The following is a 57,671-nucleotide window of genomic DNA, read 5'->3' as shown; positions in this document are numbered from 1 at the left end:
CGGGAAGAACCCCGCAAATCGCACAAGGTCGGCCTCGCAGGGTGCTATGAGCGCGTCGCCTCGTAGTCGGGGAGCGCGGCCGGGGCGGTCCGGGTTGCCGGGCGCATGGCCAGGATCAGGACGGTCAGCCCGGCGAAGATGACCGCGGCCACGACGCCGGTGACGTGCAGGCTGGTGGTGAACGCCTCCCGCGCGTTTTGGAGCAGTATCGCGCCCTGGCTGGTGGGGAGGTGCTGGCTCGCGGCGACCGCGTTGGCCAGCGAGTCGGACGTGCCGTCCATTCGGCTGCGGTAGACCACCGCGGCGACCGCGCCGATCAGGGCGAAGCCGAGCGACCCGCCGAAGTAGTTGCCGGTCTCCGACATCGACGCCGCCGAGCCGGCGCGCGCCTGCGGTACGGACCCGACGACCAACCCGGTGCCCAGCGCGAACAGCGGGCCGGTGCCCAGCGCCAGTACGGCGATGCCGATCATCACCATCGGCAGGGCGTTCGCACCGTGGACTCCGACCAGCAGCAGGCTGCCCAGTGCCGACACCAACAGCCCACCGGCGATCGCGGTCGTCCGCTTCATCCGCCGGGTCAGCACCGGCGCGGCCATCGTGCCGGCGGCTGAGGCCAGGCCCATCGGTGCGAACAGCATCGCCGATGCGAACGGCGAGAAGCCCAACACGCTCTGCAGGTATTGGGTCACCATCAGGCCCGTACCCGCCATGACGATCCCGGCGAAGACCAGCGCGACCAGTACGGCCGTGAACGGGCGGTTACGAAACAACCGCAGGTCCAGCAGCGGCGTCTCCAGCCGCAGCTGCCGGCGAACGAACAGCCATCCGATGACGGCGCCGACGACGAGGGCCACCAGCGGCGCGACTGGCACGCTCTCGACGGTCAGCTGCTTGAGGCCGTAGACCATCAAGAGCACCGCCGCGAGTGACAGCCCGACGCTGCCCAGGTCCAGCCGGCCGGCCTGCTCGCTGCGGAACTCCGGCAGCAGGACCGGCCCGACGAGCAGCAGCAACACCATCGCCGGCACGGCCACCAGGAACACCGATCCCCACCAGAAGTGCTGGAGCAGGAATCCGGCGAACACGGGTCCGAGCGCGCCGCCGGTGAACTGGCAGGTCGCCCAGACCGCGATGGCCTGCCCACGCTGCCGTTGGTCGCCGAACATGTTGGTGATCAAGGCAAGCGTGGACGGCGCCAGGGTCGCGCCGGCGACGCCCAGCAGCGCACGCGCGACGATCAGCATCAGCGGACTGACCGCGAAGGCGGCCACGACCGACAGCACGGCGAAGGCCGCTGCGCCGACCATCAGCAGCCGCCGGCGGCCGATCCGGTCGCCGAGCGTACCCATCGTGATGACCAGGCCGGCCACCATGAATCCGTAGCTGTCACTGATCCACAGCTGCTGGACGTTGGTGGCCCCCAGGTCGGCGCTCAGGTGTGGGAGCGCGAGGAGCAACGCGGTCATGTCCACCGCGACGAGCAGTGTCGGCATCATGAGGATGACCAGTCCCAGCCATGCCCGGTTGACTCGCATATCCCAAACTTCCTGTTCTCTCGACGGTGTCTCCCCGGTTAGTCGGAGCGGTCGAGAGCTTCCCGACATCAGCGCGGACGGAAATCTCCCGCGTCTGCCACAGCGGGGGCACCAGTAGTCATCGACCCTGGCTGAGAGCCGGGTACGGGTTGACGCCACGACTTCGCGGGCCAACGCGAGGCGCTCGTCCGAGAGATCTGTCACCGCCTGGTGGCAGGATGCAGTTGTGGCATATGACGAGGATCTCGCGAACCGCGTGTGGGACCTGATCGGGCGTGAGCCCGGGATCGGCGAGAAGCGGATGTTCGGCGGCCTGGCGCTGATGCTCAACGGCAACATGGCTGTGGTCATCCGCGGCGAGGGCGGCTTGATGGTCCGCGTCGACCCAGCGCAGTCCGAGCAGTTGCTGACCGAACCCGGCGCTCAACCGACGCAGATGCGCGGTCGGCCCATGCGCGGTTGGATCACGGTCGAGCCGTCGGCATGCGCGAAGGACGTCGACCTCCGCCGTTGGGTCGATCGAGGCGTCACCTATACCCGGAGCCTGCCGGCGAAGTGACCGTGGGCGGGGCGGGCCGCACCACGGGCGACCAGTTTCCTCGCATCGATCGAGCGGAGCAGTTCGCTCAACTCCGTTGTGGCACGAACCCGCTGAGATTCTGGTGCAGCGTGCCGGTTGAGGGTGTCGATTTTGCCGGCAGTCGCTCGTATGGGAAGTGACGGTCGCAGAAGGGCGACCCGCAGCGCGGAAGGAACAGGTCCATGCGTTCGATCACGGTCACGATGAGCGTCACCCTCGACGGCGTCGTCCAAGGTCTCGGCCGGCCGGATGAGGACACCCGCGGCGGCTTCACACACGGCGGGTGGGGTCAGCGGTACACCGACGATGTGATGGGTCGCGAGATGGCCAAGGGAATGGCCAAGCCGGGAGACATGCTGTTCGGGCGACGCACGTGGCAGGACTTCATCACCGCATGGGGTGGCTTGAGCGACGGCAACCCGTTCACCACGCATATGAACGCGGCCACCAAGTACGTCGTCTCCAGGACCCTGGAGGACGCGAACGCCTGGCAGAACTCGATCCTGCTACGCGGCGACGCCGTGGACACGGTGGCCGACCTGAAGGCCGGGCCGGGGAGGGATCTGTCGATCATCGGCAGCGCATCGCTGGTGCGGAGCCTGCACGCCGCTGGCCTGATCGACCGCTACACGCTCCTCATCCACCCGCTGACCCTGGGGACCGGCGCTCGACTGTTCGAAGGGCCGGCCCCACTGACCGAGTTCGACCTGACCGACAGCGTCACCACCACCAAGGGCGTGATCATCGCCCGCTACACCCGCCGGTGAGGCAGGGCGCCAGCAGGAGAAGGGCCGGCCGCGGAAGCGGGGTCGCGCCGGGCGGGATGCAGAAGTAGGCAGCTACTGTTGTCGATCGCTGCCGGTAGCATCCTTCCGTCTGGTCCATTCAGGACATTGCATGGAGGATGTCTTGCGTAGAAGAACCTTCTTCAAGGCCGCGGCCGCAGCTGCGGCAGCCGCTCCGGCGGCCGCCCTGCTCGGCGAGACGCCCGCGCAGGCCTACGCCACCTATGACGTGGCGGTCTGCGAGCAGTATCACAACCAGATCCAGATCTACCCGTCCAGCTCGGCGTGGAGCACGTCGACGCTGAAGTGGAGCTTCAGCCCGGGCACCGCGAACGGCTGGTCGAACCTCTCGGACGTCAAGTTCCGCGACACCTCGGCGTTCGGCGTGGTCGCCCTGGTCACCGCGTCCGGCGGCAAGGTCGGCATCGTGAACAAGACCACCGAGGCGGCGCAGGAGCTGAACGACCTGCTCTGGTACGCCACGCCGGGCAACAATCCCCACGCGATCGAGCGCATCCCGAACATCGGGGCGATCGTGGTGGCATCCTCCGGCGGATACCTCTATCTCTACGGCCCGACCGCGGTGAGCGACCCGAGCACGCTGGCGCTGGTGCAGACGATCTCCTTCCCCGGCGCCCACGGCGTCTGGTGGGACGACGTCTCCGGCAAGTTGTGGGCGATCGGTCAGGACTACGCCCGGATCTACAGCGTGTCCGGGACCTACCGCAGCACACGGCTGTCGCTCTTCCGGTCGATCTCGATCGGCGCGCATCTGGGACACAGCCTGGACGCCAGCTACTCCAACAGCAACCTCATGCTGGCCACGGACGGCAGCAAGGTGATGACCATCGACAAGACCACGTACGCCGTGAGCCAGGTCTATCCGGACAATTCCGTGAAGTCCTACTCCCAGCACAGCTCGGGCGAGCGGTTCTGGGTGCAGGCCACCGGGGCGACGTACCACGGGGACACCCGGAACTGGGTCAGCCCGACGGTGCAGTTCTTCGACGCGTCAGGGGCGAAGTCGTTCACTCGCTCCTTGTCGTACGGCGCGGAGTTCTACAAGGCGCGTCTCTACAACGTGGCCTTCCACTAACTGATCGTTTCAGGATGAGTTGAGCTGCGGGTCCTGCGCTCGGCAATCTTGGCAGGTGAGGCACCGTCAGGTGTTACTCATCCGGGTCCCAGGCCAGGAGCAGGTCGAAGAGACTCCGGTCACCGTCGAGCTTCAGGGAGTCCACCGGAATAAGGCCGTACAGGGCGAGGACCAGCTCACTGGCCGTGCCTCGGGCGGAGGCGTCGGCCGCGTCCGGGTCCTCGCCGGCTGGCAACCGGACAGCCGATTTCGCAGGCGATCATGACCGGCACCGGCCGGCGGCGTCGATGAGCACGCTGGCCACGGCTGCGGCCGCGTGAGGGCGGCCGTGTTGACGGGCGGCATCGGCCAGCTCCCGGCGCCGCTCCGGGTGGTCGAGCAGCACCATGATCTCCTCACAGAGGCGGTTGGCGGAGGCGTCGGCGCCGGCGAGCATGCGGACCGCACCTGCGTCGGCGAGGTGCCGTGCGGTCCGCCGCTGTTCGTCGCCTCCGGTGGGGATGAGCGGAATGAGGACGCACGCTTTGCCCAGGGCGGTGAGTTCGGCCAAGGTGCCGGCGCCGCTGCGCGCGACGACGATGTCCGCAGCGCACAGGACGTCGGGCAGCTCGCCGTGGACATAGTCGACGACCCGGTACCTGCTGCGCAGGTGTTCCGGGAGGGCGGCCGCGACCTGTCGCATCCGGTCGAGTGAGAAGTCACCGCACTGGTGGAGCACCTGACATTTCGGCAGGAGTCCGGGGAGGATGTCGGCGATCAGGTTGTTGACCTGGACGGCGCCCTGGGCGCCGCCGGTGACGTACACCAGCGGCAGGCGGGGATCCAGGTGGTATGCGGCGAGCGCCCGGTTGCGGTTGCCGCTGAGGATCTCGGGCCGGATCGGGTTGCCGGTGACCACCGTGCGGGTTCTCGCTCGGGCGGGCAGATGGTCGATGGAGGATTCGTGGCTCAGCAGGACTCGGTCGGCGAGGCGGGCGAGGATCCGGTTCGCCAGCCCGAGCGTGAGGATCTGCTCGTGCATGACCAGCGGGCGGCGGGTCAGCCAGGCGGCGATCCCGGTCGGGACGGAGACGTACCCGCCGGTGGAGAAGACCACGTCGGGCCGGGTGCGCACCACGATCATGATGGCCTGGAAGATGCCGAGCGGCACGCGGAAGGCGTCGGCGACGTTGCGGCCCCACTCGTGCAGGTTCGGCGAGCGGCGCAGTTTGCCGGTGGTGATCGCCGTGAAGGGTATGCCCTCCTGCCTGGCGACTCGGGCCTCCAGTCCGTGGGCGACGCCCACCCAGAGGACGTCCGGTGTGGCGCCGGCCGCCGCCAGCCGGTCGCGGAGCGTACGGATCGTGGTCAGCGCCGGGTAGGTGTGTCCGCCCGTTCCCCCGCCCGTGACGATCATGCGGAGCCCACGGAGATGTTCCGCGGTGTAGACGGCCATCAGCAGGGACTCGGGCAGGGGGAGGCGGTGCCGCGTCGGCGCAGTGCGCCCTGGATGAGGATGTCGAGCAGGGCGGAGTAGCCCACGCCGGCCCGCTGCCAGATCTGCGGGTACTGGGAGGCGGCGGTGAATCCGGGGAAGGTGTTGACCTCGTTGATCACCGGTTCGCGGCAGTCTCCGGTCCACCCTGCGCCGTGATCGGCGTCCGGTTCGGGGAGGAAGAAATCGACGCGGAGCAGCCCACGACAGCCGAGCGCGTGGAATGCCCGCACGGCCCGGTCCTGCAGTAGTCGGGTGGTGCCAGGGTCGAGTGGGGCCGGAATGTGGAAGTCGGCACCGCCGTCGTACTTGGCCTCGTAGTCGAAGAAGGCGGCGTTGGCCACCCGTATCTCCAGCGGCGGCCCGGCCTCGACACGACCGTCGGGGTGCTGAAGGACGCCGACGTCGATCTCGCGCCCGCGTACCGCGCGCTCGACGAGAACCCTCGCGTCGCTCTCGCGCGCGAGCCGCAGGGCGGCGGGCAACTGCGCCCACTGTTCGACCTTGGAGACCCCCAGGCTGGAGCCGGCCCGGGCCGGTTTGACGAAGACGGGCAGCCCCAGCCGCTCCTGATCCCACGACGACAGCTCCTCGTCGGGCCGCAGCGTCACCCCGTCGGCCACGCGCAGGCCGTCGGCGGCGAGGAGTTTCTTCGTGACCGGCTTGTCCATCCCCGCGGCGCTGGCGAAGACACCGTTTCCGACAAACGCGACGCCGAGCCACTCCAGCATCGACTGGACGGTGCCGTCCTCACCGTACGGGCCGTGCAGCGCCGGGAACACCACGTCCTGGTCGCCGAGGGTCCGCAGCGCCTGCGCGAACGTCGCCGGGTCGCCGTCCACCCGCCACTGGCCGTCCCGCTCGATCAGCACCTCGGTCACCTGATAGGCGGCGGGGTCGAGGTGGGCCAGGATGCTTTCCGCCGAGCGCCGGGAGACGTCGTGCTCCCCGCTGCGCCCACCGAACAGCACCGCCAGACGAACAGTCATGATGTCGCCGCTTCCCCGTGTAGGTGTACGCGCGCCACTCGCGCGCCGATTCCGGTCAGGACTTCGTGCGGGTTGGTGCCGGCCCACCGCGCCCACTCGGCGGCCGTCGGCTCGGCCAGGTCGGGCGAGCCGGGCTCGGCGCCGGGACCGAAGACGACCACCGGATCGCCGAGCGCCACCGGCAGGTCGCCGACGTCGACGACGCACTGATCCATGGCGATGCGGCCGACGATCGGACAGCGTCGACCAGCGAGCCAGACCCACGCACGGCCCTCGGCGGTGCGCGACAGGCCATCGGCGTACCCGAGCGGCAGCAGAGCGAGCGTGGTCGGCCGGTCGGTCACGTGGTCGGGCCCGTACGAGACGCCGGTCCCGGCGGGCACGCGCTTCAGGTTGATCACCCTTGACCGCAGGGTCATGGCGGGTCGCAGGCCGTAGCGGCGGGGACCGGTCGCGCCGAAGGGGTCGACGCCGTACATGGCCAGGCCGATCCGACAGAGATCGAACCGGGCCTCCGGCGCGGCCAGTGCCGCCGCCGAATTGGCCAGATGCACCACTTCGGGATCAAGCCCGGCATCCCGGGCGATCCGCAGCGCCTCCCGGAACGTTGCCAGCTGCCGAGCGATGCTCGGGCAGCCCGGCTCGTCGGCGTTGGTGAGGTGGGACCACACCCCGTGTACCCGGACGCTGCCTTCCGCCTCGTGCTTGCGAGCCCAGGCGACCAGTTCGGGCCATTCGTCGCCGCTGGCACCGTTGCGTGACAGACCGACGTCCGCCTTCAGCTGGACGGCGGCGGGCACACCGAGAACCGTGGCCGCGGTGGCGATCGCGCGCAGATGGGTCAGGGTCGACACCGCGATGTCGACGTCCGCGGCGATCAGCCGGGTGAAGTCCTCGTCCGGCCGGTGCAGCCAGCTCAGGACGGGCGCGTCGATGCCCGCCGATCGCAGCGCCAGCGCCTCCGCCGCCGAGGTCACGCCCAGCCAGGCGGCGCCGGCCCCCAACGCGGCCCGCGCCACCGGCACCGCGCCGTGCCCGAACCCGTCGGCCTTCACCACCGCCATCAAGCCGGTACGTGCGATCGCCGCGATCGTCCGGATGTTCTTCGCGATCGCCGCAAGATCGATCACGGCCTCGGCCAGCTGGGCGCTCTCGTTGACGACACCGGCCGGCACGCGCCGAGTGCGCGTACCCGCCGTCACCCGGCGGCCTCGGGTTCGACGGGCGGTTCATCCGGCGGTTCGGCGGCCCCGTGCCCGCCGACAGCGGCCGCCCGGCGCACCGCGAGCGTCTCCCGGATCCGCCGCCGGACCGCCCGCCGCTGTCGCTCGTCGCGGCGGCCTGGGTGTGCTGGTTCGAAGGTCATGTCCGGCTCCTGACTGACATGACGGCACGGTAGGCAGCCGGTTGTGAAGAACCCTTGAAGAAGCCATGGGCCGGCGGTGCGGCCATCCCGCTCGCCTCTCCCCAGAGCCCGCCCACATCGGTTCTTCACGAGTTTCGGGTTTACTTGACCCCCGCCACCACCAGGCAGAATGGGGAATCATGAGCGCGCGGATCCTGGTCGCCGAGGACGACCCCAAGCAGGCCAACCTGGTACGGGTCTATCTCGAACGCGAGGGGCACAGCGTGCTGCTGGTCGGCGACGGGCGGGCCGCGCTGGACCAGTGCCGGGCACGCCGGCCGGACCTGGTGGTCCTCGACGTGATGATGCCGGTCGTCGACGGCCTCGACGTGTGCCGGATCCTGCGCGCCGAGTCGGACATTCCGATCCTGCTGCTGACCGCCCGTACCACCGAGGAAGACATGCTGCTGGGCCTGGACCTCGGTGCCGACGACTACCTCACCAAGCCGTACAGCCCGCGGGAGTTGGCCGCCCGGGTACGGGCGCTGCTGCGCCGGGCCCGGGTGGTGAGTGCCGGCAACCGGACGGTGCTGCGGGTCGGGGACCTCGAGGTGGACACCGGCCGGTTCGAGGTACGGGTCGGCGGCCGGCCGGTCGCCCTGACGGCCAAGGAGTTCGGCATCCTCGAGGTGCTCGCCGGCGAGCCGGGCCGGGCGTTCACCCGGGCGCAGATCATCGACCGGGCCTTCGGATTCGATCATTTCGTGCTCGAACGCACCGTCGACGCGCACGTGATGAACCTTCGCCGCAAGATCGAGGATGACGTCGCCGAGCCGCGGTACGTACAGACCGTCTACGGCCGCGGCTACCGGCTCGCCGAACCGGAGCCGGCGCCGGCGGCGACGCCGACGCCGATGCCTCAGAGCAGGCCCGGAGCCAGCCGGTGAGCTTCCGGCTACGGGTGCTCTGGCTGGTCATCCTCGTCGCGGTGAGCGCGACCGCGGCGACCGCGTGGCTGACCCTGCGGCAGGCCTCGCAACAGATCAACGACTCGGCCACCACCGACCGGGCCCAACTCGACCAGGTCGTCGCCCGACTCAAGACGTACGGCGGCCAGCACGGCACCTGGGAGGGCGTGCCCGACCTGGTGCAGGACCTGCGCGCCGAGACCGGTCAGCGGATCCACCTGGTCGCCGACACGGGCGACGTGATCGTGGACACGGACACCCAGGAGAATCGCACCGCCCGGCCGCTCGGCACGATGGTCGGGTTCGTCGACCCGCGGCCGGTATTGAATCTGGCCGCATTGCCAGTGGATCCCGCCGCCCGGGAGAAGGGCGTGGTCGGCGAGATCGCCGCCTACCGCACCGGCGTCCTGTTCGCGGCGTGCCTGACGCGGGCATCCGTTCCCGTTGCCGTTTCGCCCGCCAGCACGGGAGTTCCTCGTTTCGAGCCCAACCTGAGCGGGGCCGACGTGCGCCGTCGCCAGCATGTCGACGAGATCATCGACGGCTGTCGCGACGCCGCGGCCCAGCCGGGCCGTGACCTGGCGACCGACGCCGACCGGGTGCAGGACTGTGCCGCCCTGACGGCGGTGGAACCACTGGATTCCTGCCTGGCCCAGGCCTTCACCAACCAGATCAGTGACGTCGCCCCGGTACCCGCCCGGGTCTACCTCGGCGCTCGCGGCGATCCGGCGTCCGCGCTGGCGGCCGGTCCGCTGCTCGCCGCGGCGGCGGGCGTGGCGGCGGTCGCGGTCATCGGCACCGTGCTGCTGAGCCGGCGGGTGCTGCGCCCGATCGACACGCTCACGGCCGCCGCCCATCGGCTCGGTCAGGGCGATCTCACCGGACGGGTGCCGGTGCGGGGCAACGACGAACTCGCGGAGTTGGCCCGGTCGTTCAACCGGATGGCCGACTCCCTGCAGCGCGGGGAGGAGCGCCAACGCCGCCTGGTCGCCGACGTCGCACACGAACTGCGCACCCCGCTGGCCAACCTGCGCGGCTATCTCGAGGCGCTCTCCGACGGCGTGATCGCGCCGGACCAGGAGCTCTACGCCTCGCTGCTCGAAGAGGCGGTGCTGCAACAGCGCATCGTCGATGACCTGCAGGACCTGGCCCTGGCTGAGGCCGGCAACCTGGCGTACCACCGGGTCACGGTGGATCTGGCCGAACTCCTGGAGACCTGCGGCACCGCCCACCACGCCCGGGCGGAGTCAGCCGGGGTGTCGTTGCGCGTGGCCGCCGAGCCGGTTGCGGTACAGGCCGATCCCGACCGGCTCCGCCAGGTGGTGGGCAATCTCGTCACCAACGCACTACGGGCGACCGCTGCGGGCGGCAGCGTCCGGCTGGTCGCGAGCCGCACCGACACACACGCGATTGTCCAGGTCGTCGACTCCGGCTCGGGAATCGCAGCGGACGCGCTGCCGCACGTCTTCGACCGGTTCTGGCGCGCCGACGCCGCGCGGGGCCGCCGCACCGGGGGCAGCGGCCTCGGCCTCGCCATCGCCCGGCAGATCATCACCGACCACCAGGGCACCATCACGGTCGCGAGTGAGGTCGGCGTCGGGACGACATTCACCATCACGCTTCCCCGGATCCCTGTTCTCTCGGGCCAGCCGTAGGTCCAGGACGATGGCCCGGCGGACACGTCGGCGGTCGTGGTCTCAGCCCGAGCGGCGGGCGAGCCCGCTCATCTTGACGGCGGTGAAGACGGCGGCGGCCAGTGCCACGTCCGACAGCAGCATGAGCCCGATCGTGTACGACCCCTGGGCGCCGTACACCCAGCCCATCACCAGCGGCGGGACGAACCCGCCGAGGCCCCCGGCCGCGCCGACCAACCCGGTGACCGCACCGACCTGCTCGGCGGGGGCGACCTTGCCGACCAGGGCGAAGACCGCTCCGCTGGCCGCGCCGAGCAGGATCGCCATGCCGAGGAACGCCACGGTGGCCACCGGCATCAGCGGCGGCTCGAAGGCCTGCACGACGGCCAGGACGGCCACCAGGGCGAAGCACCAGACCAGCACCGGAACCGGGTGCAGCCGGTCGGACAGCCAGCCGCCGATCGGCCGGGCGGCCACCGCCAGCACCACGAAACCGGCGGTCCGCAACGCCCCGTCGGCGGGGCTCAGCTCGTACGTGGTGCGCAGGTACGCCGGCAGGTAGACGCTGAAGGCCACGAAGCCGCCGAAGCCCACCGCGTACAGGAAGCACAGCTGCCAGGTGACGGTGAGCCGGCCGACGCCGGCCAGCCGCTGCCAGGCCGAGCCGGTGGGCCGGGCGCGGCCCGGGGCGTCCCGCAGCAGGAGGAACGCCAGGACGGCGTATCCCGCGAGGATCGCGGCGACGAGCAGGAACGGGGCCTTGTCGCCGTAGGCGTCGGCCAGCCGGACGGTGCTGAAGTTCGCGATCGCCGTGCCGCCCATCCCGACGCCGAACACGCCGAGGGCGAATCCGCGCCGGGCCGGGGGGTACCACCCGGAGGCGTGCGGGACGCCGACGGCGAAGGCGGTCCCGCCGATGCCGAGGAAGAAGCCGGTCACGATCAGCGCGGCGTACGAGGAGACCACGGTCAGCGCCAGCACCGGAATGATGGTGGCCAGGGTGACCAGCGGAAACACGATCCGCGCCCCGTACCGGTCGGTGAGCGCGCCGACCGGGATGCGGCCGAGCGATCCCACCACCACCGGCACGGCGACGAGCAGGGACTGGGCCGCGAAGCTCAGCCCCAGCCGCTCCTTGATGCCGGGCCCGAGCGGACCGAGCAGCGCCCACGCCCAGAAGTTGACCAGGAAACCGAGCGTGGCGATGGCGAGCTGAGTCGCGGCGCCGGTGGCGTTGGTGGGCGACTGGGCCGACCCGCTCGCCGCCAGCTGTCTGTCACGGGTCATGGTCATCGCTTTCTCCGTCGAGGTCGTCGGGACGGTGCCACTGCGCCCAGAAAGAGGACCGGTGGAATCCGCTTCACCGGTCTGAGCCTCGTGCAGCCGAACCGACGGGATCAGGGTCGGAAGTCCCGCAGGCGCGGGACCTGCGGGCGCATCGCCGGTCCGAGCAAAGCGGCCCGGGCCGCCCGGCGGACCGGGAGGATGGGCGAGCCATGAACTTCCTGACCATCCTGCCGCTCGCCGTGGTGATGGTCGCCGGGACGCAGTTGGTCGCGGCGGTCCTCCTCGCCTCGGCGAACCGGCCGCGGGCCGCGTCGCTCGGGTTTCTCGGCGGTGCCGCGGCCGTGGTCGTCGGCGGGGTGACCCTGAGCTGGCTGGTCACCAGGCTGCTCCGCGGTCCCACTGCGGAGGCCGAGACGGACGTCGCCCGCTTCCAACGGGCAGCGACCTGGATCGACTGGGTGGTGCTGGCACTGTTGGTGGTCCTGGCGGTGGTCGTCTACCTGCGGCGGCGGAAGACCGGACTGCCGCGATGGGTGGGCCGGCTGCGGCGGGCCGGCCCGGGGGACGCACTACGGACCGGCGTCCTGCTCTTCGTCACTGCGCCGACCGACGATCTCACCATGGCGGCGGTGGGCGCGAGCGCCGCCCGCCACGACCTGGCGTGGTGGCACCTGCTGCCGTTCGTCCTGCTGACGCTCGTGCTGCTCGCCCTGCCCCTGCTCACCCTGCTGCTGGCCGGTCGGCGCGCGGAGCACGCGCTGCCACGGATCAGGAACTGGGGCGACCGGCACGGCTGGGTGATCAGCGAGGTCGTGATCGCGTTCTTCGCGCTGGTAACGGTGCTTGACCTGGTGCAGGTGACCCGGCAGCGGTGAGCTGCCGCGCAGCTCAGCCCGAGGGCCGGGTGGCGCGGCGCGGAGCGCGGCGGTCAGCTGCGGCGTACGAGGCGGCTGCGGTGAACGCTGCGGTGGACAGCACGGAGGGCCAGGCGCCGATGCGCTTGGCCAGCGGGTGCGACAGGCCGAAGGCCCCGACGTAGGTCGCGGCCAGCGCCGCGGTTACGGCCGGGCTCGTCCGCCGGGCCCACTCGCGCCCGGCGAGCACACCGCCCACCGCGAGGACCACGCCGCCGAGGGGACGGTTACCGGTCCGGCGGGCGAGCTGCCATCCGCCGATGAGGGAGCCGGCGGTGGTCGCTGCGGTAGGGAGGCGCATTCCGCGACCGTACCCCGCTGGAGGAACGCCTGCGTCCGAAGCGCATGTTGATCAGCGAATGGATGACAGGACCTCACGGCACGCGTCGGCCAAGCGGTCACGGTCGCCAACCGCGGCCCGGCGCGGACGAGCGAGGCGCGCCGAGTATCTCTCTGTGATTGTCAGGGCGTCCGGAGGCGAGGATGATGCCGTATGGCTATTCGTCGATGGCACCGCCTACTGCTCATCGCCGCCGCACTGTGCTCAGCGCTCCCGGTTTGCGGCTGTGCTCGTACAGCCGAGACCGGGCCGCCCGGTTCGGGGCCAGGCACGTCCCCCTCGACGGCCACGCCGTCGTCGCCGGTGCCTACCGCAACCCCGACCGCGGTGTCGGCATCGGCGGTCCCGTCGCCCAGCGGATCACCTGCCGCTACGCCGTCGGCGAGAGCGGTCGCGGCCCGGGTGAGCGTGCAGCGTTCCGGCGGCTTGGCCGGAGTGACACAGAGGATCGTGGTGGAGACCGACGGCCGCTGGCGCTTCAGCGCTTCGCGGGGGCAGGATGCCGAGACGGTGAAGACCGGCCGGCTGAGCGCGGCGCAGGTGAAACGCCTGCATCTGCTGCTCGGTGATCCGTCCTTCGGCTCGGCCTTCTATCCAGGCTCGTGCGCCGACGGATTCCACTACTCGTTACTCGCCGGCCAGCGCAGGGTCGAGTGGGATGAGTGCGGTCGCACCAACCCGGCTGAGGTGGCACGGGCAATCGTCGCCCTGCTGGCCGACGCAACCCCGTTCTAGGAACCCGGCCCAACTGCACCGCCGCCCTGCTGATCCAGATCGAGGGAGCTTGACGAACGGGCCAGCTTCCCGAACGCCGCGGCCCGTACGGCCGGCGACACCCGCCGGCCGAGAGTCCGTGCGGTCATGTCGCGTCTGCCGAGCAGCAGGAGCAGCCCCGCCCGCATCCGCACGCGTCACCCTCGCCGGCACCGTGCCCACCGCCTGCGGTGTCGGCGCGGGTCTCAGCGAGAGGGGTGGCCAGTGGGACGGTGCAGCAGGTGTCACCACGCCACGCCTCGCGGCCTTCCCTGACCGCCACGGCGGCGATGACCAGCGCGGCGATCGGGTCGGCCCAGGACCACGCGAGCAGGCTGTTCAACCCCAGGCCGACGAGCAGGACGGCGGACAGGTACGTGCACAGCAGGGTCTGCTTGGAGTCCGCAACCGCCGAGCGCGAGCCGAGTTCCCGGCCGGCGCGGCGCTGCGCGTACGACAGCACCGGCATGATCAGCAGTGAGAGCGCGGCCAGCACCAGACCGATGCGGGAGTGCTCGGCCTCGGCGCCGCCGACCAGCGCCCGCACCGACTCCACCGTCACGTAGCCGGCGAGAGCGAAGAACGAGACCGCGATGATCCGCAGCGCGACCTTCTCCCGGGCCTCCGGGTCGCGGCCGGCGAACTGCCACGCCACCGCCGCCGCCGACGACACTTCGATCACCGAGTCCAGCCCGAAGCCGATCAGCGCGGTCGACGACGCGATCGTGCCGGCGGTGATCGCCACCACCGCCTCGATGACGTTGTAGGTGATCGTGGCGGCGACCAGCAGCCGCACCCGGCGGGCGAGCACCAGGCGGCGCGCCGGCGACGGCCCGGTCGGTGTCAGGTTGATCAGGGGCAGGTTCATCAGCAGCAGCCCTTCTCGTCGCAGTCCGGGCACGCGGCCGGGTCGACCGCCAGCACGAGGCCGAGCAGGTCCGCCAGGGCCTGTGCCAGGCGGGCGTCGGCCAACTCGTACCGGGTGCGGCGGCCCTGCGGCACCGCGACCACCAGGCCACAGCCGCGCAGACACGACAGATGGTTCGACAGGTTCTGCCGGGTCGTGCCCAGCAGTTCGGCCAGCTCCGCCGGATAGCCCGGCCCGTCGCGTAGCGCCAGCAACAGCCGGGCCCGGGTCGGGTCGGACAGGGCATGACCGAAGCGAGACAGCACCTGCCCGTGCGTCAAGGTCTCCACGGCACGGATAGTACATCCGTTGGTGTACTAAGCGCGGTAGGTACTGGTGCCACGTCGGGCGATGTCCAGCGCGTTCCGTGGGTGCTTGGGGCGTAGCTATCGGCCGCGAGGCGGTGGTGGCGGGGCAGGCTTGCTGGGCCGGAATCGCCAGGAGATGGTGTCGGATGTGGCGATGGCGGTGAGGATGACGATGGCCACGACCGCGATGTAGATCGGTGGCAGGAACGCGACGACGGGCGCCAACGCGACCAGCACGAGCAGCCCGATCACCCGGGACCTGGCGACGCGGCTGAAGGACAGGTAGTCGAGGCGGGCGCGGCCGGCCAGGTAGATCGCTGGTCCGCAGAGGATGACGGTGGACCAGACGAGGTTGGGCTCGGCGAACGGGTGGGTGATGATGATCTCGTCGCCGACCGAGCTGAGCACGATGCCACCGGCCATGAGCAGGTGGGCGTAGGAGGCGGACCGGACGAACACGGCGGGTCTCGCGCTGATCGCGATCACGGCGGGCAGGAGCAGGCCCGCCCGGTAGAAATAGATCCGCCACAGCAGCGTGGTGATGGCGAACGCCAGCACGAACGCGGTCACCCGGTCCCGCTCGAAGCCGTCCGCGACGAACTGCCCGCCGGAGGCGAGGATCGTCTCGCCGAACGCGACGATCATGATCTGCTGGTAGCGTTCGGCGAGGTGCTCGGCGTTGATCGTCTGGGTGGCGATCCGGGCGGGGCCGAGCTTGGGTAGCCGGAAATCCAGCCGGCTCATGGTATAGCCGAGGACAGCGGCGAGGAGCCAGATCACCACCCGGGTCCTGTCGTGGGTGAGCGCGCCCGCGATCCACACGCACCCGGAGAAGCAGGACCAGATGAGTTGCTGCAGCGAGCCGATCGCCACCTCCCGGCCGCGCATCGCGCCCGTGACGAAGAGGGCCCGGCCGACCTGGATGGCGACATAGGTGGCGGCGAAGATCATGCCGCCCTCGCCGAACGCCGTGGGCACCGCGCCCGCCATGATCAGGGTGCCGAGCATGATGGGGATGATCACGAGCTGGATCGCCGGCTGGGCGGGGTTGAGGCGGTTAGTGGTCCAGGCGGTGAAGACCCACACCCACCAGAACGCGGCCAGCAGGATCACGGTGTGCAGGGCGCCGAGCCAGGTGAGGTGGGTGAACAGGGTGTGCGACAGCCGGGTCAGCGCGAACACGAGGATCACGTCGAAGAAGAGCTCGACGTAGGTGGCGCGCTGCGGCTCGGCGCTGTCCCGCAGTAGGTCGCGCGTGTGGCCGGCGGTCATCGGCACGCCCGTTCTGTCAGCTTTGTGAAATCTATCCTCCGTCGTACCACGCACCGCACCGCTCGGGGCGGTCGCGAGAAACTTCAAGTGAAGCGTCTCGCTGGACGAGGTGAAGATCGTCTTTGTCGGTGCGCGGCAGACGGTTGACCAGCGCGGTGCCGTGACGTGTGCGTCAGAGGCTGGCGGCCCGGAGAACGAGCGCGATCGCGCTGAGCAGAAGCAGGACCAGCGAAGGCACGGTCTTCTTCGCGGAGTCGTGCGCCTTGAGGTGGTAGACGACGGCTCCGGCCATCAGGAGCACAAGTCCGGTGGCGGCGGCGACACCGAGAGGGCCGATCCACAGTCCGATGACCAGGCCGGCTGCCCCCAGGAACTCCAGCGCCCCGATCAGGCGGACACGTCCGTCGGACACCCCCAGCCTGCCGAGTTCGGCGACCATGCTGTCGGCTGCGGACACCTTCGGAAGGCTGGCCAGGGCGAAGCCGATGGCCAGCAGAGCGGACAGGATGACGGTGGCGATGAACATCAGTTTCTCCTTGTGTGCTTGTGGTGAGGGGTGGATGAGCGGGTGTGCGATCAGCCCGTGACGCTCACGCGGTTGTCACCCGCGCGTCCTCGGTCGCTGCCGTGGGCGTGGGCCGCAGGCTCGCGGCCGCATCGGCGTCCCGCACGCGCAGGGCCACGAGCAGGCCCAGCACGGCCAGCGCGGTGGTGAACAGGAATACGTCGTGGTAGGCGGCGAAGATCGCCTCGCTCCGGCTGGCCGCATCGGCGGCACGAGCGCCGATGTCCACGAGCCTGGTCTCGGTCCGCTCGGTGAGCAGGGTGACGACCCCGGCGACTCCGGCCGCACCGGCGACCTGTCGGGTGGTGGAGAACAGCGACGAAGCGCGTGCTGTGGCCGCGGTGCTCACCCCGGCGAACGTCGCGGTCTGCAGTGGGATCACCGTCAGGGCCATCCCTGCGCCCAGGGTGAACAGCGGCGCGCGTACCGCCCACAGAGTGGTTCCGGGATTGACCGCGAGTAGCGCCGCCAGCGAGGCTGCGGTGATCACGAACCCGGTGGCGAGCATCCGCCGGGGTCCGAGCCTCGAATAGAGGTGGCCTGCGACCGGCATCAGGGCTGCCATGCCCAGCGCCTGGAACATGGTCACCAGGCCGGAACCGGTCGCGTCGATGCCCATCTGCTGTTGCAGGAGCAGGGGAACAAGGAACAACGCCCCCATCAACGCGCCCGAGGTGGGCAGCATCAGCAGATTGCCGGTACGGAACAGCCGGCTCCGCAGCAGGCGCAGATCGATCATGGGTTCGGCGCTGCGCAGCTCGGCCACGACGAACGCGGCTGCCAGGGCGAGCCCGGCACCCAGCGGTGCCAGCACACCCGGGGTGGCCCATCCGTCGCGGGCACCTCGGTCGAGACCGACGAGCAGGAAGGCGAGCGCGGAGCCGCCCGTGAGGAATCCACCGAGGTCGAACCGGCCAGGATGGGCAGCTCGCTCTTCGCGGATGACGGCCACGGTGAAGATCAGCGCCAGGACGCCGATCGGGACCTTGAGGAAGAAGATCCAGCGCCAGGAGAGGGTGTCGACCATCCAACCGCCGAGCACGGGCCCGAACGCCGGCGCGATGCTCGTGGGGATGGACAGCACCGCTGAAGCCTGTGCGCGCTCGGCCGGAGGGAACGCCCGGAAGAGCATCGCAGTGCCGACGGGGGTCAGCAGCCCACCGCCGACGCCCTGAACGACCCTGGCGGTGATCAGCTCGCCGAGCGAGCCAGCAAAACCCGCCCACGCGGACGCCGTGGTGAAAACCGCAAGCGCGAACACGAATGTCCGTTTACTGCCGAATCGGTCGGACACCCAGCCCGAGGCGGGGATGAACACGGCCATGCTGACCAGGTAGCCCGTCACGAGCCACTGCAGCGCCTCGGTGCCGGCGTCGAACCGCTCACCCAGCGCGGGAAGCGCGGTGTTCAGCACCGTCATGTCGAGGATCTCCATGAACAGGCCGAACACAAACGCCGTCGCGACCAGCCACTTGTACGGCACGTGTCGCAGCATTGACTCACTCCTCTCATGGGTTGGGGTGCGCCTGTGCGGCCGAGCACATGGGTGGCGGCCGGTCACCGGACGCGGAACGTCTGGCGTCCGGCCGCGCAGATGCCTGACACGCAAATGTCTGACGCATCAGATATTAGCGCGTCAGAGAGAGCGGATAGTCCGTGGGCTGCGTCACCCGCCGGGCGAGGCCACCGGACGCCGTCACCGCGGCGGACCAGGTACGGATAAGCTTCCGCGCGAGGGCGGCGACGAGGGGAGGACAGCTCGTGACCGAGCGGCAGCAGCTGTCGACACGCCGCTACCTCGGGGTGTGGCGGCTCTATCTCGTCAGCCAGAACCTGGTCCTCAAGAAGCTCGAGCGGGAGATGCAGGCCGCCCATGGCCTGTCATTGGCGGAATTCGACGTCTTGGCCCACGTGTCCAATGCGCCGGATCAGCGGCTGCGCCTGGGGCAACTCGCGGAGGCGGTGCTGTTCACGACCGGCGGCATCACCCGCCTGCTCGACCGGCTGTGCGACGCCGGGCTACTGCGGCGGGAACGCGATCCGGCTGACCGCCGTGTCGTCCACGCCGTCCTGACCCCGACCGGCCACGACCTCTTCCAACGGGCGTCCAGGTCCCACCTGCGCGAGGTCGTGAAGCACTTCGGGAGACAGCTGACAGCGGACGAGGTCGACGCTGTCGAGGCCTTCCTGACCCGCCTGGTGGAAAGCAACCTCGAGCCATAGCGCGCCCCGCCACCACAGCGGCCGGGGTTGGCGACCCCGACAGCCTTGAGCATCGAGGCCCGATCGAAGCCGACAGCTGGTCATCGCGCACCCACGGGTCGGCTGACCGATCTGGTCGGCGTCTCATCCGCACTGTGGACCAGGTCGCCGGCGTAGGGGTGGCGCTCGTGTACCGGTAGTTGGTTGCAGTATTCGACGGCTCGTTTGATCTCGTCGATGTTGGAGAAGTCGATCATGGGGTCGATGCCCTGGGAGAACAGGTTCAGGCCCAGGGTGACCAGGTCGACGTTGCCGGTGCGTTCGCCGTTGCCGAACAGGCAGCCTTCGATCCGGTCGGCGCCGGCCAGTAGGCCCAGTTCGGCGGCGGCCACGCCGGTGCCGCGGTCGTTGTGTGGGTGCAGGCTCAGCACGAGGCTGTCGCGGCGGGGCAGGTGCCGGTGCATCCATTCGATGGAGTCGGCGTAGACGTTGGGCATGGCCATCTCGACGGTGGCGGGCAGGTTGACGATCAGCTTCCGGTCCGGGGTGGGGTCGACCACGTCGATGACCTTGGCGCACACGTCGAGGGCGTACTCCAGTTCGGTGCCGGTGTAGGACTCCGGCGAGTACTCGTAGTGGATGTCGGTGTCGGGGGTGTGGATTTCGGCGTACTTCTGGCAGAGCCGGGCGCCGGTGGTGGCGATGTCGGTGATGCCGTCGCGGTCCAGGCCGAACACCACCCGCCGCTGCAGCGTGGAGGTGGAGTTGTAGAAGTGCACGATCGCCCGGCGGGCGCCGCGCAGCGACTGGAAGGTCCGGTCGATCAGGTGCTCCCGGCACTGGGTGAGCACCTGGATGGTGACGTCTTCGGGGATCAGGTCCTGTTCGATCAGCTGCCGGACGAAGTCGTAGTCGGTCTGGCTGGCCGAGGGGAAACCGACCTCGATCTCCTTGTAGCCCATCTGCACGAGCAGTTGGAACATGCGGCGCTTGCGTTCCCGGGACATCGGGTCGATCAGGGCCTGGTTGCCGTCGCGCAGGTCCACCGCGCACCAGCGGGGGGCGGTCTCGACCCGGCGGGTCGGCCAGGCGCGGTCCGGCAGGTCGACCCGGAACTGCTGCTCGTAGGGCAGGTAACGGTGGAACGGCATCCGGCTGGGGCGCTGCCGGGCGATCGGATCGGTCTCAGCGTCGGTGACAGGTTGAGCCATCTCGGAGTGCTCCCTGGAACACGTGGCGTCAGCAGGCGGATGCGGGGCCGCGCGGGCGAGGTCCGTGGCCGGCCGGCACTCCCTGGTGACATTGCTCGGGTTAGGAACCGCCACCAGGCTGCGGCGTCGGTACCCGCGCTGCGCCTCCCGCGCGCGGTAGCGAGCGCGCCTACCGCCGGGGCAGGGGAGACGGGCCCCGGTACCGGGACGGCTCCGGCGAGCCGAACCAACAGTTTGCGCGGTGTACGCCGACGGAGGTGACGACGTCGGTACGGGTGAGGAGCTCGGCACCTTGGACGGGCAGGGCGGTGAGCGCAGGGGTCATGTCGGGCCTCCGGCAGTCCAGGGACCCCGGGGTGACAGGGGACGGGGCCCGCGCTTGCCCAGCACGCGGATCGGGCTGGGCCCGGTCATCACCCGGGGCACCCCACCGCGAACTTTGACGAGGGTTGCCGGCCAGCAAGCCGGGGCTTGTCGCTGGCACTCGTGACCTGAGCCGAAGCATAACCGTCGGACGCGGGCCACCAACTCCGAGGTGAGACTTCAGCTGCCCGCGCGGGCGAGGTACCGCATCACGGGCAGGGCGCCCCCGCGCAGACGTCGACGATCTTTCCGGTGAGCAGGAACGTCGCCTTCTGTTGCTGTGCCCCGGGCTGGGCGCGCGGGAACTCGTGCGGGTCGCTGCCGTACTCCGACCCGGCCGGAGCGAGGTTCGTCGTCGGCGGCGCGTAGGCCGCACCGCTGTTCCAGACCACCATTGCCGAGCCGGCGTACGGGTATGCCGAGATCGGCACGATGCCCCAGTACGGCTGCACGTCGCGCGACCAGCCCTCGGCGAGGGCGGGGGTGTGCAGGCGGGCGCCGATGGTGCGCGCCTCGACCTCGGCCGCGGCGGGGGAGACCTGGTGGTCGCCGAAGGCCACGTGCATCAGCACCTGATGCGCCGGGGTGCCCGGCAGCGGGTCCTCGGTCATGTGCTGGGCGTACCCGTTGGCCTCGGACCGGTCCCACAGCATCTGCAGCAGCGCGAAGATCAGCTGCTGGTCGACCTTGTTCGGGTAGTACCCGTCCATGATCGTCTGGAACGGGGCGAAGTCGACGCTGCGCTGCAGCAGCGTCGAGTAGTTCATCCCCGGCACGCCGAGCACGGAGCGGGTCCAGTCCTGAGCGACGGCGGTGAGCGCACCGCCGTTGATGCCGCCCTGGCTGTTGCCGTCGTAGTGCAACCCGCCCGGAACGTCGATCAGCGGCCGCCCGGTGGCGTCCTGGAACGCCGGGTCGGCGGCGAACCCGTCCGGGTGGATCATCGTCCGGCCGAGGAAGAGGAAGTTCAGGAAGCTCTGCTGCAGCCGGTCCGCGACCGCGGGGAAGGCGCTGAGGTCGGTGAAGGCGCCGGCCACGTACGGGACGTCGGCGTTGGCCATGCCGATCCAGCTGGTCGCGCAGAAGGTGAAGTTGTGGGTGGCCGACATGGTCCTGACGTTGCCGGCGTTGATCTCGGTCGGCCGGCCGAGCAGGCCGTGGCCGTACAGCGACAGGTGCGCCGGGTCGGCGGCGGAGGCGCTGCGCGGGATGTTGCAGACGAAGTCGGCCTGCAGCGTCGTGCCGGACGGCGTGGGCAGGGCATCGGGCGTGTGCGGCGTTCCGTCGCCGTCGGCCGGCCCGTAGTGCAGCCGTGACCCGGGCCCGCCGCTGCCGGTCAGATAGGACGGTACGCCGATGGTGCCGCTCACCTGCCGGGCGATTCGCGCGTCCTGCTCCGCCGCGTAGTTGACGACCTGGGTGACGGTGAACGTCGGTGCGGCCGCACCGAGGGTGGCGAACGCGTCGTCGCGGATCGCCAGCATCCGTCCGGTCAGGCCCGGTCGACTGGCGACGGTGAAGTCCCAGGCCAGGTAGAGGTCGTCGCGCTTGACGCCGGCCGTGGTCAGGTCGGCGAGGACTCGTTTGATCTGCGGGGCGCGGCCGTCGCGAGGGTCGGCCCCGGCACCGGTGACGTACGCCCGGAACGCGGCGGGCGCGGGGATCACAACCCCGTCCCGGTCCCGCATGCCGCGCAGGCCCACGACATACCGGGTGCTCTCGGCCAGCGCGACCGCCGGCCGGATGATGAGCAGCTGCCGGTCCGGCTGGCCGGCGGCGTGCGCGTCCAGCTCGGCCCAGTACGGCGTCCGCTCACCGGTGGCGGTGTCGAGCAGCACGATCGGCGCGTCCGGCGCCAGCGAGCGGCCGATGTCGGTGACCGGCGCGATGCCCGTGGCCGTGGTATCGAGGCCGGGCACATGGACCAGGATCGGCGTGCCCGGGCTGAAGCCGTCCTGTCGGTTCCACTCGGTCGGGTTGATCGGGACGCCCCGTACGTTCGCCGGCATGGAGGTGGCCGCGAGCTGCACCCGGCGGCCGGTGGGACTGGCCGGGTCGGGCACGGTGAAGTAGTCGTTCGGGAAGGGCAGCAGGCACGCCGTCGAGTCGATCGGGTCACAGTCACCGTGCGCGGCCAGCTGCGGTGGCACTCCGGGCGGCGGCGCCGCGGCGGCGGCCGTGCCGAGCAGCACAGCACCTGCGGTCACCAGCACGGACACGGCGAGACGGAGCCGCCTGAGGGTGGTCACACGCATCTCCTTCGACGGTGGACGGAGGCCCTGAGCCGACGGCGGGCGCGAGCCGGGGGTGGGGGCGTGCTGTTCTTCCTACGCTCGTGAACGATTCTCGGCAAGGGGCTGACCAGCCGGCCTCGCCGCCCGCCTCCAGGGTCGCGGCTCAGCGGGGGCCGCGACGTTACCGCCGGGTGCGTCCGGGAACGACCATCCTGGACGTGTCGACCAGGGAGAGTCCGATGATCCCGACGACCGGCAGGACGGTGAGCTGCCACAGCCCGGCACCGTCCCCGCCGAGCCCCGCCACCGGCCGGGCGAAGAGGACCAAGGACGAGTGGTTCCAGGCCCTGACCGCCCGTCCGCGTGCGTGCGCCCCGAGCAGCGCCGAGGCCACGTCGGCGGCCGTGACGGTCAGCCCGCTGCCGGCAACCCTTCGGGCGCCGGGCTTGGCGTCCAGGTCGAGGGTGGTGGCTCGGATGTCGGCGGGGTGAGCGCGCCGAGCAGTCCGGGGGCGGCGAGCCGCTGATAGATGCCGGCGAGGGCGGCGGGTCCGGGCCGGAAGTCCTGGTCGACCCACCAGGTGAGCAAGCCGAGGGCGGCGGAGGTGTAGAACGCGGCTGCGACCTCGACCGGTAGGTCGCTGCGGGCGGCCTCGATGTGCTGGCGCAGATGGTCGCGGAGCAGGTCGCTGACGAGCCGGTACAGGTGGCGCTGCGCGACGGTGCCGCCGCGTCGGCCGCACAGCGCCCGGTAGAGGTCCCGGTGACGGTACGCATGGGCGAAGATCACGCCGGTCGGGCTGGTCGGATGGGGTGGCACGCCGGGGCTGAGGGCGTCGAGTTCGCGCCGCAGGTCGGTGCGCAGGTCGTCGAAGCCGGCCAGCAGCAGGTCGTCCTTGTCGCGGAAGTGGGCGTAGAAGGTGGAGCGTCCCACGTCGGCGCGGTCGAGGATGTCCTGCACCCGGATCCGGTCGTAGCCCTTCTCGGGGATCAGGGCGACCAGCGCCTCACGCAGAAGACGCTGGCTACGCCGGACCCGACGGTCCTGTCCCGGCATCTCACACCCCACTTCCCGAACAGTCGCCGGCGGATGTCCGGTAGCGGATCGTGGCGCTGTTCTGATCGTTGAACCGGCTCTCCGCCCCGGACCATACTCGGACATCGTGTTCGACATCGTACGAGTGTCCGACCATCGTCCCGGCGGGTGCGCGTCGCATCCGCCCTGGCCGGACGTGGCGGCACCGGCGGTGGGACTCCTGCTCCTGGGATCAACGTGTCCTCGGGGTCTTCAGGCCGGGCCGGCGGCGGCCCGGTCAAGCGGCAACTTCGGAGGTGGCACATGCAGGCGATCGTCAACGTTGAGCAGGCCAAGGCGTGGAACGGGCCGGAAGGCAGGCACTGGGCCGACCACGCCGCCCACTGGGACGCGGTCAGCGGAGAGCTCAACGAACCGCTCCTGGCGGCGGCCGGGATCAACCCGGCCGACCGGGTGCTCGACCTCGGCTGCGGCAACGGCCAGACCACCCGGCTGGCCGCCCGGCGTGCCCGGGACGGGTACGCGGTCGGCGTCGACCTGTCCGGCCCGATGCTGGAGACAGCGCGGGCCCACGCCGACGGCGAAGGGTTGACCAACGTCCGGTTCGCGCAGGGCGACGTGCAGGTGCACCCGTTTCCGCCCGGCGAGTTCGATGTCGCGATCAGCCGCGGCGGGCTGACCTTCTTCACCGACCCTGTGGCGGCCTTCACCAACGTCGCGCAGGCCCTGCGGCCCGGCGGGCGCCTGGCGTTCACGTGCGCGCGAGCCCTCGACGAACAGCAGTGGTTCACCGTGTTCATGACGGCGCTCGCCGGCCGCGTCCCGCGAACCGACCCGGGGGCAGGCTACGAGCCGGGCATGTTCTCCCTGGCCGACCCCCGACGCATCGACGAACTGCTGACCAGGGCCGGCTTCCGCGACATCGCCGTGACCGCCGTCGACCCGGCCATGACTTACGGGCACGACGCCGCGGACGCCACCCGGCTCGTTCTCGGCACCGGACCGGCACGCGCACTGCTCGACAACGGTGACCGGGAGGCTGTCACCCGAGCGCGGCTCGCGCTCACCGCGGCGCTGAGCAGCTACCAGCACCCCGACGGCGTCCAGCTGGGGGGAGCATTCTGGCTCGTCACCGCCGTGACGGACGCAGACGATCAACGATCCGGGCACTGAGACCAACCCCACCGCCGAACCATGGTGACCGGCCCCGCTGAGCCAGGTCGGATGCGTGATCAGGTGCGAAGCTCCGCCGTGGTTCGTGGCGTTGCGTCCTTGGCGCGACGCCGGCGCAGGTAGGACAACCCGCCAGCCGCGACGATCAGCGGCCAGAACAGGTACCAGCCGGTCATGACAAGAAGCGCGACGACCGCGACGAGCGCGAGCGCCGCGCAGCGGCGGGCCGTGCTGCCGGCCGGCAGGAGCCGGAGGGCGGCGGCCGTACCCAGCGCGTACACCGCCGCGAACGATCCGGTGGTGAGCAGTACGAGGGGGCGGGGGCCGACGCCGGCGATCGCCGTGGCCGCGACGGCGAGGCCGGACAACGCCGACACGACGGCCAGGCTCCGTCGTGGTACCTCGCCGGTGTCGCTGCCGCGGGCCAGCCAGGCGGGCAGCGCTCCGTCGCGGCCGAGTGCCGCGCCGAGTCGGGCGGCACCGGCGAAGTAGGCGTTCATCGTGCCGAGGGTGAGCAGCAGCGCGGCGGCCGCCGCGAGGACGTGGACCGTGTCGCCCAGGCCGAGACCGAGGGCGAGCAGTTCGGCGAGGGGCGCCTTCGTCGTGCCGGCGGCGGGACCGAGGACGAGCACGCTGGCGGCGGCGACGGCGAGGTAGAGGGCGCCGACGACCACGACCGCGATGGCGGTGGCGCGGGGCAGGTCGCGCGTGGGGCGGCGGAAGTCGCCGGCCAGGTGGGTGATCGCCTCCCAGCCGGCGAAGCTCCAGACCAGCAGCGCCGCCGCCGAGCCGACCGCGAGCCAGCCGTGCGGGGCGAACGGCCGCAGGTTATCCCACCGTACGTGCGGCAGTGTGGTGAGCGCGGCGGCGAGCAGCAGCGTGACGAGCAGTACGGCGAGCACGAGTTGCAGCCGTCCGGAGACGGTCAGCCCGAACCCGTTGGCCACCGCGACGACGATGAGCAGCGCCGCAGCGGTGGCGGTCACGGTGCCTTGACCGCCGCCGAGCGCGCCCGCGACGTACTCGCCGGCGAACATCCCGGCCGCCGGCGCTCCCGCAGGCACCGCGAAGTAGAAACACCAGCCGACCACCGCCGCCGCCCGCGCCCCGAAGGCGTGCCGGACGTAGGTGGAGACGCCGCCGCCGTCCGGATACCGCGTGCCCAGCGCGGCGAAGGTGGCTGCCAGCGGCACCGACAGCAGGACCAGCGCCAGCCAGGCCAGCAGCGAGGCCGGGCCGGCGGCCTGCGCGGCCAGGGCGGGCAGGGCGATCACGCCGGTGCCGAGGACCGCGCCGATGTACAGGGCGGTGCCCTGCCAGACGGTCAGCCGCCCGACCGGCCGGGCCGAAGCATCGGGCGTGACCACGCTCCCGCTCCCGCACCCAGAGGGGTTGCTCAAGAGTGTTCGTCCTTTGCTGTGGGTCGGTTGCCGCCGTCCGGCGGCCCGATCGGGAAAGCTAACCGGGCTCCCCTGACAACCTGTGTCGGGGGAGTGCCACCGATTCGCGGGGCGCCGCCCATCCCGCACCCCTCGGAAGCAAAACTTGATTCATTCCAAAAGAGTGGGCTATGTTCGTGGCATGGCGTCCGGCTTCGAGACTCAGCTGCGGGCGGTCTCGTTGCGCGTGACTCGGCCCCGTTTGGCGGTGCTCGCAGCGCTGCGCGACCATCCGCACGTCGACACCGACACCGTGATCGCCCTGGTCCGGGCGGACCATCCCACGGTCTCCCACCAGGCGGTGTACGACGTGCTGCGGGCGCTCACCGACGCCGGTCTGGTGCGGCGGATCCAGCCTGCCCGGGCGACCGCCCGCTACGAGTTGCGGGTGGGGGACAACCACCATCACGTCGTGTGCCGCGCCTGCGGCGCGATCGCCGACGTCGACTGCGCTGTCGGCCGTGCTCCCTGCCTCACCGCCCCCGATGACCACGGCTTCGTGGTCGACGAGGCGGAGGTCGTCTACTGGGGCACCTGCCCCGACTGCGCGACCGAGCACACCTCCCATTGATCCGCCAGTTCGAAGGGAAGTAGATGAGCGACACCCAGGACAACGCCCCCTCCAGCGCGCAGGGCGTGGATCAGAAGTCGGCGGCCGGTTGCCCGGTCGCGCACGACTCCGTGACCGCGCACGGCAGCGAGAGCGAGAACCCGGCGATCGACTCGCCGACCCCGAAGACGGGCGGTCGTCCGCGCACCAACCGGGACTGGTGGCCCAACCAGCTCGACCTTTCGGTGCTGCATACCCATTCGTCCAAGGGCAACCCGCTGGGGGAGAGCTTCAGCTACGCCACGGAGTTCGCCAAGCTCGACGTCGAGGCCCTCAAGCAGGACATCATCAAGGTCCTCACCACCTCGCAGGACTGGTGGCCGGCCGACTTCGGTCACTACGGCGGTCTGATGATCCGGATGAGCTGGCACGCCGCCGGCACCTACCGTATCCACGACGGTCGCGGCGGCGCCGGCGACGGTGGTCAGCGGTTCGCCCCGCTCAACAGCTGGCCGGACAACGCCAACCTCGACAAGGCCCGCCGGCTGCTGTGGCCGGTCAAGCAGAAGTACGGCCAGAAGATCTCGTGGGCCGACCTGCTCGTGCTCGCCGGCAACGTCGCCCTGGAGTCGATGGGCTTCAAGACGTTCGGCTTCGGCTTCGGCCGGGAGGACGTGTGGGAGCCCGAGGAGATCTTCTGGGGTCCGGAGGACGCCTGGCTCGGGGACGAGCGCTACGTTTCCGAGAAGGAGATGGTGGCCGGCGTCGGGGCGACCGAGATGGGTCTCATCTACGTCAACCCGGAGGGCCCCCGCGGCAACGCGGACCCGGCCGCGGCGGCGCACTTCATCCGCGAGACCTTCGCCCGGATGGCGATGAACGACGAGGAGACCGTCGCCCTCATCGCCGGTGGCCACACCTTCGGCAAGACCCACGGCGCCGGCGTCGCCGACGACCACGTGGGCCCCGAGCCGGAGGCCGCCCCGCTGGAGGCGCAGGGCCTGGGCTGGCTGAGCAGCTACGGCAGCGGCAAGGGCGGGGACACGATCACCAGCGGTCTCGAGGTGACGTGGACCGACCGGCCGACCCAGTGGAGCAACCGTTTCTTCGAGATCCTCTTCGGCTACGAGTGGGAGCTCACCACGAGCCCCGGCGGCGCGAAGCAGTGGGTTGCCAAGGATGCCGAGGCGATCATCCCGGACGCCCACGACCCGTCGAAGAAGCACAAGCCGACGATGCTCACGACCGACCTGGCGCTGCGCGTCGACCCGGCGTACGAGAAGATCTCGCGCCGCTTCCTGGAGAACCCCGACGAGTTCGCGCTGGCGTTCGCCAAGGCCTGGTACAAGCTGCTGCACCGCGACATGGGTCCGGTCAGTCGCTTCCTCGGACCGTGGGTCCCGGAGCCCCAGCTGTGGCAGGACCCGGTGCCGGCCGTCGACCACGAGCTCGTGGGTGACGCCGACGTCGCCGCCCTCAAGGCGAAGGTCCTGGAGTCCGGCCTCACGACCGCCCAGCTGGTCTCCACCGCCTGGGCCTCCGCGGCGAGCTTCCGGTCCACCGACAAGCGCGGCGGCGCCAACGGCGCCCGGATCCGTCTCGAGCCGCAGCGCAGCTGGGAGGTCAACCAGCCCGAGCAGCTCGGGACGGTCCTGGAAACCCTCGAAGGCATCCAGCGGGAGTTCAACGAGGCCGGCGGCGCGAAGATCTCGCTCGCGGACCTGATCGTGCTGGCCGGCTCGGCCGCTGTCGAGAAGGCGGCGCGCGACGCCGGCGTCGAGGTGACCGTGCCGTTCCACCCGGGCCGCACCGACGCGACTCAGGAGCAGACCGACGTCGAGTCGTTCCGGGTGCTCGAGCCGCGCGCCGACGGGTTCCGCAACTACCTGCGTCCGGGCGAGAAGACCCAGCCGGAGGTGCTGCTCGTCGACCGTGCCTACATGCTCAACCTGACCGCGCCCGAGATGACCGTCCTCGTCGGCGGCCTGCGTTCGCTCGGGGCCAACGTCGGCGGCACGCGGCACGGCGTGCTCACCGACCGGCCCGGCGTGCTCACCAACGACTTCTTCACCAACCTGCTCTCCCCGGGCACCCGGTGGAAGGCGTCGGAGTCCGACGAGCACGTGTACGAGATCCGCGACCTGGCCACCGATGAGGTGAAGTGGATCGCCACCGCGGTCGACCTCATCTTCGGCTCCAACTCGCAGCTGCGGGCCCTCGCGGAGGTCTACGCCAGCCAGGACGCCCGCGAGAAGTTCGTGTCCGACTTCGTCGCGGCCTGGACCAAGGTGATGGAACTCGACCGGTTCGACCTCGCCTGATCCGGGTCGGGAGGAGGAGCCCGGTCGATCGGTACCGATCGACCGGGCTCCTCCGCGTTGCGGTCGGCAACGCCGAGGTCCTCGCGAAGACGGTCAGCCGGTCAGCTCGCCAGCCCGACCTGTCAGCAGGGCGGATGGCATTGTCGGCGGGCAGATCGCCCGGGCGGTGTGAGATCCATCGCCGGTGGGAAGGCCCGGGTGCGTCCGGGACGTTGTCCCGCACATGCCGGAGACGGATGTGGTGGTTGTCGGGGCTGGGCAGGCGGGGCTGTCCAGCGCGTACCACCTGCGCTCCTCGGGTCTTGACTTCGCCGTCCTGGACGCCAACCCGGCGCCGGGCGGGGCGTGGCAGCACCGGTGGCCGACGCTGCGCATGGCGACCGTGCACGGGATCTTCGACCTGCCCGGCATGCACTTCACGCCTCCGTCGCCGGACGAACCAGCCGGCGGCGCGGTATCGGCCTATTTCGCTGCCTTTGAGAGGGAATTCGGCATCGATGTGCAGCGGCCGGTCGCCGTCACGGCCGTCCGGGACGCCGGCGACGGGCGACTCGTCGTCGAATCCGACACCGGCACCTGGACCACCCGGGCACTGATCAACGCCACCGGAACGTGGACCAGGCCGTTCGTGCCGTACTACCCCGGCCAGGAAACGTTCCGTGGGCAGCAGCTGCACACCGCCCACTACCGGGGGCCGGCGGAATTCGCCGGCAAACGGGTGGTGGTCGTCGGTGGCGGAACGTCGGCCGTGCAGCTCCTGGTCGAGATCGCCGACGTGGCGGCGACGACGACCTGGGTCACCCGCCGGCCGCCGGTGTTCCGCGACGGGCCGTTCACGCCCGACTACGGACGCGAGGTGGTCGCCAAGGTGGAGGCACGGGTACGGGCCGGCCTGCCCCCGGGAAGCATCGCCAGCGCGAGCGAGCTGGCGTGGACACCGCAGCTGCGCGAAGCCCGGGAACGCGGGCTCCTCCGCCGCCGGCCGATGTTCGACCGGATCGTCCCCGACGGCGTCCAGTGGCGCGACGGCGCGGCACAGGACGTGGACGTCATCCTGTGGTGCACCGGTTTCCGGCCGGCGCTCGACCATCTTGCTCCGCTGCGAGTGCGGGGGCCCCGCGGCGGCATCGTCGTGGACGGCACCCGGGTGGTCGCCGACCCCCGGATCCACCTGGTCGGCTACGGGCCGTCCGCGAGCACCGTCGGCGCGAACCGCGCCGGGCGGGCGGCGGTCCGCGAGCTGCGGGGGCTTCTGGCGGCGCCCACCCCGGCCTGACCGAACCGGACCGGGGTTGCGTACTGCCCAGATGCGCCTGATCCGGTCGCCCACGACGTCGAGCAGGGCGCGTTCGTGGCCGTGGACGGCGGTGAGGTCCGGCGCGGGCGCGGCTAGCTGCGGTTGATCTTCGCAGACAACTGGGGACGGTCGAACCAGCCGGCGTCGAGACCCAGGCCGGTCAGCGATTCCACGGTGGCCATGGCGGTCTCCCAGTCGGGGAACGGGGCCCGCTCACGATCGCGGAGGTCGTGCAGCGCGTCGAGGTGATCGGTCAGGGCGTCCGGGTCGGCACCCCATCGCTCCTGCGGGTACAGCACGTCCAGCCCGGTGACCACCACACCGTCGACGGCGTAGTAGAGCCGGTTGAAGTTGTTGATCACCCAGAACACCTCATGAACGGTGGCGTCCTGGCTGAGTCGCCGCAGCACGTCCTCCTCATCGCTGTCGGCGGTGTACCCCACGACGATGACCGCGTCGTCGCGCTGTTCGAGGAAGACCACCTCGTCGTCGTATCCGACCTCCACCGGCCGGCACGTCGTCATGGTGTCCGGGTCACCGCGCAGCCGGCCCAGCACCTCGCCCACCGTCAAGCGCGCCCGGTGCGGGCGGACCACCGTCCAACACATCGACTCCTCGAAATCGGCCGAAACGTCCCTGAGCTGCTCGAACATCCGCACGTAGTGCTCAATTCGCTCGGGTGTCGGACCCCCCATGGGTTCCCCTCCACAGTCGACGGTCGCCCGACGGTACCAACGCCGACGACGAAATTCCGCACCTGGCCACCGCTTCTGCGGGCGCTCCCACCACGCGCAGGTCCGACGAGGTCGTCGGAGTCGATGAGCGCCGCGATATCCGCACGGTAGTGCGGCGATAGCGCCGCCCGGGATGCTGCCGGCATCTGATGCCTGCGGAAAGGGTCTGCGATGCGTGCCCGGAAGTCGTCCGCCCCACTCGCGTCACTGGTCAGCCTGGTGACCATGGCCTCGGCCCTGGTGGCCGTCACACCGCTCTCCGCGACGGCGGCACCGCCCGCCAAGGGCGAGCTGGGGGAGGTGGCGGCCCGGTCGGCGGCGGTAGCCGCCGGTCACCGGGTGGAGGCCACCGCCCTGCGTACCGACCGGCAGCAGGTCTTCGCCAACCCCGACGGCACCTTCACCCTCCAGCAGTTCGTCGTCCCGGTGCGGGTCCGCCGCGGGACCGGCTGGGTGCCGGTCGACACCACCCTCCGTCCCGCCCCGGCCGGCATGGTGGCGCCCGGGGCCACCACGTTGGACATGGCCTTCTCCGGCGGCGGCACCGTGCCCCTGGTACGGCTGCGTCGCGCCGGCGCCGAGCTGGCGCTGCACTGGCCGGGACGGCTGCCCACCCCGGTGCTCTCCGGCGACACCGCCACCTATCCGGAGGTGCTGCCCGGCGTCGACCTGACCATGCGGGCCGGCGCGGAGGGTTTCAGCCAGCTGCTGGTGGTCAAGTCGGCGCAGGCCGCGGCCAACCCGGCGCTGGCGACCGTCCGGCTGCGCACCACGACCAGCGGCGTGACGGTACGGTCGGCGCCCGGCGGCACCCTGACCGCGGTGGACCGGTCCGGGCGTCCGGTGTTCGAAGCCCCCGCGCCGTACATGTGGGACTCCAGCGGCGCCGGCAGCCGGCAGGTGCCGGGCGGCCGGGTCCGGTCGATGCGGGTCGGGGTGGACACGGACGAGCTGGCCCTGGTGCCCGATCGGCAGATGCTGACCGACGCCGCCACCCGGTACCCGGTCTACATCGACCCGTCCTGGTCGGGCGCCCGGCTGGCCTGGACCCAGGTGTGGAGCAACCTGCCGAGCCTGTCGTTCTGGAACGGCGCCAACGACGCCGAGGACGAGGCCCGGGTCGGCTACGACGCCACCGACGGGAAGCTGACCCGCTCCTTCTTCCGTTTCGACACCACCGGTGTGAAGGGGAAGCACATCCTCGGGGCCACGCTGCAGACGTACGAGGTGTGGTCCCGCTCCTGCACCGCCCGGCAGGTGGAGGTATGGGCGACCAACGCCATCTCCTCGTCGACGACCTGGAACAACCAGCCGACCTGGGCCTACCGGATGGACTACAAGAGCGTCGCCAAAGGCTACTCCTCGTCCTGCCCGGCCGGAGGCGTGGAGTTCAACGTCACCACCCAGGTCGTCAAGGCCGCGGCGGGCGGATGGGACAACGTCACCCAGGGACTGAGGGCCTCCAGCACCGCCGAGTCCAACAGGGACACGCTGTCCTGGAAGCGGTTCCGGAACAACCCGTCGATCACCATCAGCTACAACACTGTCCCGGCCGTCCCGAAGTACCTGACCACCGACGGGTCGTCCACCTGCACCACCGGGTCCGGCCGGCTGGTGCTCGGCACGGCGACGCCGACGCTGCGGGCCTCGGTCAGTGACCCGGACAACGCCGTGAAGGCGCACTTCCAGTGGTGGACGGTGAACGGCACGGCGCCGGTCGGCGAGTACACGTCCGCGTCGGTGGCCGGCAAGACGCCGACCATCGTGGCGAAGACGGTTCCGTCCGGGGCGTTCAGCAACGGCTCGATCGCCAAATGGCGGGTCCGCGCCGAGGACGGCATCGACAGCAGCGCCTGGAGTGCCTGGTGCGAGTTCCAGGTCGACACCAGCAGGCCGCCGATCCCGACGCTGACCTCCAGCGCGTTCCCGGACGGCGCCGAGGGCGACGCGGTGATGGGCGTCAGCACCTCGGTGACCTTCGGCGCCAACGGCGGCACCGACGTCATCTCGTACGAGTACAGCGTCAACGGTGACGCCACCGCGTTGACCAGGACGGCCACGCCCGCCACGGCGGGCGGCTCGGTAGCCGTCTCGCTCACCCCGGACCGGTTCGTCAACTGGCTCAACGTCCGGTCCGTGGACAAGGCGGGCAACCGGTCCTCGGTCGCCACCGTGGTCTTCTACGCCGCCGCGCCACCGGGACCGGTAGGCGAATGGATGCTGGACGAGACCGGTGACGGCACGGTCGCTGTCGACTCCTCGGCCGGTGCCCACGACGCCCCGCTCGCCGGCGGCGCCACCTGGACGGACGGTGTCGAGGGCGGCGCCCTGCGCCTGGACGGGGTGAGCGGCTACGCGGCGACGGCCGGTCCCGTGGTCGACCCGACGAAGTCGTTCTCGATCAGCGCCTGGGTACGGCTGACCGACACCTCCCACAACGCCGTCGTGCTGACCCAGGTGGGCGCCCACGCGAGCGTCTTCACGCTCTACTACTCCAGCTACTACAAGCACTGGCTGTTCAACCGCACCCCGGCCGACGCCGACGCCGACAACTACACCCGCGCCATCGGGACGAGCGTCCCGGCGGCGAACACCTGGACCCACCTGGCCGGGGTGTACGACGCGCCGGCCCAACAGATCCGGCTGTACGTCAACGGCGTGCTGGAGGCGACCACCGCATTCACCACACCCTGGAGCTCCACCGGCGGCCTGCAGATCGGCCGCTCGCTGGTGCACAGCACGTTCGGCGAGTACTGGACGGGTGACATCGACACGGTGCGGGTCTACAACCGGGTGCTGCTGGCCGGCGAGTTGCAGCAGGTGCCCCGGCTCGCCGGGCAGTGGAAGCTCGACGAGACGACCGGCACCACGGCGGCCGACGCGGTCGGCGGCCACCCGGCAACCTGGTCCGCCACCGGCGTCACCCGGATCACCGGGGTCAGCGGCAACGCCGTGGCGGTGAACGGTTCCACCGGTGTGCTGACCGCCTCCGGGCCGGCCGTGCGGACCGACGCGAGCTACACGGTGACCGCCTGGGTCCGGCCGGACAGCCTGACCAAGAACGGGATCGCGGTCAGCCAGCTCGGCGCCACGGTGGCCGGCTTCAACCTCGGCTACTCCTGGAACGCCGACTACGCGGCGTACCTGTGGTCCGTGCGGACCTCCACCACCGACGCCGCCGGGTCGGAGCTGCACGAGGCGGTCGACCTGTTCGACATCCCGACCGTCGGGACCTGGGTCCAGCTCGCGGCCGTCTACGACGCGCAGGCGCACCGGCTCCGGCTCTACGTCAACGGCCAGGCGGTGGACGAGACGTACCACGCCAGCTCGTGGAACGCCGGCGGCGGCCTGCTGATGGGCCGCGGCCAGGCCGCCGACGTGACGTTCTCGCAGTACTTCACCGGCGGGATCGACGACGTCCGGGTGTACGCGGGCGTCCTCTCCGATCAGGAGATCTTCGACAGCTACAACGACGTCGCCAACCAGGCGTAGGAGGCCGGCGATGATGCTCAGCTGGACGCGCATTCGGATTCACCTCGCGGGGGCGAGCGCCGCAGCCGTCGTCGCCGGCGGGTTGGTGGCCACCCCGGCGCCGGCCGCACCGCCCACTCCCGGGTCGTGGCGGTCGCCGACGCAGGCACAGCGGTCGGTGCCGGGCCGCGACTTCGTCGGCCGCCCGAAGCCGGCCGACCCGGGCGCGACCGCGGTGCAGCGGTCGGCGCCGGTGGTGCGCTGGCCGGCGCCCGCCACGGCGGAGGTGGCCGTGCCGGTCGGGGCGACCCGCCGGCAGGCCGGCACCCTCCCGGTCCGGGTGGGGCAGCCGGTCCACCCGACCCCGGCCAGGGCCGGTGAACCGGCGACCGGTCCGGACCGGGTCCGGATCCAGGTGCTCGACCGGTCGACCGCCGAGCGGGTCGGCGTGGCCGGCCTGCTGGTCACCGTCGGGGCGGCGCGCGCCGGCCGGGTGTCGGTCGAGGTCGACTACTCCTCGTTCCGGGCCGCCTACGGCGGGGACTGGGCGTCCCGGCTTCACCTGGTCCAGTTGCCGGAATGCGCGCTGACCAGTCCGCAACGCCCGGAGTGCCGGACCGGGAAGGCGCTGCCGACCCGGAACGCGGTTCGGGCCGGGAAACTCACCGCCGACATCTCCCTCGGCGCGACGGCGACCCTGCTGGCGGCCACCGCGGCACCGGCCGGTAGCGCCGGCAGCTACTCGGCGACCTTGCTGGCCGCCTCGGCATCCTGGGAGGCCGGCGGATCGTCCGGCGACTTCAGCTGGACGTACCCGATGGACGGGCCGCCGTCGTTCGGCGGCCCGGAGCCCGACCTGAACATCTCCTACTCCTCTGGCAGCGTGGACGGCCGGACCGCCGGCACCAACAACCAGGCGTCCTGGGTGGGCGAGGGCTGGGACCTCAACGAGGGCTTCATCGAGCGGCGGTACAAGTCGTGCTCGGACGACGTGACGACCACTCCGAAGCCGTACGACCTGTGCTGGGAGACCGACAACGCGTTCCTCACCCTGAGCGGCCGCACCATCGAACTGGTCAAGGACGACACCACCGGCGCCTGGCGGCTGCGCAACGACGACGGCTCCCGGGTGGAGCGGTTGACCGGTGCCACGAACGGCGACAACGACGGTGAGTACTGGAAGGTCACCAGTCGCGACGGCACCCAGTACTTCTTCGGGATCAACCGGTTGCCCGGTTGGACCACCGGCAGGGAGGTGACGAACTCGGCGTGGACGGCCCCGGTGTTCGGCAACGACACCGGCGAGCCCTGCCACGCCTCGACCTTCGCGACGTCCTACTGCAACCAGGCCTGGCGGTGGAACCTCGACTACGTCGTCGACCCGAACGGCAACGCGATGTCGTACTTCTACACCACCGAGACGAACTACTACGGTCGCAACCTGACCGCGTCGGCCGGCACCGCGTACCACCGGGGCGGCTACCTGACCCGGGTCGACTACGGCCAGCGCTCCGACACCCTGTATTCGGTGCCGGCGCCGATGCGGGTCGACTTCGGCGTCGAGGAGCGGTGCGCGGCGGGTGCGACCTGCGGCACCGGTCCGATCACCAAGGACACCGCGAAGAACTGGCCCGACGTCCCGTACGACCTGGCCTGCGCGGCCGGCGCGACCTGCACCAACCTGTTCGCCCCGACGTTCTGGACGCGGAAGCGGCTGGCCAGCGTCACCACCCGGGTGTGGGTCTCCGGGACCACCTACCGCGACGTCGACACCTGGACCCTGGGCTACCAGTTCCGCGACCCCGGCGACGGCACCTCGCCGGCGCTGTGGCTGGCCTCCATCACCGACACCGGCAAGGTCGGCGGCAGCACGGCACTGCCGGCCGTCACCTTCGAGGGCACCCAGCTGGAGAACCGGGTGGATGCGCAGGAGGGCATCCCGCCGATGTACAAGTGGCGGCTCACCGACGTGTACGACGAGTCGGGCGGGCACGTGCGGGTCAACTACTCGGCCAAGGAGTGCACCCGGGCGGCGCCGCCGACCCCCGACTCGAACACCAGCCGCTGCTTCCCCCAGTACTGGACACCGGAGGGCGCCACGACGCCCCAGCTGGACTGGTTCCACAAGTACGTCCCGATCCAGGTCCTCTCCGACGACCAGTCCGGCGTCGCCGGGATCGAGGAGACCGACTACGAGTACCTCGGCGGCGGGGCCTGGCACCACGACGACAACGAGCTCACCCCGGCCAAGTACCGCACCTGGAGCGAATGGCGCGGGTACGGCCGGGTCCGGGTCACCCACGGCGCAGCGGGCGAGGTGCGCTCCCAGCGCGAGACGCTCTACCTGCGGGGCATGGACGGCGACACGCTGACCAGCGGCACCCGCAGCGTCTCGGTGACCGACTCCGAGGGGGTCGCGGTGACCGACCACCCGGCGCTGGCCGGGTTCGTCCGGGAATCGATCACCTACAACGGGGTCGGCGGCAGCGAACTGGACGGCGAGATCGACGATCCGTGGATCTCGGCGGCCACCGCCACCCACGGGTCCACCAGGGCGTACCTGACCGGGGTGGCCAAGAAGCGGAACCGGATCGCGTTGACCTCCGGCTACCGGCGCACCGAGACCCGGACCAGCTTCGACTCGTACGGCCTGCCGACCCAGGTCAACGACCTGGGCGACACCTCGACGAGCGACGACGACGAGTGCAACCGGACCACCTACGCCCGCAACACCGGGGCCTGGATGGTCGACTACGAGGTACGCGTCGAGCGGGTCTCGGTGAACTGCTCGGTGAGCCCGTCCCGCCCGGCGGACGTGCTCTCCGACGTCCGGACCTTCTATGACGGCTCCACCACCTTCGGCACCGCGCCGACCAGGGGCGACGAGACGCTGACCCAGGAACTCGTCGACTACTCGGGCGGCACCCCGACCTACGCGCAGGTGACCCGGGTCAGTTACGACAGCTACGGGCGGCCGCTGACCTCGTACGACGCGTTGAACCGGAAGACCAGCACGGCGTACACCCCGGCCAGCGGGGGGCCGACCACCGCGGTCGCCGTCACCAACGCGCTCGGACACACGACGACCACCACGTTGGAGCCGGCCTGGGGTGCGCAGGTCGCCACGGTCGACGCCAACGGTCGCCGTACCGACCTGACCTACGACCCGCTCGGCCGGCTCACCGCGGTCTGGCTGAGCGACCAGTCCAAGTCCGCCGGTGAGCCGGCGAACCTGACGTTCTCCTACCTGGTGCAGACCTCGGGACCGAACGTCGTGACCACGCAGAGCCTGCGCGACGACGGTGGCTACGACCCGGCGTACGCCTTCTACGACGGCCGGCTGCGGCCGCGGCAGACCCAGGAGCCGGCCTCCGGCGGTGGCCGGGTGGTCACCGACACCTTCTACGACTCGCGTGGCCAGACGGTGAAGACCAACGCGCCGTACTGGAACAGCGGGGCGGCCGGCACCGCCCTGCTGACCGTCGCCGACAACGCCGTGCCGTCGCAGACCCGCTTCGTGCAGGACGGTGACGAGCGGGAGACCAACCAGATCCTGCTCTCCTACGGCGTCGAGAAGTGGCGTACCACCACCAGCTACGGCGGCGACCGGACCACCGTGGACCCGCCGGCCGGCGACACCCCGACGACCACGATCACCGACGCCCACGGGCAGACCACCGAGCTTCGCCAGTACGTCTCGGACTCGCCCACCGGCAGCTACGACGCCACCACCTACACCTACACCCGCTCGGGTGACCTGGCGACGGTCACCGACCCGGCGGGCAACGTCTGGCGGTACACCTACGACCTGCGCGGGCGCAAGGTGCGCGACGACGACCCGGACAAGGGCACCACCACCTACACCTACGACAACGCCGACCAGCTGCTCACCGAGACCGACGCCCGCGGCACCACGCTGGCGTACAGCTACGACGACCTGGGCCGGCGGACCGGCCTCTACGAGGGGTCGACCGCCGGACCGAAGCGGGCCGCCTGGACGTACGACACGCTGGCCAGCGGGGCGGTGGTGAAGGGACAGCCGGCGACGTCGACGCGGTACGTGAACGGCAACGCCTACACTACCGCGGTCAACGGCTACGACCTGCGCTACCGATCGCTCGGCAGCACGGTCACCATCCCGGCCAGCGAGGGCAACCTGGCCGGCAGCTACCGGGTGAACACCGGCTACACGGCCACCGGGCTGCCGCTGTCCGTCTCCTACCCGGCTGCCGGGGGTCTGGCCGCGGAAACCCTGCGGTACGGCTACGACGGTGACGGCCGGTTGCAGACCGCCCAGACCGGGTTGGCGACCATGCTGACGGCGGCCAGCTACACCCCGTACGACGAGCCGGCGCAGTACACGCTGCAGGCGGTCGCCGGGAAGCAGGTCGCACAGACCTTTTTTTACGACGACGCGACCCGCCGGTTGACCCGTTCGCTGGTCGACCGCACGGTCTCCCCGACGCACCTGGCGGACGTCAACTACAGCTACGACCCCGCCGGCAACGTCACCCGGATCGCCGACACGCCGCTCGGCGGGACGGCGGACACCCAGTGCTTCAGCTACGACCACCTGCGTCGGCTGAGCCGGGCCTGGACGGCGACGGACGACTGCGCCGCCGCCCCGAGCCCGTCTGTGCTGGGCGGCCCGGCCCCGTACTGGCAGTCCTGGACGTACGACAGGACGGGCAACCGGCTCACGGAAACCAACTACGACACCACCACCGGCACCGGGGTGACCAGCGCCTCGACGTACCCCACGGCCGGCTCGCCGCATCCGCACGCCCTGTCCACGGTGGCCACCGCGGGACAGACCAACTCGTTCAGCTACGACAGCACCGGCAACACCGTCGGCCGGAATGTGGCCGGCTCGGCGCAGACCCTGACCTGGGACCCCGAGGGTCTGCTGGCCTCGGTGACCGAGGGCGGCAGGACCACCGACTACCTGTACGACGCGGACGGCAACCGGCTGATCCGCCGGGACGCGGACGCGGTCACCGTCTACCTCGGCGGCACCGAGCTGAAGTTGACGAAGGCGACCGGGGCGGTGTCCGCCACCCGCTACTACCCGCTCGGCTCGGTCACCGCGGTGCGGACCGCCGCCGGCCTCACCTTCGAGGCCGCTGATCGGCACGGCACCGCACAACTGTCCGTCGACGCTGACGACCTCGCTGTCGCCCAGCGCCGTTACCTGCCCTTCGGCAAGCTGCGTGGGCCCACCCCGAACTGGCCGACCGAGAAGGGCTTCGTCGGCGGCACCGTCGACTCGACCGGACTGACCCAGCTCGGCGTCCGGGAGTACGACCCGGTGACCGGACGGTTCATCTCGGTCGATCCGCTGATCAACCACAACGATCCGCAGCAGATGAACGGGTACGCCTACGCCAACAACACCCCGATGACCGAGAGCGACCCGGACGGTCGCTGGTCGTACGACTCGGGCAGCGGCCACTACTGCGACGCCTGTGGCGGCTACGACACCCCGAACGCCCACAAGAGCAAGCCGAAGTCGACGAAGAAGAAGTCGACGAAGAAGAAGTCGTCGAGCTCGGGCGGCTCACACTTCTGCGACGGCTGCGAGTACGGCGGCAGCGGCGACCACCACTACCACCCGAAGCGCAAGAAGATCTCGCCCGCCGATCTGCACATGTACGACCAGCAGAAGGCGGCCGAGGCACGGCGGCTGGCCCGTGAGTACGCGGCCAAGAAGGCCCGGGAGGAGGCCGCGAAACGGGCCCGGCTGGCCGCGCTGAAGGCCAAGAAGGACCAGTGGATGCACTGCATGGCCCGGTACGCCGGCTACACCAGCATCTGCGGCAAGGATCCGATCCCCCGGAATGGCGGCCTCTACGACCATCTCTACAAGCACGTGGGCATCAGTTGGACGCTCTGCGTGGGAGCGTGCGGGAAGATCAAGTTCCAGAACGGCAAGGTCAGCGTGACCGGGTCGTTCAACAGCAATCCGGCCACGCCCGGTGTTGGCTCGCTGTTCCCGACCATCTCCTACTCCCACCGGTCCCACGGACGCCACGACACCAGCGTCTCGGGAAGCGTCGGTCGATGGGGTGGCGGTTACGGCATCGACGAGAAGACCGGCAAGATAGATTTTGACGACTGGGACGTCTCCGTCGGCACCAACCCCGCGGGTGGTTGGATCGGCACCAACAACACGGGCATTGCGGCAGGTGGAATGAGCACGAGCTACACCATCTGGAGCAAGTGTCTGCGAGGCTCCTGCCAGTAGCAGCGACCGAACCGGCTGGCCGTCGTGGCGATCCCCACGGCGGCCAGCCGCGTTATCGCGATGGTGGTTTCGAGGGCTTCCACCCGGTCAGCCCGGGGGCACCCTGGCTGACCGCGCGCCGTCCGTTCACCGCCGGTGGTCGTTCAGCGGCGACCGCTCTCCTGGCTGGCGGGGATGAGCCGCTCCGGCGCCGGCGGCAGGTCGCGGCGCCCGGCGTCCAGGTCGGTGAGGTCGCCGGCGGCGTTGATGAGGCCGATGTGCGAGAACGCCTGAGGAAAGTTGCCCAGGGCTTCGCCGCTGTACGGGTCGATCTGCTCGGCGAACAGGCCCAGGTCGTTGACCCGGGCGGCGAGCCGCTCGAACAGCTGCCTGGCCCGGTCCCGCTCGCCGGCCAGCGCGAGGCAGCTGACCAGCCAGAAGGAGCAGATCACGAAGCCGGCGGGGTCGCCCTCCCAGCGGCGCAGCAGGCCGTCGTGCGACAACCTCTCCTCGATCATCCGGATGGTGGAACGCATTCTCGGGTCGTCGGCGGGAAGGAAGCCGACCAACGGCATCAGCAGCACCGACGCATCCAGCTCATCGGTGTCGAAGGCCGCGGTGAAGGCCATCAGCCGGTCGCTCCAGCCCCGGGTCAGCACGGCCCGTCGCACCTCGTCCCGTGCCGCTGCCCACCTGGCGATGTCCGCCTCGGAACCCAGGCGGGACCCGAAGCGTACGGCTCGGTCCAGCGCCGTCCAGCACTGCACCTTCGACGACACGTAGTGGCGTTCGGCGTCGCGTGCCTCCCACATCCCGGCGTCCGGCAGGTGCCAGTCCCGCGCGGCCCGCTCGGTCATCGCGGTCAGCAGTTGGTGGATGTCCGGCGGCATCGGGTCGAGGTACTCCCGCATCAGCCAGGCGGCGCTGAGCGGCTCACCGTGCACGTCGTTCTGCCGCTGTCGCCAGGCGTCGTTGCCGACCAGTACCGGGCGGCTGCCGGCGTAGCCGGCCAGGTGGTCGAGGTGGTGTTCGGTGAGGTCCCGTTCCCCCTCCACCCCGTACATGATCGGCACGATGCCCTCGTTCATGCCCATCGACCGGGTCAACCACCCGACGTGCAGGTTGAGCTCGTCGGTGCAGGCCACCCGCCAGAGCGCCTCCAGGGTGAAGCTGAAGTCGCGCACCCAGGCGTAGCGGTAGTCGTAGTTGCGTTCGCCGCCCAACTCCTCGGGCAGGGACATCGTCGGGGCGGCCACCACCGCGCCACTGGGCCGGTAGGTCATGCCCTGCACCACCAGCGCGCTGCGTCGCACCTGCTCCGGGTAGTGGCCACGGTAGTCGTGCAGGCCCATCCAGGAGCGCCAGCCCGCGACGGCGTTGTCGATCACCTGTTCGGCATCGAGCACCGCCGGCGGGCCGGCGTCGTAAGCCGGCGCGTACCCGAGGGTGAAGCCGTGCGTCTCGCCGGCTCGTACGGTGAACGACCCGAACGCCTCCCCGACCTCGCACACCAGCGGTACGGTCGCGCGCAGATCCAGCCGGGCCGACGCGGCACTGGCGACCAACGCGTCGTCCTGCCGCACCAGCTGGGGGACCATCCGGCCGTACTCGAGCCGGGGCCGGTAGTGCAACCGCAGCGGGACCTCCCCGGAGAGCCCTCGCACGACCCGGGCCAGCACCCGCGGCGAGTGCAGACCGACCTCATGGCCCCGCGCCCCCGGTTGCAGGGCCAGCGCGTCGGTCACCGCCACGCTACCGGTCGCGGTGGTGAAGACGGTACGAAGCACGAGCGTATCGGTCAGGTAGGCCCGTTCCGTGCGGAACCTGCCCTCGGGGCGGATCACCCAGTGCCCGGCGTCGTCATCAAGCAGGCGGGCGAACACCGACGGGGCGTCGAACCGCGCGGGACACCACCAGTTCACCGATCCGGCGCGGTCCACCAGCACCGCGCTGCGGCCATCGGCCAGGAAGCCGTGCTCCGCGATCCGTCCGCACCCCATGGCAGGGACTACCCGAGCGGATCGGAGTGACACGGCCACCCCACGCCTCGAACCGCGGTCCACGCGCCCCCGCCGCCGTCGGCCCTGCCCCTCCTGTCGCCGTCCGGAGACCGGGTCTCGCGCCCGGCGTGTGGTCGCACGCTCCGCCGGCGCGCCGGCCGGTTACCGTTGCCGGCGTGCAGGCGGAGGCGGGCGAGACGATCGCTTTCTCGGTGCTCGGCTCGGTCAAGGTCGTCCGCGCCGGCGCCGAGTTGCGTCTGGGCGCCCGCCAGCAGCGCCTGGTGCTCGCGTTGCTGCTGGCCCGAGCCGGTTCACCGGTCTCCCTGGCGGAGCTGGTCGACCTGCTCTGGGACGAGGATCCGCCGGCCAGCGCCGCGAACGTCGTGCACCGGCACGTCGGGGTACTCCGGCGGCTGCTCGAGCCCGGCCTGCCCACCCGGGCGGCGGGCCGGCACATCCTTCGGGAGCTCTCGGGCTACCGGCTACGCGCCGACGAGGAGTCCCTCGACCTGCTGCGGTTCCGGTCGCTGAGCCGGCTGGCGGGCCGGAGCCTGCAGGACGGCGATCCGGAGTCGGCGCTGCGGCATCACCTCGACGGACTGCGGCTGTGGCGCGGCCGGTGCGCCGCGGGCCTGGAACCGGCCTCCCGCCTGCATCCCGCGTTCCTCGCCGTCGAGGCCGAACGCGCCCGGGCCGTGCGCGAGGCCGCCGACGCCGCCGAACGCTGCGGCCGGCTGAGCGCCGTGCTGGCGCCGTTGCGGCAGGCCGCCGAGCAGCACCCGCTCGACGAGTCGCTGCAGAGCCGGCTGCTGCTGGCGCTGGCCGCCGACGGCCGCCAGGCGGAAGCCGTCGAGGTGTACCGGGTGGTGCGCCGCCGGCTCGCCGAGGACCTGGGCATCGATCCGGGGGAGGAGCTGCGGGAGGCGTACGACCGGCTGCTGCACCAGCGCACCCAGCCGGCGCGTACCGAGTCGCCGTCGCCGCTGCCCCGGCCCGCGCAGCTGCCGCCGGACCTGCCCTTCTTCAGCGGCCGGGACGACCTCATCGCCGAGGCCCGCGCGGCGGTCGCGCGCCCGGGCGGGCCGGCGGTGCTCGCGATCGACGGCATGCCGGGGATCGGCAAGACCGCCCTCGCCGTCCACCTCGCCCACGGGTTCGCGGCCGGCTACCCGGACGGGCAGCTGTACGTCGACCTGCGCGGCTACGACGGGCGGGAGCCGGCGATGAGCCCGGCCGAGGCGCTGCGCGGCTTCCTGGGCTCGCTCGGGGTGCCCCAGGAGAGCATCCCCGCCGAGCTGCACGCCCAGTCGGGGATGTACCGCAGCATCCTCGCCGGCCGGCGCCTGCTGATCGTGCTCGACAACTGCCGGGACGCCGAGCAGGTCCGGCACCTGCTGCCGGGCAGCCCCGGCTGTCTGGTGATCGTCACCAGCCGCAGCCGGCTCAGCACCCTGCTGACCACGGCCGGCGCCCAGCCGTTGCCCGTCGGCCTGCCGAGCGTCGACGAGGCCCGCGCGGCGCTCCTGGGACCGCTCGGCGCCGGCCGCGTCGCGGCGGACCCGGCCGCGATCGACGCCATCATCGCCAGCTGCGGGCGGCTGCCGCTCGCGCTGGCCGTGGTGGCCGCCCGCGCGGCGAGCCTGCCGCTGAAGCCACCGGCGCAGATCGCCGCCGAGCTGGCCCAGGCGCCTGGGAGCCTGGACGGCTTCGACGACGACGACCCGCAGACCGGCGTGCGTGCCGTCTTCTCCTGGTCCTACCGGGCACTCTCCGCCCCGGCCGCGCGGCTCTTCCGGCTGCTGCCCGTCCATCCCGGCCCCGACATCTCGATCGCCGGGGCGGCGGGCCTGGCGGGCGTCCCGTTGCGGAGCGGGCGGGCGCTGCTCGGCGAGCTGAGCCGCGCCCACCTGGTCAGCGAGGACCTGCCCGGCCGCTACCGCACCCACGACCTGCTGCTGGCCTATGCCACCGAGCTCGGCGAGGAGAGCGACAGCCCGGCCGAGCGCGTCGCCGCGGAGCTGCGCTGCCTGCAGTTCTACCGGGCCACCGCCTACCAGGCGCACCGGCGGTTGCTGGCCTCCGAGGACCACCCGATGATCGAGCCCGGACCGGGCGAGACCCCCCTGCGCTTCGCCGGCCACGGCGACGCCATGCGCTGGTTCACCGCCGAGCGGCAGGTCCTGATCGCGCTGGTCGGCCGGGCCGCCCGGCAGGGCCGGCACACCGAGGCCTGGCAGCTCGCCCTGGGCATGCAGCACTTCTTCGAACGCAGCGGCCGGTGGGTCGACTGGACGACGACCGGCGAGGTGGCCCTCGAGGCCGCCCGGGCGGGCGGCGACCTGGTGGGGCAGGCCCGGATGCACCGCAGCCTGGCCGGGGCGGCCTACTTCCGGCACGAGCACGAGATCGCGGTCGGGCATCTCGACCAGGCGCTCGCGTTGCTCGCCCGGCTCGGCCTGCACGGCGAGATGACCCGGGCCGGGATCAACCGGGCGATGATCCTGGCCGCCCAGGGGCGACACGAGGAGGTCGTCCGCGCGTTGTCCGCGGCGCTGGGGCCATGGGCGGCCGGAGACGACAAGCTGCTCGCGGACACCCTGGTGATCATGGCGGCGAGCAACGCGGAACTGGGCCGGGAGGAAGAGGCCGTGCGCTGCGCCGAGCAGGCGATGGCGCTGTCGCGCGGAGCACGGTACAGGCTGGGCATCGCCGAGGCGTGGGAGGTGCTCGGCCAGGTGCATTCCGCCCGCCGGGAACTCGGCAAGGCGGTCGACTGCTGGCGCGAGGCGGCCGTCGCCTACCAGGAGGCCTCGGCGTCGGCGCAGGCGGCGGAGGTCCTGGCGCTGCTCGGCGACGCCCTCGCCGCTGCCGGCGACCAGGACGCCGCGGTGCGGGCGTGGCAGGAGGGGCTGGCCCTGATCCCGTACGCGCAGACCCGGACCGGCCGGCGGCTGGCCGGCCTGCTCGCGGCGGTCACGTCGCGTCGGTGACCGGTCGCGATCGGCCACGGCACTCGATTCGCACTTTCGCGTCAGTCCATTCGCATCGATCGTCCCTAGGCTCGTGCCTCATTCACCGTTGCTCCTGCCTATGGGGGAGATGCCGTGCTGCGGGCACCCGACGGATCACCGGCCGGCCGGGCCGAGCGCATGACGGCGCTGCATGCGGACCACGCTCGTGCCGTGCTGCGTCTCCTGCACCTACTGACACGCGACCAGCGGCAGACCGCCGAGGATCTGCTCCAGGAGACGATGCTGCGGGCCTGGCGGCATCTCGACTCGGTGCCGGCCGAGCCCGATGCCGCCCGCCGGTGGCTCTTCACCGTCGCCCGGCGGCTCGTCATCGACGGCGTCCGGCTGCGGCGCGGCCGCCCCGAGGTCCCTCTCGTCGACATGACCTGGATTCCCGCTGGTGACGACACCACCGGCAGCGCCCTGGCGTCGCACGCCATCCGGCACGCGCTCGGCCGGCTGAGCCCGGCGCAGCGCAGCCTGCTCTCCGACGTCTACCTGGTCGGGCGGTCACCGGAAGAGGTCGCGGGCCGGCTGGGCGTGCCGATCGGCACGGTGAAGTCCCGGACCCACCATGCGCTGCGTGCCCTGCGCACCGGCATCGAGGCAGCCTGAGCAGGGACGACGCCTTCGCCGTCCGGCGATCCGGCCGCTGAGTCGAGCTCACCGCCGCGCCGGGCGCCCGTCCCGCGGCCCGGGCGCTGTTGATGCCAGCTCGGACTATGCGCGATGAACGCTGCAACGACGTGGTGACCAGTGAGCGTCACGCTTGGCTTCCAGTGTCATCGGCGTGGATGTCGAGGAGGGCGAGGAAGGCGTTGGCCGCGGGCGTCCGGTCGAGCCGGCTCCAGATGACGTATTCGACGCGGGCTGGCGCGTCGGTGACCTCGATGGTGGTCACGCCGGTGAGTTGCGGCGTGTAGGCGGATGGGAGCATGGCCACGGCGAGGCCGTGTGCGACCAGCTGGGACATGAGGTAGGCGGTGGTCACCTCGAAGGCGACATCGCGGGTGAGGCCGGCGGCTGCGAAGGCTTGATCGGACTGGGCCCGCCCGGCGGTCTTGGCCGGCAGGTCCACGAATACCTCGGAGGAGAGTCGGCGCAGGCTGACGGTTGACTCCGCGGCGAGGGGATGGTCCGGGGCCACCACGGCGACGAGCCGGTCGCGGGCGAGTTCGCGGGCGTTGACGCCCTCGGGGCGTGCGGTGGTGGGCAGTCCGAGGAAGGCCACCTCGATGGCGGCCTGCTTGACCTGCTCGACGAGGTCCTCGCTGGCGCCCACGCGGAGGGTGATGCGTACGGACGGGTACCGGTGGCGGAAGTCCCGCAGGACGCCGGGCAGGTCGACCGCGGCGACGGTCGGGATCAGGCCGACCGCGAGCCGTCCGCGCACCTCACCGACGGCCGTGGCGACCTCGGCGGCGGCGCGCTCCGCGGCGTCCAGGCACTGACGGGCGGCGGGCAGGAACGCGGCGCCGGCCGGGGTCAGTCGGACGCGACGGCTGGTGCGGTCGAAGAGCTTCGCACCCAGTTCCCGTTCCAGGCGCGCGATCTGGTGGCTGAGCGCGGATTGCACCACGAGGCACCGTTCGGCGGCCCGGGTGAAGCTGTTCGTCTCGGCCACCGCGACGACGTAGCGCATCTGCTGGAGCTCCATAGGTCAATCGTGTTTCACGATTGATGAGGTGACAAGCATGTGTTGGACTCATTGATCGCTTCCTGGTGAGACTGAGCAAGACCGGTAGGGCACGGCCGAGGCCTGGCAGGAACCCCGCGTCAAGCTGCCATTCGCGCGATGTCGCCGTCGATGACCGCGAGCAGCCGCGGGCAACACATCTCACCCGAGAGGACGACACACCATGAGCATCACTGCACCCAGGCGGACGGCGGAGACCATCGTTGACGTCTGGGTCGACCCCCGCTGCCCCTGGGCGTGGATCGCCTCCCGTTGGCTGTTCGAGGTCGAACGGGTCCGATCCGTCGAGACGTGCTTTCACGTGATGAGCCTGGCGGTGCTCAACGAGGGCCGGGAGGTGCCGGAGAAGTACCGCACGGCGATGGTCGAAGGCTGGGGACCGGTGCGGGTCTGCATCGCCGCCGAGCAGCAGCACGGCCCCGAGGCCCTGCGCGGGCTTTACATCGCGATGGCCACCAGGATTCACCACTGCAAGGGCGGCCTGGGCCGGGACATGATCCTCGCCTCGCTCGCCGACGTTGGCCTGCCGGCGGAACTCGCCGACGCGGCGGACACGACCGACTTCGACAAGGCGCTGCGGGAAAGTCATCACGCCGGCATGAACCCGGTCGGCTCCGAGGTCGGTACCCCTGTCATCCACGTGCCCGGGCCCAGCGGCGAACTCATCGCGTTCTTCGGTCCGGTGATGTCTCCGGCACCGCGCGGCGAGGCCGCCGGCCGGCTCTGGGACGGCGTCCTCGCCCTGGCCGGCACCGACGGCTTCTTCGAACTCAAGCGGACCCGCGACCGCGATGCCCTTTTCGACTGACGCAGATCAACGTCAGCCCTCTCGGGTGCCTGACCTCGGCGCCGGAAATCTCGGACAGGAAAGGCGGCGCGGCATGAGAAGCGGCCATCAACTCCTCACCGCTGGTGTCACGGCGCTGGCGCCGGCGATCTGGGGAAGCACGTACCTGGTGACCACCGAATGGTTGCCACCCGACCGGCCACTGTTGGCCACCACCGTTCGGGCGCTTCCCGGGGGCCTGATTCTGTTGGCCCTCACTCGTCTGCTGCCGACCGGGACGTGGTGGTGGCGGTCGTTGGTGCTCGGCACCCTCAACATCGGCGCGTTCAACGTCCTGCTGTTCGTCGCGGCGTACCGCCTGCCCGGCAGCGTCGCCGCGATGATCATGGCGGTCCAGCCGATGATCGTCCTGATCCTGGCGGCGCTGCTGATCGGCGACAAGATCCGGGGCGTACACGTGGTGGCCGGCCTGCTGGGCGCGGTCGGTGTCGCGCTGCTGGTGTCCCTGGGGACGATGGCCGTGAACACCGTCGGCGTGGTCGCGGCGCTCGCCGCGGCGGCCTGCATGGCCGTTGGCATCACGCTGACCAAACAGTGGGGACGCCCGGACGGGGTCGGACTGCTGTCTTTCACCGGATGGCAGCTGATCGCCGGCGGGCTGGTGTCCCTGCCGTTCACGCTGATCCTCGAAGGGCTACCGGCCACCCTCAGCGGGTCCAACATCATCGGATTCGCCTATCTCACGTCCCTCGGCGCCGTCCTCAGCTACGCGCTGTGGTTCCGCGGCATCGGGAGCTTGCCCGCACTGGCGGTCTCCTTCCTCGCCCTCGGCAGCCCGATCGTCGCGACCCTCCTCGGATACCTGTTCCTGCGCCAGACGCTCTCCATCGTCCAGATGGTCGGCGTCTTCGCGATCATCGTCGCCGTACTGCTCGCGCAGCCACGGCCGCCGAAGCCACCGCGGCGTCCCGACGAATCCCCGGACAGCGACGACGCCGCGGTGGCGGGACCGACATCGCCCGCGGCGATCAGCCGGAGCGGCCGATGACACCCGCGCCATCACCAACCGCAGGTCTCCACGAAAAGAAGGCAAGAATGGTCACCACAGATACGCACCCCTACTCGACCCTCAAGTCATGGCTGGGTGTCGCGGTCATCACCGCCAGCCTGTTCACGTTCGTCACCACCGAGCTGATGCCCGTCGGCCTGCTCACCCCGGTGAGCGCCACCCTGCACGTGTCCGCCGGCGTCGCCGGGCTGATGGTCACCCTGTACGGCATCTCCGCCGGGCTCGGCGTGCCGTTCATCGTCGCCTGGACCAGGCGAGTCAACCGGCGCATCCTGCTGTCCGTCCTGCTGGCGGTCCTGGCCCTGGGAAATCTGCTCACCGCCGTCTCGCCGAACTTCGCGCTGGTCCTCACGACCCGGCTCGTCATGGGGTTCGCCAACGGTGTCTTCTGGGCCATCGGCGTGAGCATGGCGATGCGCCTCGTCCCGGGACGCCTCGCCGCCCGGGCATCAGCGGTCGCGCTGTCCGGCATCTCGATCGCCACAGTGGTCGGCATTCCGCTCGGTACCCTCCTGGAAAGCGTCACCAGCTGGCGCGCCACGTTCCTCATCTGGGCCGGCCTCAGCGCACTGGTGTTCCTCGCGGTCACCGTGGTCGTTCCGTCGATGCCGTCGGAGAACGCCGTCCCGGTCCGGGAGGTCTTCCGGCTTCCGCTCCAGTACGCACAGCTGCGTCTGGTGATGGTGGCCGTGACGCTGTACGTGCTCGGCCACTTCGGTGCGTACACGTTCATCCGGCCGTTCGCGGAGGAGCATGCCTCGGCTCCCGCGGCCTTCATCAGTGCGTTGCTCGTGACGTACGGTGTCGGCGGTGCAGCCGGCAACTTCATCGCCGGCTACACGGTGACCAGGAATCCCCGGCTCAGCTTTATCATCGCCTGCGCCGGGCTCGTCACGGCGATGCTGTTGCTGCTCACCATCGGGCACACACGACCCGGGCTGATTCTCGCCATCGTCCTGTGGGGAGTGTCCTTCGGCGCCGCGAATCTGTGCCAGATCACCCTGATGCTCGGCGCGGCACCCGACAAGTTCGAGGCGGCCATGTCCATCAACACCCTGGGGTACAACACCTCCATCGCGCTCGGCGCGCTGTTCGGCGGATGGTTCACCGACAGGCTCGGGGTGGACAGCGCTGTCTGGTTCGGTGTGGCGCTCGCCGGCGCCGCGGTGCTCGTCACCGCCGCCTCGCGCCCGAAGGCCACCGCGGTGGTCACCGAGGAGGAGTTGGCCACCAGCGGGTGACACGTTGACCGGGTTGGGTGCGTGCCGCGCGGCGGATCCGCGACCGGTGGCTCTGGCACCGATGACCCGGACGCGGCGCCGGCGGGCGCCGCGTCCGGGGCCCACCGTCAGTACTGGTAGGCGCGGATGATGGTCTGCTTGACCGTGTTGCCGCTGGTGTCCGTCGCGGCGGCCCGCAGCGAGACGAAGCCGGTGCCGGCCGGGTTCCGCACCCAGGCGACCGCCTTCTCGCCGGACCGCTGCACGGTCAGCTGCCGCCAGGTCTTGCCGTCGTCGAAGGACGCCTCGACGGTCAAGCTCGTGGTCTGGCCCGGCTCCGCCCCGACCTGACGGTCGAGCGAGACCGGGATCGCGAACAGCTGGTTGGCCGGCGCCCGGTTGTTGATGTTGAGTTCCGGGGTGTACCGGATCGCCGTCATCGGCAGCTTCACCAGGTCGCCGTCGCTCACGTGCCCGGACTTGAAGGTCCACTCCGCGTCGACCACCGTCGACAGCGTGAAGGCCGGGTCGCTGCGGAAGGTCGCGGTCAGCCGGTAGTCACCCTCCTCCGCAGGCACCTGCCACGACCAGGGCGCCTGGTTCGCGTCGCCGACCTTGACCCCGTTGCGGTAGAGGTTCACCTGCACGCTGCCGCCGCGGGTGAACCGGAAGCCCATGTGCCCGGTGCCGTCGCCGTGCAGCGGCCCCGGGCCGCCCATCGTGTCGCCCCAGTAGCGGGTGGCGAACTGCTGGCCGAAGTTCGGCTCCGGGAAGACTGGCCCGGCCACCGCGTTGGCCCACTTCACCGTGTACGTGCTCCCGGGCTGGAAGCTGGTCCACGCCGACTGGTAGTAGGTGTACCTCAGCTGGGCTGAGGTCGATTGCCACACCGCCTGCTTGTCCTGGTTGTAGTACTCGGTGATGGTGCTCGGCACGTCATAGGTGAAGCTCGGCGGGATGTTGCGCTCGTCGCGGTAGACCGGCGAGTTGCCGGGCGCGTGCGCGACCGCGGACCGCGCAACCGGCACACCGGCCACGTCCGCGCTGACCTGGGAGCGAACCGTGGCGAAATCGCCCGCGCGCAGATTGCGGGTCAGCCCGGTCATCATCTCCTCCGGCTCGTAGAGGTAGACCCGGTAGACGTACGGGCTGTTGTGCAGGCTGCCCTGGCGCACCTGACCCCACATCCCGTGGACGTAGGAGACGAAGCCCGGCGTCCTGCCGGCCCCGATCTGCGCGGTGCGCAGGTGGTCGAAGGGGATGCCCATCAGCACGCCGAACGGGTCGTTGCTGCCCCAGATCTGCGGCTGCTCGGTCCGGATCGTCCAGCCGAACTCCTGATGGACCGCGGTGGCCTTCGGGTTCGGCATCGACACCGCGATCGGCTTCGCCAAGCGGGCGTCCATGGTGAGCGCCTGGTCCGTGGTCAGGTCGAGGCTCGGGCGCATCAGCGACGTGATGTACGGGAGGAACGGGTCGCCGGTCACCAGGTAGGTCTGGACCAGGTAGCGGCCCGCGCGGACCCGGTACCTGGTGGTCGCGGGGTCGCCGAACACCACGATGGTCTGCCGGTCCAGGTCGGTCAGGACGGTTACCCAGCCCTGCTCGGGCGTGGGCGCTCCGCCGTCCGGCCCGACGAGCTTGAGGGTCAACTGGTGGCGGGCGACGTCGAGCGCGACCGGGGTCTGCACCTGCGCGCCGCCGCCGGTGGCGGTCACCTCGCCGCCGAAGTAGTGGTCGGGCAGGTCGGCGCCGGCCTGCACGTCGACGGTCACGGTGGCCGTGCCGCCGGCCGGGACCGTCACCGAGGAGGCGCTGAGGCTGAACAGGCCGGCCGGCGCCGGGGCGCCGTCGGTGTCCTTGGCGTCGAGGGAGACAGCCAGGGTGAGGTCGGCAGAGCCGCTGTTCGTGTACGTGATCGTGCGCTGCTGCGCGGTGGCGGTCCGCTCGAAGGCGACGCTGACCGGGCTGGCCGTGACGGTCTGCCGGGTCGCCCGGGCGACGTCGAGGAAGCCCGCCCCCTGCTCATAGACACCGATGGTCTCGCTCGGCTGCGCGGCGGCCATCAGCGTGGACTTGATCCGCTCCGGCGTCCAGTCCGGGTGCTGCTGGGTCAGGATCGCCGCCGCGCCGGCCACGTGCGGAGTCGCCATCGAGGTGCCGGAGAGGCTGGTGTACTGCGGGTTCGCGCCGTTCGGCCAGAGGTCAGAGGTGGAGCTGCGGGCGGCGAGGATGCCGACGCCGGGTGCGGTGACGTCCGGCTTGATGCCGGCGTCGCTCGCGCGCGGACCCCGGCTGGAGAATTCGGCCAGCTCGCCCGTCTTGGTCACGGCGCCCACGGTCAGCGCCTCCGCCACGTCGCCGGGCGAGTTCACCGTGGACTCGCCGGCCATGCCGTTGTTGCCCGCGGCAACGACGAAGAGCACGCCGTAGCGGTGGGTGAGGTCGGCCAGGGCCGCCTCGATCGGGTCGGTCTCCGGGCTGTCCGGGCCGCCGAGGCTCATGTTGGCGACCTTGACGCCCTGCTGCGCCGCCCAGGTCATGCCGGCCAGGATCGCCGACTCCGGGCAGCCCACTTCGGTGCAGACCTTGGCGCTGTAGAGCGTCGCGCCGGGCGCCATGCCCTGGTAACGGCCCTGCGACGCGGCCGCGCTGCCGGCGATGGTGGAGGCGACGTGGGTGCCGTGGCCGACCCGGTCAAGGGTGTTCGGGTCGGCGGTGAAGTTCTCCGCGGCGGCGACGCGGCCGGCCAGGTCGGGGTGGGTCTGGTCGACGCCGGTGTCGATGACGCCGACCTTCACCCCCGTTCCCGTCCAGCCGGCCTGCCAGGCCTGCGGCGCGCCGGTCAGCGGGACGCTGACGTCGAGGGTGGGGTGGCGCAGCCCGTCGAGCCAGATCTTGTCGAGCCCGGCCCGCAGTCGCCGCTCGGTGCCGCTCGCCGCGGACGTGATGGTATTCCAGAAGGACACCGCGTCCGCGCGGTTCTCCGCGACAGCGCTCGCTCCGGAGAGTTGCCGGGTGGTCCGGGCGCCCGCGAGGCCGGCGGGGGCGGCGCCGCTGTGCTGGACGATGAGCGGCAGGGTGGCCCGGGTGTCGTCGTAGCCGAAGCCGACCAGCGTCGAGATGTCGAAGAGCCGCTCGTCGAGCTTGCCCCGGTTGAGCAGGCCGACGGCGTCGGCGGGGATGACCCGCACGTCCTCGCCGGCGCTGTGGGTGATGAACGGGATCTTTTCCCGTCCCTTGCCCGGCACGACGTTGACGGCCGGGTGGCCGTCCACCGTGCTGACGTGGACGGTGTCGCCGGTGAGCAGAGTGACCGTCCGGGGCTTGGCCGCGACCGCGGGTGGGGTCGCCGGCTTCGCGGCCCGGGGCTGCGCCGACACCGGCGAACCGCCCGGAGCCACCACCGAGACGCCCAGCACCAGCAGTGCCAGCGCCGATAACTTGCGAACTGAACGCATCATTCTCCCTACGGACTCGCGAGAGGTCTCCGGGGTGTTCCGGACGCGACCACGGGGTGAAAGTTCAACCGGAGTGACCTGGATCACTACCCCGAACCGACGGCCCGCTCCGGACGCGTCGCGGACGGGCCGGCCGATCACCGCTCCGCCGATCCCCCCTCCATTCGGCGGCGGGCGGTTACGGGTGCCAGACTGCGAGGCCGGGGCGACCCGGAGCGGCCGGGAGCCGGAAGGGAACACATCGTGAGTGACCAGACCAAGCCCGAGCCGCAGGCGGCGACCCCGGCGATCGACCCTGCCGTACCACCGAGCGGCCCCGGCTGCGTGGAGTGCGAATCCTCCGGGGGGTGGTGGTTCCACCTGCGCCGTTGCGCGGCCTGTGGCCACGTCGGCTGCTGCGACTCCTCGCCGAGCCAGCACGCGACCGCCCACGCGGCCGCGACGGGCCACCCGGTCATCCAGAGCTTCGAACCCGGCGAGTCGTGGTTCTGGGACTACTCCACCGACCAGTTCTACGCCGACGGCCCGGAACTGGCCGAGCCGCACTCGCGCCCGCTCGACCAGCCCGCCCCCGGTCCCCGCGGCCGGGTACCGGAGGACTGGAAGACCCGGCTGCACTGAGGCGCCGGGCCCGCCCTTGTAGCTTTGTGTCCCCACGGCGGTGAAAGCGTTCACCGCCTCTCGATCGCATCACCCGGGGTGAGGTTGTGGTTCAGACAGCGGAAGACTCGGCGTCGCGAGTGGCCTTGGTCGAACGGAAGACGGACCCACACCCCGCGATCCTCACCGTCGACGACGATCCGGCCGTCTCCCGGGCGGTCGCCCGTGACCTCCGTCGCCGGTACGGCGACCGCTACCGCGTGGTGCGGGCCGACTCGGCCGAGACGGCGCTGGAGGCGCTCCGCGAGCTGAAGCTGCGCGGTGAGCAGGTGGCGGTGCTCATCGCCGACTACCGGATGCCCCAGATGAACGGCATCGAGTTCCTCGAGGCCGCCATGGATCTGTTTCCCACCGCCCGGCGGGTGCTGCTGACCGCGTACGCCGACACCGACGCCGCGATCAACGCGATCAACGTCGTCGACCTGGACCACTACCTGCTCAAGCCCTGGCACCCGCCGGAGGAGAAGCTCTACCCGGTGCTGGACTCGCTGCTGGAGGCCTGGTCGGCCAGCGCGGCGGCGCCCGCCAGCGACCTGCGGGTGGTCGGGCACCGCTGGTCGGCGCCGTCGTTCGCGGCACGCGACTTCCTGGCGCGCAACCTGGTGCCGTTCCGGTGGGTGCTCGCGGACGAGCCGGAGGGCGCGCAGTTGCTGGCGGCGGCGGGGGTGAGCGCGAACGACGTACCCCTGGTGGTCACGACCGACGGCAAGTCGCTGGTGCAGCCGTCGGAGGCCCATCTGGCCGCGCACGTCGGGCTGACCACCACGCCGGCTGCGGATTTCTACGACCTGGTGGTGGTGGGGGCCGGACCGGCCGGGCTCGGCGCGGCCGTCTACGGCGCCTCCGAGGGGCTGCGGACGGTGCTGGTCGAGCGGCGGGCGACCGGTGGCCAGGCCGGGCAGAGCAGCCGGATCGAGAACTACCTGGGCTTCCCGGACGGCGTGTCGGGGTCTCAGCTGACCGACCGGGCCCGCCGGCAGGCGCTGCGGTTCGGGGCGGAGCTGCTCAGCGCCCGCGAGGTGGTGGCGCTGGAGGATGCCGGGGCGGCGCGGGTGCTGCGGTTCCGGGACGGCAGCAGCATCGCGACGCACACGGTCGTGCTCGCCACCGGTGTCTCGTACCGGATGCTGCCGGCACCCGGGCTGGCGGAGCTGACCGGCCGCGGCTGCTTCTACGGCTCGGTGGCGAGCGAGGCGCCGAGCTGCTCCGGGGAGGACGTCTACATCGTGGGCGGGGCGAACTCGGCCGGCCAGGCCGCGGTGCACTTCTCCCGGTACGCCCGGCGGGTGCACCTGCTGATCCGCGGCGCCGACCTGACCCGGTCGATGTCCAGCTACCTGATCGAGCAGATCGCCCGGATCGACAACATCGAGATCCACCCGTGGACCGAGGTGGTCAGCGGCGCCGGCGGCGAACACCTGCAGGAGTTGACCCTGCGCGACACCCGTACCGGCGAGACCCGCCGGGTGGACACCTCGTGGCTGTTCGTGTTCATCGGCGCGGAGCCCTGCACCGACTGGCTCGACGGCGCGGTCGCCCGGGACCGGCGTGGCTTCGTCCTCACCGGTCCCGATCTGACCAGAGGGGGGCGCCGGCCGCCGGGTTGGCGCCTGCCGCGCGACCCGTACCACCTGGAGTCCAGCATGCCCGGGGTGTTCGCCGCCGGCGACGTGCGGGCCGAGTCGGTGAAGCGGGTCGCGTCCGCCGTCGGCGAGGGCGCCATGGCGGTGTCGCTCGTGCACCGGTACCTGGAGGCACAATGACCACGGAAACCGACCGGCTCACCCCGGACGAGCTGCGGACCCTGTTCCTCTTCGAGTCGCTCACGCCGGAGCAGTTGGCGCACCTGTCCGAGCACGGCCGGGTCGAACGGCGACCCGCCGGTGCGGCCGTGTACGTCGAGGGCGAGCCGGCGACCTGTTTCTACGTGCTGCTGCACGGCACCGTGGTGATGCGTCACCGGGTGCAGGGCGACGACGTCGAGGTCAGCCGGACCAGCCGGCGCGGCGTGTACGGCGGTGCGACGCAGGCGTACATCGGTGACCCGGCGGAGCAGCGGTACGGCAACAGCCTCTTCGCGGTGACCGACTGCGATGTGTTCGCCCTTCCCGCCGAGATCATCGCGGACGCGATGCGTACCTGGTTCCCGATGGCCACCCACCTGCTGGAGGGGCTCTTCGTCGGGATGCGCAACACGCAGACCGTCGTCGGCGAGCGGGAACGGCTGCTGGCCCTGGGCGCTCTCTCGGCCGGGCTGACCCACGAGCTCAACAACCCGGCGGCGGCCGCGGTCCGGGCCACCGCCGGGCTGCGCGGCCGGGTCGCGAAGATGCGGCACAAACTCGCCATGATCGCCGACGGCCGGCTCGACGGCAGGCGCCTGCACGAGCTCGTCTCGCTCCAGGAGGAGGCGGTGAAGCGGGCGGCCAGCGCGCCGCCGCTGACGCCGCTGGCCGCCAGCGACGCCGAGGACGATCTCGCCGACTGGCTGGACGAGCACGGCGTCCGGGGGGCCTGGGAACTGGCCCCGACGCTGGTCGCCGGGGGCATCGACGCCGGGTGGCTGAGCCAGGTCGACGCGGCGGTCGGCGCCGACGACCTGGAGTCGGCGATCCACTGGATCACCTACACCATCGACACCGAGCTGCTGATGGGCGAGATCGACGACGCGGTCTCCCGGATCTCCGGGCTGGTCGGCGCCGCGAAGCAGTACTCCCAACTGGATCGGGCGCCGTACCAGACCGTCGACGTCCACGACC

43 protein-coding genes, 1 pseudogene and 1 riboswitch (1 of these 45 only partly in view) are annotated in these 57,671 nt (G+C 71.2%); of the genes and pseudogenes, 22 read left to right on the top strand and 22 right to left on the bottom strand.

Annotated features, from left to right (window positions below):
• Window positions 1-44: 44 nt before the first annotated feature.
• On the bottom strand, window positions 45-1,607 hold the full coding sequence (locus tag ACGFI9_RS04775) for an MFS transporter (protein ID WP_393174929.1): 1,563 nt from the start codon (window positions 1,605-1,607) through the stop codon (window positions 45-47).
• 157 nt (window positions 1,608-1,764) lie between these two features.
• Between ACGFI9_RS04775 and ACGFI9_RS04770 the strand changes: the two genes are divergently transcribed.
• From ACGFI9_RS04770 to ACGFI9_RS04760, 3 genes are all read left to right on the top strand, one after another.
• Entirely contained in the window at window positions 1,765-2,097 is a 333-nt protein-coding gene (locus tag ACGFI9_RS04770) for a TfoX/Sxy family protein (protein WP_393174927.1), read from the top strand.
• Between the two features lie 203 nt (window positions 2,098-2,300).
• Window positions 2,301-2,885, top strand: coding sequence for a dihydrofolate reductase family protein (locus ACGFI9_RS04765; RefSeq protein WP_393174924.1), 585 nt, complete (start codon window positions 2,301-2,303; stop codon window positions 2,883-2,885).
• 142 nt (window positions 2,886-3,027) lie between these two features.
• Window positions 3,028-3,999, top strand: a complete 972-nt coding sequence (locus ACGFI9_RS04760) for a hypothetical protein (RefSeq protein WP_393174922.1) — start codon at window positions 3,028-3,030, stop codon at window positions 3,997-3,999.
• A 73-nt stretch (window positions 4,000-4,072) separates the two neighbouring features.
• Here the strand turns inward: ACGFI9_RS04760 and ACGFI9_RS04755 are convergent, their stop codons facing one another.
• From ACGFI9_RS04755 to ACGFI9_RS04735, 5 genes are all read right to left on the bottom strand, one after another.
• A complete protein-coding gene (locus ACGFI9_RS04755; RefSeq protein ID WP_393174919.1) occupies window positions 4,073-4,234 on the bottom strand; it encodes a hypothetical protein in 162 nt (53 codons plus the stop codon).
• Window positions 4,235-4,258: 24 nt separating this feature from the next.
• Window positions 4,259-5,434: a glycosyltransferase gene (locus tag ACGFI9_RS04750; protein ID WP_393174917.1), complete on the bottom strand. Its 1,176-nt coding sequence runs from the start codon at window positions 5,432-5,434 to the stop codon at window positions 4,259-4,261.
• Window positions 5,434-6,462, bottom strand: coding sequence for a D-alanine--D-alanine ligase family protein (locus ACGFI9_RS04745; protein WP_393174915.1), 1,029 nt, complete (start codon window positions 6,460-6,462; stop codon window positions 5,434-5,436). The genes ACGFI9_RS04750 and ACGFI9_RS04745 overlap by 1 nt, the downstream gene beginning before the upstream one ends.
• A complete protein-coding gene (alr, locus tag ACGFI9_RS04740; RefSeq protein WP_393175233.1) occupies window positions 6,459-7,592 on the bottom strand; it encodes an alanine racemase in 1,134 nt (377 codons plus the stop codon). Before alr ends, ACGFI9_RS04745 begins: the two co-directional genes overlap by 4 nt.
• Window positions 7,593-7,660: 68 nt before the next feature.
• Window positions 7,661-7,828, bottom strand: coding sequence for a hypothetical protein (locus tag ACGFI9_RS04735; protein ID WP_393174913.1), 168 nt, complete (start codon window positions 7,826-7,828; stop codon window positions 7,661-7,663).
• Between the two features lie 179 nt (window positions 7,829-8,007).
• Between ACGFI9_RS04735 and ACGFI9_RS04730 the strand changes: the two genes are divergently transcribed.
• Together ACGFI9_RS04730 and ACGFI9_RS04725 are read left to right on the top strand one after the other, a co-directional pair.
• A complete protein-coding gene (locus ACGFI9_RS04730) occupies window positions 8,008-8,754 on the top strand; it encodes a response regulator transcription factor (RefSeq protein WP_393174911.1) in 747 nt (248 codons plus the stop codon).
• Complete coding sequence (locus tag ACGFI9_RS04725) at window positions 8,751-10,430, top strand: sensor histidine kinase (RefSeq protein WP_393174909.1); 1,680 nt, start codon at window positions 8,751-8,753, stop codon at window positions 10,428-10,430. Before ACGFI9_RS04730 ends, ACGFI9_RS04725 begins: the two co-directional genes overlap by 4 nt.
• 42 nt (window positions 10,431-10,472) lie before the next feature.
• On the opposite strand, the gene ACGFI9_RS04720 is transcribed toward ACGFI9_RS04725, so the two are convergent.
• Entirely contained in the window at window positions 10,473-11,702 is a 1,230-nt protein-coding gene (locus ACGFI9_RS04720) for a nitrate/nitrite transporter (protein ID WP_393174907.1), read from the bottom strand.
• A 203-nt stretch (window positions 11,703-11,905) separates the two neighbouring features.
• Here ACGFI9_RS04720 and ACGFI9_RS04715 point away from each other — a divergent pair, with 203 nt between their 5' ends.
• Complete coding sequence (locus tag ACGFI9_RS04715; RefSeq protein WP_393174905.1) at window positions 11,906-12,571, top strand: GAP family protein; 666 nt, start codon at window positions 11,906-11,908, stop codon at window positions 12,569-12,571.
• A 13-nt stretch (window positions 12,572-12,584) separates the two neighbouring features.
• Here ACGFI9_RS04715 and ACGFI9_RS04710 read toward each other — a convergent pair whose 3' ends face one another.
• The gene (locus ACGFI9_RS04710; protein WP_393174903.1) at window positions 12,585-12,911 is read right to left on the bottom strand and encodes a hypothetical protein; all 327 of its coding nucleotides are present in this window, start codon (window positions 12,909-12,911) and stop codon (window positions 12,585-12,587) included.
• A gap of 489 nt (window positions 12,912-13,400) precedes the next feature.
• Here ACGFI9_RS04710 and ACGFI9_RS04705 point away from each other — a divergent pair, with 489 nt between their 5' ends.
• A complete protein-coding gene (locus ACGFI9_RS04705) occupies window positions 13,401-13,685 on the top strand; it encodes a hypothetical protein (RefSeq protein ID WP_393174901.1) in 285 nt (94 codons plus the stop codon).
• Between the two features lie 124 nt (window positions 13,686-13,809).
• Here the strand turns inward: ACGFI9_RS04705 and ACGFI9_RS04700 are convergent, their stop codons facing one another.
• From ACGFI9_RS04700 to ACGFI9_RS04680, 5 genes are all read right to left on the bottom strand, one after another.
• Window positions 13,810-14,571: a cation transporter gene (locus tag ACGFI9_RS04700; RefSeq protein ID WP_393174899.1), complete on the bottom strand. Its 762-nt coding sequence runs from the start codon at window positions 14,569-14,571 to the stop codon at window positions 13,810-13,812.
• A complete protein-coding gene (locus ACGFI9_RS04695) occupies window positions 14,571-14,900 on the bottom strand; it encodes an ArsR/SmtB family transcription factor (protein WP_393174896.1) in 330 nt (109 codons plus the stop codon). The genes ACGFI9_RS04700 and ACGFI9_RS04695 overlap by 1 nt, the downstream gene beginning before the upstream one ends.
• Window positions 14,901-14,996: 96 nt before the next feature.
• Window positions 14,997-16,190 carry a low temperature requirement protein A gene (locus tag ACGFI9_RS04690; RefSeq protein ID WP_393174894.1) on the bottom strand — a complete coding sequence of 398 codons (1,194 nt, stop codon included), beginning with the start codon at window positions 16,188-16,190 and terminating at the stop codon, window positions 14,997-14,999.
• 172 nt (window positions 16,191-16,362) lie between these two features.
• The gene (locus ACGFI9_RS04685; RefSeq protein ID WP_393174891.1) at window positions 16,363-16,716 is read right to left on the bottom strand and encodes a DoxX family protein; all 354 of its coding nucleotides are present in this window, start codon (window positions 16,714-16,716) and stop codon (window positions 16,363-16,365) included.
• A gap of 64 nt (window positions 16,717-16,780) precedes the next feature.
• On the bottom strand, window positions 16,781-18,250 hold the full coding sequence (locus ACGFI9_RS04680; protein ID WP_393174890.1) for a DHA2 family efflux MFS transporter permease subunit: 1,470 nt from the start codon (window positions 18,248-18,250) through the stop codon (window positions 16,781-16,783).
• Between the two features lie 266 nt (window positions 18,251-18,516).
• On the opposite strand from ACGFI9_RS04680, the gene ACGFI9_RS04675 reads away from it, so the two are divergent.
• Window positions 18,517-18,978: a MarR family winged helix-turn-helix transcriptional regulator gene (locus ACGFI9_RS04675; RefSeq protein ID WP_393174888.1), complete on the top strand. Its 462-nt coding sequence runs from the start codon at window positions 18,517-18,519 to the stop codon at window positions 18,976-18,978.
• A 128-nt stretch (window positions 18,979-19,106) separates the two neighbouring features.
• On the opposite strand, the pseudogene ACGFI9_RS04670 reads toward ACGFI9_RS04675, so the two are convergent.
• From ACGFI9_RS04670 to ACGFI9_RS04655, 4 genes and pseudogenes are all read right to left on the bottom strand, one after another.
• Window positions 19,107-20,168, bottom strand: a pseudogene (locus ACGFI9_RS04670) (2-isopropylmalate synthase); the annotation flags it as partial.
• Window positions 20,169-20,538: 370 nt separating this feature from the next.
• Window positions 20,539-20,660: riboswitch (SAM riboswitch) on the bottom strand.
• Between the two features lie 80 nt (window positions 20,661-20,740).
• The gene (locus ACGFI9_RS04665; RefSeq protein ID WP_393174886.1) at window positions 20,741-22,786 is read right to left on the bottom strand and encodes a hypothetical protein; all 2,046 of its coding nucleotides are present in this window, start codon (window positions 22,784-22,786) and stop codon (window positions 20,741-20,743) included.
• 160 nt (window positions 22,787-22,946) lie between these two features.
• A complete protein-coding gene (locus ACGFI9_RS04660) occupies window positions 22,947-23,159 on the bottom strand; it encodes a hypothetical protein (RefSeq protein WP_393174884.1) in 213 nt (70 codons plus the stop codon).
• Window positions 23,160-23,176: 17 nt separating this feature from the next.
• Entirely contained in the window at window positions 23,177-23,821 is a 645-nt protein-coding gene (locus ACGFI9_RS04655; protein ID WP_393174882.1) for a TetR/AcrR family transcriptional regulator, read from the bottom strand.
• Between the two features lie 282 nt (window positions 23,822-24,103).
• Here ACGFI9_RS04655 and ACGFI9_RS04650 point away from each other — a divergent pair, with 282 nt between their 5' ends.
• Complete coding sequence (locus ACGFI9_RS04650) at window positions 24,104-24,973, top strand: class I SAM-dependent methyltransferase (protein WP_393174880.1); 870 nt, start codon at window positions 24,104-24,106, stop codon at window positions 24,971-24,973.
• Window positions 24,974-25,032: 59 nt separating this feature from the next.
• Here ACGFI9_RS04650 and ACGFI9_RS04645 read toward each other — a convergent pair whose 3' ends face one another.
• The gene (locus tag ACGFI9_RS04645) at window positions 25,033-26,340 is read right to left on the bottom strand and encodes an APC family permease (RefSeq protein ID WP_393174878.1); all 1,308 of its coding nucleotides are present in this window, start codon (window positions 26,338-26,340) and stop codon (window positions 25,033-25,035) included.
• Window positions 26,341-26,554: 214 nt separating this feature from the next.
• Here ACGFI9_RS04645 and ACGFI9_RS04640 point away from each other — a divergent pair, with 214 nt between their 5' ends.
• From ACGFI9_RS04640 to ACGFI9_RS04630, 3 genes are all read left to right on the top strand, one after another.
• Window positions 26,555-26,983, top strand: coding sequence for a Fur family transcriptional regulator (locus tag ACGFI9_RS04640; protein WP_393174876.1), 429 nt, complete (start codon window positions 26,555-26,557; stop codon window positions 26,981-26,983).
• Window positions 26,984-27,006: 23 nt separating this feature from the next.
• Entirely contained in the window at window positions 27,007-29,283 is a 2,277-nt protein-coding gene (gene katG, locus ACGFI9_RS04635) for a catalase/peroxidase HPI (protein WP_393174874.1), read from the top strand.
• 223 nt (window positions 29,284-29,506) lie between these two features.
• Complete coding sequence (locus ACGFI9_RS04630; protein ID WP_393174871.1) at window positions 29,507-30,559, top strand: FAD-dependent oxidoreductase; 1,053 nt, start codon at window positions 29,507-29,509, stop codon at window positions 30,557-30,559.
• A 113-nt stretch (window positions 30,560-30,672) separates the two neighbouring features.
• On the opposite strand, the gene ACGFI9_RS04625 is transcribed toward ACGFI9_RS04630, so the two are convergent.
• Window positions 30,673-31,275 carry a DUF6461 domain-containing protein gene (locus tag ACGFI9_RS04625; RefSeq protein WP_393174868.1) on the bottom strand — a complete coding sequence of 201 codons (603 nt, stop codon included), beginning with the start codon at window positions 31,273-31,275 and terminating at the stop codon, window positions 30,673-30,675.
• 210 nt (window positions 31,276-31,485) lie between these two features.
• On the opposite strand from ACGFI9_RS04625, the gene ACGFI9_RS04620 reads away from it, so the two are divergent.
• Both ACGFI9_RS04620 and ACGFI9_RS04615 read left to right on the top strand, forming a co-directional pair.
• Complete coding sequence (locus ACGFI9_RS04620; RefSeq protein ID WP_393174866.1) at window positions 31,486-34,806, top strand: LamG-like jellyroll fold domain-containing protein; 3,321 nt, start codon at window positions 31,486-31,488, stop codon at window positions 34,804-34,806.
• Between the two features lie 10 nt (window positions 34,807-34,816).
• Entirely contained in the window at window positions 34,817-41,029 is a 6,213-nt protein-coding gene (locus ACGFI9_RS04615) for an RHS repeat-associated core domain-containing protein (RefSeq protein WP_393174864.1), read from the top strand.
• Between the two features lie 143 nt (window positions 41,030-41,172).
• Here the strand turns inward: ACGFI9_RS04615 and ACGFI9_RS04610 are convergent, their stop codons facing one another.
• Window positions 41,173-43,008: a glycoside hydrolase family 15 protein gene (locus ACGFI9_RS04610; protein WP_393174862.1), complete on the bottom strand. Its 1,836-nt coding sequence runs from the start codon at window positions 43,006-43,008 to the stop codon at window positions 41,173-41,175.
• Between the two features lie 176 nt (window positions 43,009-43,184).
• On the opposite strand from ACGFI9_RS04610, the gene ACGFI9_RS04605 reads away from it, so the two are divergent.
• Entirely contained in the window at window positions 43,185-45,998 is a 2,814-nt protein-coding gene (locus tag ACGFI9_RS04605) for a BTAD domain-containing putative transcriptional regulator (RefSeq protein WP_393174860.1), read from the top strand.
• Window positions 45,999-46,112: 114 nt separating this feature from the next.
• Window positions 46,113-46,634, top strand: coding sequence for a sigma-70 family RNA polymerase sigma factor (locus ACGFI9_RS04600; protein ID WP_393174858.1), 522 nt, complete (start codon window positions 46,113-46,115; stop codon window positions 46,632-46,634).
• Between the two features lie 148 nt (window positions 46,635-46,782).
• Here the strand turns inward: ACGFI9_RS04600 and ACGFI9_RS04595 are convergent, their stop codons facing one another.
• Entirely contained in the window at window positions 46,783-47,676 is an 894-nt protein-coding gene (locus ACGFI9_RS04595) for a LysR substrate-binding domain-containing protein (protein WP_393174856.1), read from the bottom strand.
• Window positions 47,677-47,878: 202 nt separating this feature from the next.
• Between ACGFI9_RS04595 and ACGFI9_RS04590 the strand changes: the two genes are divergently transcribed.
• The 3 genes from ACGFI9_RS04590 (at window position 47,879) to ACGFI9_RS04580 (ending at window position 50,812) form a co-directional block, all read left to right on the top strand.
• Window positions 47,879-48,523: a disulfide bond formation protein DsbA gene (locus ACGFI9_RS04590; RefSeq protein ID WP_393174854.1), complete on the top strand. Its 645-nt coding sequence runs from the start codon at window positions 47,879-47,881 to the stop codon at window positions 48,521-48,523.
• A gap of 73 nt (window positions 48,524-48,596) precedes the next feature.
• Window positions 48,597-49,550: an EamA family transporter gene (locus ACGFI9_RS04585; protein WP_393174852.1), complete on the top strand. Its 954-nt coding sequence runs from the start codon at window positions 48,597-48,599 to the stop codon at window positions 49,548-49,550.
• A gap of 47 nt (window positions 49,551-49,597) precedes the next feature.
• Window positions 49,598-50,812, top strand: coding sequence for an MFS transporter (locus tag ACGFI9_RS04580; RefSeq protein WP_393174850.1), 1,215 nt, complete (start codon window positions 49,598-49,600; stop codon window positions 50,810-50,812).
• 107 nt (window positions 50,813-50,919) lie between these two features.
• Here ACGFI9_RS04580 and ACGFI9_RS04575 read toward each other — a convergent pair whose 3' ends face one another.
• Window positions 50,920-54,252 (bottom strand): S8 family serine peptidase, encoded by a 3,333-nt coding sequence (locus tag ACGFI9_RS04575; protein WP_393174848.1) that lies wholly within the window; start codon window positions 54,250-54,252, stop codon window positions 50,920-50,922.
• Window positions 54,253-54,495: 243 nt separating this feature from the next.
• Between ACGFI9_RS04575 and ACGFI9_RS04570 the strand changes: the two genes are divergently transcribed.
• The 3 genes from ACGFI9_RS04570 to ACGFI9_RS04560 all read left to right on the top strand — a co-directional run.
• Window positions 54,496-54,873, top strand: a complete 378-nt coding sequence (locus ACGFI9_RS04570) for a UBP-type zinc finger domain-containing protein (RefSeq protein ID WP_393174846.1) — start codon at window positions 54,496-54,498, stop codon at window positions 54,871-54,873.
• 125 nt (window positions 54,874-54,998) lie between these two features.
• Window positions 54,999-56,675 (top strand): FAD-dependent oxidoreductase, encoded by a 1,677-nt coding sequence (locus tag ACGFI9_RS04565; protein ID WP_393174844.1) that lies wholly within the window; start codon window positions 54,999-55,001, stop codon window positions 56,673-56,675.
• Window positions 56,672-57,671 carry the 5' portion of an ATP-binding protein gene (locus tag ACGFI9_RS04560; protein ID WP_393174841.1) on the top strand. It continues 425 nt past the right edge of the window, so the window shows 1,000 of its 1,425 coding nt (coding positions 1-1,000); the start codon lies at window positions 56,672-56,674; its stop codon lies off the right edge, out of view. Before ACGFI9_RS04565 ends, ACGFI9_RS04560 begins: the two co-directional genes overlap by 4 nt.

The organism is Micromonospora sp. NPDC048930 (genome assembly GCF_043197935.1).
Classification (GTDB): Bacteria; Actinomycetota; Actinomycetes; order Mycobacteriales; family Micromonosporaceae; genus Micromonospora.
The sequence above is the reverse complement of the archived record's forward strand: the minus strand, read 5'-3'. Positions and strand labels throughout refer to the sequence as shown.

Coding starts and splice junctions, on each gene's coding strand:
- ACGFI9_RS04730 (WP_393174911.1), top strand. CDS start 8,008: ATGAGCGCGCGGATCCTGGTCGCCGAGGACGACCCCAAGCAGGCCAAC.
- ACGFI9_RS04610 (WP_393174862.1), bottom strand. CDS start 43,008: ATGGGGTGCGGACGGATCGCGGAGCACGGCTTCCTGGCCGATGGCCGC.
- ACGFI9_RS04590 (WP_393174854.1), top strand. CDS start 47,879: ATGAGCATCACTGCACCCAGGCGGACGGCGGAGACCATCGTTGACGTC.
- ACGFI9_RS04750 (WP_393174917.1), bottom strand. CDS start 5,434: ATGGCCGTCTACACCGCGGAACATCTCCGTGGGCTCCGCATGATCGTC.
- ACGFI9_RS04625 (WP_393174868.1), bottom strand. CDS start 31,275: ATGGGGGGTCCGACACCCGAGCGAATTGAGCACTACGTGCGGATGTTC.
- ACGFI9_RS04585 (WP_393174852.1), top strand. CDS start 48,597: ATGAGAAGCGGCCATCAACTCCTCACCGCTGGTGTCACGGCGCTGGCG.
- ACGFI9_RS04630 (WP_393174871.1), top strand. CDS start 29,507: ATGCCGGAGACGGATGTGGTGGTTGTCGGGGCTGGGCAGGCGGGGCTG.
- ACGFI9_RS04615 (WP_393174864.1), top strand. CDS start 34,817: ATGATGCTCAGCTGGACGCGCATTCGGATTCACCTCGCGGGGGCGAGC.
- ACGFI9_RS04575 (WP_393174848.1), bottom strand. CDS start 54,252: ATGCGTTCAGTTCGCAAGTTATCGGCGCTGGCACTGCTGGTGCTGGGC.
- ACGFI9_RS04620 (WP_393174866.1), top strand. CDS start 31,486: ATGCGTGCCCGGAAGTCGTCCGCCCCACTCGCGTCACTGGTCAGCCTG.
- ACGFI9_RS04595 (WP_393174856.1), bottom strand. CDS start 47,676: ATGGAGCTCCAGCAGATGCGCTACGTCGTCGCGGTGGCCGAGACGAAC.
- ACGFI9_RS04710 (WP_393174903.1), bottom strand. CDS start 12,911: ATGCGCCTCCCTACCGCAGCGACCACCGCCGGCTCCCTCATCGGCGGA.
- ACGFI9_RS04655 (WP_393174882.1), bottom strand. CDS start 23,821: ATGCCGGGACAGGACCGTCGGGTCCGGCGTAGCCAGCGTCTTCTGCGT.
- ACGFI9_RS04650 (WP_393174880.1), top strand. CDS start 24,104: ATGCAGGCGATCGTCAACGTTGAGCAGGCCAAGGCGTGGAACGGGCCG.
- ACGFI9_RS04720 (WP_393174907.1), bottom strand. CDS start 11,702: ATGACCATGACCCGTGACAGACAGCTGGCGGCGAGCGGGTCGGCCCAG.
- ACGFI9_RS04700 (WP_393174899.1), bottom strand. CDS start 14,571: ATGAACCTGCCCCTGATCAACCTGACACCGACCGGGCCGTCGCCGGCG.
- ACGFI9_RS04765 (WP_393174924.1), top strand. CDS start 2,301: ATGCGTTCGATCACGGTCACGATGAGCGTCACCCTCGACGGCGTCGTC.
- ACGFI9_RS04775 (WP_393174929.1), bottom strand. CDS start 1,607: ATGTCGGGAAGCTCTCGACCGCTCCGACTAACCGGGGAGACACCGTCG.
- ACGFI9_RS04665 (WP_393174886.1), bottom strand. CDS start 22,786: ATGCGTGTGACCACCCTCAGGCGGCTCCGTCTCGCCGTGTCCGTGCTG.
- ACGFI9_RS04685 (WP_393174891.1), bottom strand. CDS start 16,716: ATGTTCATCGCCACCGTCATCCTGTCCGCTCTGCTGGCCATCGGCTTC.
- ACGFI9_RS04690 (WP_393174894.1), bottom strand. CDS start 16,190: ATGACCGCCGGCCACACGCGCGACCTACTGCGGGACAGCGCCGAGCCG.
- ACGFI9_RS04680 (WP_393174890.1), bottom strand. CDS start 18,250: ATGCTGCGACACGTGCCGTACAAGTGGCTGGTCGCGACGGCGTTTGTG.
- ACGFI9_RS04640 (WP_393174876.1), top strand. CDS start 26,555: ATGGCGTCCGGCTTCGAGACTCAGCTGCGGGCGGTCTCGTTGCGCGTG.
- katG (WP_393174874.1), top strand. CDS start 27,007: ATGAGCGACACCCAGGACAACGCCCCCTCCAGCGCGCAGGGCGTGGAT.
- ACGFI9_RS04580 (WP_393174850.1), top strand. CDS start 49,598: ATGGTCACCACAGATACGCACCCCTACTCGACCCTCAAGTCATGGCTG.
- ACGFI9_RS04745 (WP_393174915.1), bottom strand. CDS start 6,462: ATGACTGTTCGTCTGGCGGTGCTGTTCGGTGGGCGCAGCGGGGAGCAC.
- ACGFI9_RS04735 (WP_393174913.1), bottom strand. CDS start 7,828: ATGACCTTCGAACCAGCACACCCAGGCCGCCGCGACGAGCGACAGCGG.
- ACGFI9_RS04715 (WP_393174905.1), top strand. CDS start 11,906: ATGAACTTCCTGACCATCCTGCCGCTCGCCGTGGTGATGGTCGCCGGG.